The 57,671-nt window shown below is 69.8% G+C and carries 46 protein-coding genes and 1 riboswitch (2 of these 47 only partly in view); of the genes, 22 read left to right on the forward strand and 24 right to left on the reverse strand.

Annotated elements, in window-relative coordinates; genetic code table 11:
- From ACSQ11_RS06055 to ACSQ11_RS06095, 9 genes are all read left to right on the forward strand, one after another.
- Positions 1-721, forward strand: partial view of a Gfo/Idh/MocA family protein gene (locus tag ACSQ11_RS06055; RefSeq protein ID WP_436003994.1) — the 3' portion only. It extends 308 nt beyond the left edge of the window; only the last 721 of its 1,029 coding nucleotides appear in the window; its start codon lies beyond the left edge, outside the window; the stop codon is at positions 719-721.
- On the forward strand, positions 718-1,656 hold the full coding sequence (locus ACSQ11_RS06060; RefSeq protein WP_436003996.1) for a TIM barrel protein: 939 nt from the start codon (positions 718-720) through the stop codon (positions 1,654-1,656). Before ACSQ11_RS06055 ends, ACSQ11_RS06060 begins: the two co-directional genes overlap by 4 nt.
- A complete protein-coding gene (gene iolC / locus ACSQ11_RS06065) occupies positions 1,649-2,614 on the forward strand; it encodes a 5-dehydro-2-deoxygluconokinase (RefSeq protein ID WP_436003998.1) in 966 nt (321 codons plus the stop codon). Before ACSQ11_RS06060 ends, iolC begins: the two co-directional genes overlap by 8 nt.
- Positions 2,614-3,492, forward strand: coding sequence for a Cgl0159 family (beta/alpha)8-fold protein (locus ACSQ11_RS06070; RefSeq protein ID WP_436004000.1), 879 nt, complete (start codon positions 2,614-2,616; stop codon positions 3,490-3,492). The genes iolC and ACSQ11_RS06070 overlap by 1 nt, the downstream gene beginning before the upstream one ends.
- A complete protein-coding gene (iolB, locus tag ACSQ11_RS06075; protein ID WP_436004002.1) occupies positions 3,489-4,466 on the forward strand; it encodes a 5-deoxy-glucuronate isomerase in 978 nt (325 codons plus the stop codon). The genes ACSQ11_RS06070 and iolB overlap by 4 nt, the downstream gene beginning before the upstream one ends.
- The gene (iolD, locus tag ACSQ11_RS06080; RefSeq protein WP_436004004.1) at positions 4,459-6,402 is read left to right on the forward strand and encodes a 3D-(3,5/4)-trihydroxycyclohexane-1,2-dione acylhydrolase (decyclizing); all 1,944 of its coding nucleotides are present in this window, start codon (positions 4,459-4,461) and stop codon (positions 6,400-6,402) included. The genes iolB and iolD overlap by 8 nt, the downstream gene beginning before the upstream one ends.
- A complete protein-coding gene (locus ACSQ11_RS06085; protein ID WP_436004006.1) occupies positions 6,399-7,475 on the forward strand; it encodes a Gfo/Idh/MocA family protein in 1,077 nt (358 codons plus the stop codon). The genes iolD and ACSQ11_RS06085 overlap by 4 nt, the downstream gene beginning before the upstream one ends.
- Entirely contained in the window at positions 7,472-8,974 is a 1,503-nt protein-coding gene (locus ACSQ11_RS06090) for a CoA-acylating methylmalonate-semialdehyde dehydrogenase (protein WP_436004008.1), read from the forward strand. Before ACSQ11_RS06085 ends, ACSQ11_RS06090 begins: the two co-directional genes overlap by 4 nt.
- Before the next feature lie 79 nt (positions 8,975-9,053).
- On the forward strand, positions 9,054-9,341 hold the full coding sequence (locus tag ACSQ11_RS06095; protein WP_436004010.1) for a hypothetical protein: 288 nt from the start codon (positions 9,054-9,056) through the stop codon (positions 9,339-9,341).
- Positions 9,342-9,483: 142 nt separating this feature from the next.
- Here the strand turns inward: ACSQ11_RS06095 and ACSQ11_RS06100 are convergent, their stop codons facing one another.
- The 9 genes from ACSQ11_RS06100 to ACSQ11_RS06140 all read right to left on the reverse strand — a co-directional run bounded on the left by ACSQ11_RS06100 (position 9,484) and on the right by ACSQ11_RS06140 (position 19,919).
- Positions 9,484-9,981 (reverse strand): DUF427 domain-containing protein, encoded by a 498-nt coding sequence (locus ACSQ11_RS06100; protein WP_436004012.1) that lies wholly within the window; start codon positions 9,979-9,981, stop codon positions 9,484-9,486.
- Positions 9,978-10,331, reverse strand: coding sequence for a monovalent cation/H(+) antiporter subunit G (mnhG, locus tag ACSQ11_RS06105; protein WP_436004014.1), 354 nt, complete (start codon positions 10,329-10,331; stop codon positions 9,978-9,980). Before mnhG ends, ACSQ11_RS06100 begins: the two co-directional genes overlap by 4 nt.
- A complete protein-coding gene (locus ACSQ11_RS06110) occupies positions 10,328-10,621 on the reverse strand; it encodes a monovalent cation/H+ antiporter complex subunit F (protein ID WP_147062984.1) in 294 nt (97 codons plus the stop codon). The genes mnhG and ACSQ11_RS06110 overlap by 4 nt, the downstream gene beginning before the upstream one ends.
- Complete coding sequence (locus ACSQ11_RS06115; protein ID WP_436004017.1) at positions 10,618-11,145, reverse strand: Na+/H+ antiporter subunit E; 528 nt, start codon at positions 11,143-11,145, stop codon at positions 10,618-10,620. The genes ACSQ11_RS06110 and ACSQ11_RS06115 overlap by 4 nt, the downstream gene beginning before the upstream one ends.
- Entirely contained in the window at positions 11,142-12,746 is a 1,605-nt protein-coding gene (locus ACSQ11_RS06120) for a Na+/H+ antiporter subunit D (RefSeq protein WP_147062980.1), read from the reverse strand. Before ACSQ11_RS06120 ends, ACSQ11_RS06115 begins: the two co-directional genes overlap by 4 nt.
- Positions 12,743-13,423: a Na(+)/H(+) antiporter subunit C gene (locus tag ACSQ11_RS06125; RefSeq protein WP_436004019.1), complete on the reverse strand. Its 681-nt coding sequence runs from the start codon at positions 13,421-13,423 to the stop codon at positions 12,743-12,745. Before ACSQ11_RS06125 ends, ACSQ11_RS06120 begins: the two co-directional genes overlap by 4 nt.
- Complete coding sequence (locus ACSQ11_RS06130; protein ID WP_436004021.1) at positions 13,423-16,281, reverse strand: Na+/H+ antiporter subunit A; 2,859 nt, start codon at positions 16,279-16,281, stop codon at positions 13,423-13,425. The genes ACSQ11_RS06125 and ACSQ11_RS06130 overlap by 1 nt, the downstream gene beginning before the upstream one ends.
- A 237-nt stretch (positions 16,282-16,518) precedes the next feature.
- Entirely contained in the window at positions 16,519-17,541 is a 1,023-nt protein-coding gene (locus ACSQ11_RS06135) for a ribonucleotide-diphosphate reductase subunit beta (RefSeq protein ID WP_436004023.1), read from the reverse strand.
- Positions 17,538-19,919, reverse strand: a complete 2,382-nt coding sequence (locus ACSQ11_RS06140; RefSeq protein WP_436004025.1) for a ribonucleoside-diphosphate reductase subunit alpha — start codon at positions 19,917-19,919, stop codon at positions 17,538-17,540. Before ACSQ11_RS06140 ends, ACSQ11_RS06135 begins: the two co-directional genes overlap by 4 nt.
- A 146-nt stretch (positions 19,920-20,065) precedes the next feature.
- A riboswitch (cobalamin riboswitch) is annotated at positions 20,066-20,305 on the reverse strand.
- A gap of 192 nt (positions 20,306-20,497) precedes the next feature.
- Here ACSQ11_RS06140 and ACSQ11_RS06145 point away from each other — a divergent pair.
- Positions 20,498-21,472 carry a type IV toxin-antitoxin system AbiEi family antitoxin domain-containing protein gene (locus ACSQ11_RS06145; protein ID WP_436004027.1) on the forward strand — a complete coding sequence of 325 codons (975 nt, stop codon included), beginning with the start codon at positions 20,498-20,500 and terminating at the stop codon, positions 21,470-21,472.
- 69 nt (positions 21,473-21,541) lie between these two features.
- Here ACSQ11_RS06145 and ACSQ11_RS06150 read toward each other — a convergent pair whose 3' ends face one another.
- Genes ACSQ11_RS06150 through ACSQ11_RS06160 form a run of 3 tightly spaced genes read right to left on the reverse strand, consistent with a single transcriptional unit; the run spans position 21,542 to position 24,952 of the window.
- Entirely contained in the window at positions 21,542-22,846 is a 1,305-nt protein-coding gene (locus ACSQ11_RS06150; RefSeq protein WP_436004029.1) for a fatty acid desaturase family protein, read from the reverse strand.
- Between the two features lie 28 nt (positions 22,847-22,874).
- Complete coding sequence (locus ACSQ11_RS06155; protein WP_436004031.1) at positions 22,875-23,996, reverse strand: ferredoxin reductase; 1,122 nt, start codon at positions 23,994-23,996, stop codon at positions 22,875-22,877.
- 56 nt (positions 23,997-24,052) lie between these two features.
- Positions 24,053-24,952, reverse strand: coding sequence for an alpha/beta fold hydrolase (locus tag ACSQ11_RS06160; RefSeq protein ID WP_436004033.1), 900 nt, complete (start codon positions 24,950-24,952; stop codon positions 24,053-24,055).
- A gap of 94 nt (positions 24,953-25,046) precedes the next feature.
- Between ACSQ11_RS06160 and ACSQ11_RS06165 the strand changes: the two genes are divergently transcribed.
- The gene (locus ACSQ11_RS06165) at positions 25,047-25,376 is read left to right on the forward strand and encodes a hypothetical protein (protein WP_436004035.1); all 330 of its coding nucleotides are present in this window, start codon (positions 25,047-25,049) and stop codon (positions 25,374-25,376) included.
- 61 nt (positions 25,377-25,437) lie between these two features.
- Here the strand turns inward: ACSQ11_RS06165 and ACSQ11_RS06170 are convergent, their stop codons facing one another.
- The 7 genes from ACSQ11_RS06170 to ACSQ11_RS06200 form a co-directional block, all read right to left on the reverse strand.
- A complete protein-coding gene (locus ACSQ11_RS06170) occupies positions 25,438-27,006 on the reverse strand; it encodes an ABC transporter ATP-binding protein (protein ID WP_436004037.1) in 1,569 nt (522 codons plus the stop codon).
- 2 nt (positions 27,007-27,008) lie between these two features.
- Entirely contained in the window at positions 27,009-27,998 is a 990-nt protein-coding gene (locus ACSQ11_RS06175; protein ID WP_436004039.1) for an ABC transporter permease, read from the reverse strand.
- A 1-nt stretch (position 27,999) separates the two neighbouring features.
- Complete coding sequence (locus tag ACSQ11_RS06180) at positions 28,000-29,190, reverse strand: ABC transporter permease (RefSeq protein WP_436004041.1); 1,191 nt, start codon at positions 29,188-29,190, stop codon at positions 28,000-28,002.
- Positions 29,191-29,361: 171 nt separating this feature from the next.
- On the reverse strand, positions 29,362-30,411 hold the full coding sequence (locus ACSQ11_RS06185; RefSeq protein WP_436004043.1) for a BMP family lipoprotein: 1,050 nt from the start codon (positions 30,409-30,411) through the stop codon (positions 29,362-29,364).
- Positions 30,412-30,549: 138 nt separating this feature from the next.
- Positions 30,550-31,041: a cupin domain-containing protein gene (locus ACSQ11_RS06190; RefSeq protein ID WP_436004045.1), complete on the reverse strand. Its 492-nt coding sequence runs from the start codon at positions 31,039-31,041 to the stop codon at positions 30,550-30,552.
- A 3-nt stretch (positions 31,042-31,044) separates the two neighbouring features.
- Positions 31,045-32,439, reverse strand: coding sequence for an amidohydrolase family protein (locus ACSQ11_RS06195; protein ID WP_436004047.1), 1,395 nt, complete (start codon positions 32,437-32,439; stop codon positions 31,045-31,047).
- Positions 32,436-33,221 (reverse strand): S-methyl-5'-thioinosine phosphorylase, encoded by a 786-nt coding sequence (locus ACSQ11_RS06200; protein ID WP_436004049.1) that lies wholly within the window; start codon positions 33,219-33,221, stop codon positions 32,436-32,438. Before ACSQ11_RS06200 ends, ACSQ11_RS06195 begins: the two co-directional genes overlap by 4 nt.
- 36 nt (positions 33,222-33,257) lie before the next feature.
- Here ACSQ11_RS06200 and ACSQ11_RS06205 point away from each other — a divergent pair, with 36 nt between their 5' ends.
- Both ACSQ11_RS06205 and bglX read left to right on the forward strand, forming a co-directional pair.
- Complete coding sequence (locus ACSQ11_RS06205) at positions 33,258-34,793, forward strand: gamma-glutamyltransferase (protein ID WP_436004051.1); 1,536 nt, start codon at positions 33,258-33,260, stop codon at positions 34,791-34,793.
- Between the two features lie 142 nt (positions 34,794-34,935).
- On the forward strand, positions 34,936-37,257 hold the full coding sequence (gene bglX / locus ACSQ11_RS06210) for a beta-glucosidase BglX (RefSeq protein ID WP_436004052.1): 2,322 nt from the start codon (positions 34,936-34,938) through the stop codon (positions 37,255-37,257).
- Positions 37,258-37,278: 21 nt separating this feature from the next.
- Here the strand turns inward: bglX and ACSQ11_RS06215 are convergent, their stop codons facing one another.
- Positions 37,279-38,664, reverse strand: a complete 1,386-nt coding sequence (locus tag ACSQ11_RS06215; protein ID WP_436004053.1) for an MATE family efflux transporter — start codon at positions 38,662-38,664, stop codon at positions 37,279-37,281.
- A gap of 83 nt (positions 38,665-38,747) precedes the next feature.
- Here ACSQ11_RS06215 and ACSQ11_RS06220 point away from each other — a divergent pair, with 83 nt between their 5' ends.
- On the forward strand, positions 38,748-40,424 hold the full coding sequence (locus ACSQ11_RS06220) for a Coagulation factor 5/8 type domain-containing protein (protein ID WP_436004055.1): 1,677 nt from the start codon (positions 38,748-38,750) through the stop codon (positions 40,422-40,424).
- Positions 40,425-40,474: 50 nt separating this feature from the next.
- Here the strand turns inward: ACSQ11_RS06220 and ACSQ11_RS06225 are convergent, their stop codons facing one another.
- The gene (locus ACSQ11_RS06225) at positions 40,475-40,804 is read right to left on the reverse strand and encodes a DUF202 domain-containing protein (RefSeq protein WP_436004057.1); all 330 of its coding nucleotides are present in this window, start codon (positions 40,802-40,804) and stop codon (positions 40,475-40,477) included.
- 2 nt (positions 40,805-40,806) lie between these two features.
- Positions 40,807-41,154 (reverse strand): YidH family protein, encoded by a 348-nt coding sequence (locus ACSQ11_RS06230; RefSeq protein WP_436004059.1) that lies wholly within the window; start codon positions 41,152-41,154, stop codon positions 40,807-40,809.
- A 70-nt stretch (positions 41,155-41,224) separates the two neighbouring features.
- Here ACSQ11_RS06230 and ACSQ11_RS06235 point away from each other — a divergent pair, with 70 nt between their 5' ends.
- A complete protein-coding gene (locus ACSQ11_RS06235; RefSeq protein ID WP_147062935.1) occupies positions 41,225-41,500 on the forward strand; it encodes a DUF2277 domain-containing protein in 276 nt (91 codons plus the stop codon).
- Between the two features lie 13 nt (positions 41,501-41,513).
- Here ACSQ11_RS06235 and ACSQ11_RS06240 read toward each other — a convergent pair whose 3' ends face one another.
- Positions 41,514-42,299, reverse strand: a complete 786-nt coding sequence (locus ACSQ11_RS06240) for a thioesterase family protein (RefSeq protein ID WP_436004061.1) — start codon at positions 42,297-42,299, stop codon at positions 41,514-41,516.
- Positions 42,300-42,750: 451 nt separating this feature from the next.
- Between ACSQ11_RS06240 and dnaB the strand changes: the two genes are divergently transcribed.
- From dnaB to ACSQ11_RS06270, 6 genes are all read left to right on the forward strand, one after another.
- Entirely contained in the window at positions 42,751-44,136 is a 1,386-nt protein-coding gene (gene dnaB, locus ACSQ11_RS06245; protein ID WP_436004063.1) for a replicative DNA helicase, read from the forward strand.
- Positions 44,137-44,344: 208 nt separating this feature from the next.
- Positions 44,345-45,103 carry a hypothetical protein gene (locus ACSQ11_RS06250; RefSeq protein WP_436004065.1) on the forward strand — a complete coding sequence of 253 codons (759 nt, stop codon included), beginning with the start codon at positions 44,345-44,347 and terminating at the stop codon, positions 45,101-45,103.
- A 174-nt stretch (positions 45,104-45,277) separates the two neighbouring features.
- Positions 45,278-45,832, forward strand: coding sequence for a hypothetical protein (locus ACSQ11_RS06255; RefSeq protein ID WP_436004067.1), 555 nt, complete (start codon positions 45,278-45,280; stop codon positions 45,830-45,832).
- A gap of 106 nt (positions 45,833-45,938) precedes the next feature.
- Positions 45,939-46,448, forward strand: coding sequence for a hypothetical protein (locus tag ACSQ11_RS06260; RefSeq protein WP_436004069.1), 510 nt, complete (start codon positions 45,939-45,941; stop codon positions 46,446-46,448).
- Between the two features lie 1,344 nt (positions 46,449-47,792).
- A complete protein-coding gene (locus ACSQ11_RS06265; protein ID WP_436004071.1) occupies positions 47,793-48,146 on the forward strand; it encodes a histone-like nucleoid-structuring protein Lsr2 in 354 nt (117 codons plus the stop codon).
- A 262-nt stretch (positions 48,147-48,408) separates the two neighbouring features.
- Positions 48,409-48,771 (forward strand): hypothetical protein, encoded by a 363-nt coding sequence (locus ACSQ11_RS06270; protein ID WP_436004073.1) that lies wholly within the window; start codon positions 48,409-48,411, stop codon positions 48,769-48,771.
- A 710-nt stretch (positions 48,772-49,481) separates the two neighbouring features.
- Here ACSQ11_RS06270 and ACSQ11_RS06275 read toward each other — a convergent pair.
- Positions 49,482-49,766 (reverse strand): hypothetical protein, encoded by a 285-nt coding sequence (locus tag ACSQ11_RS06275; protein ID WP_436004075.1) that lies wholly within the window; start codon positions 49,764-49,766, stop codon positions 49,482-49,484.
- A gap of 2,651 nt (positions 49,767-52,417) precedes the next feature.
- On the opposite strand from ACSQ11_RS06275, the gene ACSQ11_RS06280 reads away from it, so the two are divergent.
- Positions 52,418-57,671 carry the 5' portion of an RHS repeat-associated core domain-containing protein gene (locus ACSQ11_RS06280; protein WP_436004077.1) on the forward strand. The gene runs 473 nt beyond the window's last position, so only the first 5,254 of its 5,727 coding nucleotides appear in the window; the start codon lies at positions 52,418-52,420; its stop codon lies off the right edge, out of view.

The raw sequence follows: 57,671 nt of genomic DNA on the forward strand, positions 1-57,671 counted from the left end.
CACCGAGCTGAGCGAGGCGAGCGCGACCCCCGTCCACATCGGGTTCCAGCGCCGCTTCGACGCCGGCTACCGGCGGGCCCGCGCCGCCGTCGAGTCCGGCGAGCTCGGCACGATCCACGCCCTGCGTGCGCTGACCCATGACCAGGAGCCGCCGCACGCGGCCTACATCCCGACGAGCGGCGGCATCTTTCGTGACTGCTCGGTCCACGACTTCGACATCGTCCGGTTCGTCACCGGCCACGAGGTCGCCACCGTCTACGCCACGGGCGAGAACAAGGGCGCCGACTTCTTCGGCGCTGCCGGGGACGTCGACACCGCCGCGGCGGTCCTCACCCTCGACGACGGCACGCTCGTCACCGCGACGGCGACCCGCTACAGCGGCGGCGGCCACGACGTCCGGCTCGAGGTCATGGGGTCGGACGGCAGCATCGCGGTCGGGCTCGACGACTCGCTCGCCCTGCGTTCGGCGGAGCAGGGCGCGACCTTCCCCGCCGGCCCGGCGCACCGGTCGTTCATGCAGCGGTTCATGGGTGCCTACCGTGCCGAGCTCACCGCGTTCTGCGACGTCGCCGCGGGGCGCACCCCCAGCCCGTGCACGGTGCGCGACGCGCTCCAGGCGTTCCGCACCGCCGAGGCCTGCGAGCTCTCCCGCTCCCAGCGCCGCGTCGTCGCGATGTCCGAGATCCCCGACGCCCCCGTCCGAACGAAGGCTTCTGCATGAGCACCGCCACGACCTCCACGACCTCCACCCCTCCGCAGCTGGCCGAGCGGATCGCCGGCGCCCCGATCTCGTGGGGCGTGTGCGAGGTCCCCGGTTGGGGGTTCCAGCTCGACGTCGACACCGTCCTGACGCAGATGCGCGAGGTCGGGATCGTCGCCACCGAGTTCGGGCCCGACGGGTTCCTGCCCGACGAGCCGGTCGCCAAGGCGGAGGCCCTCGAGGCCGCCGGGTTGAGTGCGGTCGGCCAGTTCGTCCCGGTCGTCCTCCACGACCCGGACCACGACCCGCTCCCCGAGGTCGAGACGGCGATGGAGGCGCTCACCGTCGCCGGTGCGACGACCGTCGTCGTGGCCGCGGCCACCGGGGTCGAGGGCTACGACGCGCGGCCCGACCTCGACGACGCGCAGTGGGACACGATGCTCGCGAACCTCGACCTCGTCACGGCGGCCGCCGAGGCGCGTGGACTCACGGCCACCCTCCACCCGCACGTCGGCACGATGGTCGAGTCGGGCGCCGAGGCCGAGCGGGTCCTCGCCGGGTCGCGCATCGGCCTCTGCCTCGACACCGGCCACCTCCTCATCGGCGGCGGGGACCCGGTCGCCATCGCCCGCAGCCACCCGGACCGGATCGGCCACGTCCACCTCAAGGACGTCCGCCTCGACCTGGCCTCCCGGGTCCAGTCGGGCGAGCTCACCTACACCGACGGCGTGAGCGCGGGGATGTACGTCCCGCTCGGCGAGGGTGACGTCGACATCGCCGCGATCGTCGGCTCGCTCGAGGACGCGGGGTATGCCGGGTGGTACGTCCTCGAGCAGGACACCATCCTCACGGGGTCGCCCTCGCAGACCGGGGTGGACCCACTCGCGGACGTGCGCGCCTCGATCGCCCACATCACCGCGCTCGCGGAGAGGCTGGGAGGACGAAGCGATGGGTGAGCGCACGGCATACGACCTCGTCGCGATGGGACGCACGGGTGTCGACATCTACCCGCTCCAGCACGGTGTCGGCCTCGAGGAGGTGAGCACCTTCCAGAAGTTCCTCGGCGGGAGCGCCACCAACGTGGCCGTGGCCGCGGCCAGGCACGGGCGGCGGGTCAGCCTCGTCACCAAGGTCGGGCAGGACCCGTTCGGGCGCTACGTGCGGCTCGAAGCGGAGCGGCTGGGGGTCGACCCGGCCCACATCAGTGCCGTCGAGGGTGAGGGGCCACCCACGCCGGTGACGTTCTGCGAGGTGTTCCCGCCGGACGACTTCCCGCTCTGGTTCTACCGCTACCCCACGGCGCCCGACCTGCTCCTCACCGAGGGCGACCTGCCGGTCGACGCCGTCCGTGAGGCCTCGGTGTTCTGGTCGACCGTCACCGGCCTGTCCCAGGAGCCCTCTCGCGCAACGCACTTCGCGGCGTGGGGACACCGGGAGCGCGCTCGGCACACGGTGCTCGACCTCGACTACCGGCCGATGTTCTGGGCGGACCCCGCCGAGGCCAGCGAGCAGGTCGGCCGCGCGCTCGAGCACGTGACGATCGCCATCGGCAACCGCGAGGAGTGCGAGGTCGCCGTCGGCGAGACCGACCCGAATCGCGCCGCCGACGCCCTGCTCGACCGGGGGCTCGAGCTCGCCGTCGTCAAGCAGGGGCCGCGAGGGGTGCTCGCCGCCACCCGGGACGAGAGGGTCGAGGTCGCGCCGTTCCCCGTCGAGGTCGTCAACGGTCTCGGAGCCGGCGACGCCTTCGGTGGTGCCTTCGTCCACGGGCTGCTCTCCGGGTGGGACCTGCGCCGGATCGTCGAGTTCGCCAACGTGGCCGGTGCGATCGTCGCCGGCCGGCTCGAGTGCTCCACCGCGATGCCGACGACCGACGAGGTCGAGGACTCCCTGCGAGCGGCGGTAGGGCGGTGATGGACCTCGCCGAGATCACCCGCATCCGGGCGACCGAGCCCGGCCGGATCGCCAGGCTCTGGGCCGAGCGTCGGCGTCGCCCGCTCGTCGCCGACGACGGCCGGATGCTGCTCGTCGCCGCCGACCACCCCGCCCGCGGGGCGCTCGGCGTGCGCGGCAACCCGACCGCGATGGCCAGCCGCAGCGACCTGCTCGACCGGCTCGTCACGGCACTGAGCCGACCCGGCGTCGACGGCGTGCTCGGCACCCCCGACGTCCTCGACGACCTGCTGCTCCTCGGCGCCCTCGACGACAAGGTCGCCATCGGCTCGATGAACCGCGGTGGGCTCCAGGGCGCGGCCTTCGAGCTCGACGACCGCTTCACGGCCTACACCGCCGCCGAGCTCGCCGCGCGCGGGATCGACGGCGGCAAGATGCTCACCCGGATCTGCCTGTCCGACCCCGGCAGCCTGGCCACGATCGAGGCCAGCGCCCACGCGGTGACCGACCTCGCGGCCCACGGGCTCATGGCGATGGTCGAGCCCTTCCTCTCGGTCGTCGAGGACGGCCGCGTCCGCAACCTCCTCGACCCCGACTCGACCATCGCCTCGATCGCCGTCGCCAGCGGGCTCGGTGCGAGCAGCGCCCACACCTGGCTCAAGCTCCCGGTCGTCGACGACCTCGAGCGGGTCATGGACGCCACGACCCTGCCGACCCTGCTGCTCGGCGGGGACCCCCAGGGCGATGCGGAGGACACGTATGCCGCGTGGTCCGACGCGCTGCGCCTCCCGTCCGTCTCGGGCCTCGTCGTCGGACGCGCCCTGCTCTATCCACCCGACGGCGATGTCGCCGCGGCCGTCGACATCGCCTCGGGCCTCGTCCACGGAGGTGGGTCGTGAGCACCGGCGCCGACAACGACCGCTGGGTCCGCCGGCTCGGCGAGGCCGCGGACGGCGACTTCGCCGTCGCGGTCATCCCCACCTCACCCCGTGCGTCTGCGGATTCGGTCGCTCTAGCGACCGAATCCGCAGACGCAGCAAAGGAGGTGCCGGTATGGCAGCACACGTCGCTGCGCGTGGCCCACCTCGACGCCGGAGGCTCGTTCAGCCATGACACCGGCGACGAGGAGCTCGTCGTCGTCCCGCTGTCCGGGTCGGTCACCATCGACGTCGCCGGGGGAGACCGCATCTCGCTCGACGGGCGGGCGAGCGTGTTCGACGGACCGAGCGACACGGCATACCTGCCGCGGAAGCGCACGGTCACGGTGCGCGACAGCGGGACTGGAGCACGCGTGGTCCTGTGCGGAGCGCGGGCGAGCACCGACCGCGAGCCCCGACGGATCGCCGCGGAGGCCGCGCAACCCGAGCTGCGCGGCGCCGGGCGGGCGAGCCGCGAGGTGCGTGCCTTCGGGCTGCCACCGGTGCTCGATGCCGACGCGATCCTCGTCTGCGAGGTCATCACCCCGGCCGGCAACTGGAGCTCGTGGCCCCCGCACAAGCACGACGAGGACCGGCCGGGTGTGGAGTCCGAGCTCGAGGAGATCTACTACTTCGAGACCCGAGGGACCGACGCGCGGAGCACGGATCCCATGGGCTACCAACGGGTCTACGGCACCGACGAGCGACCGATCGACGTGCTCGCCGAGGTTCGGACCGGCGACGTCGTCCTCGTGCCCCACGGCTGGCACGGGCCGGCGATGGCGGCTCCCGACGCCGACCTCTACTACCTCAACGTTATGGCCGGGCCCGGTGCCGAGCGCGCCTGGCTCATCTGCGACGACCCGGCCCACGCGTGGGTGCGCGAGGGGTGGGCGGACGAGCCGGTGGACGGCAGACTTCCCTTCAGCGACGACAGAGGTGGCAACGATGGGTGAGACCGTGCGGCTCACGGTGGCACAGGCGACGGTGCGCTTCCTCGGCCAGCAGTGGTCCGAGCGCGACGGAGAGAGGCAGCGGCTCTTCGCCGGCTGCTTCGGGATCTTCGGGCACGGCAACGTCGCCGGCATCGGGCAGGCGCTGCTCCAGGAGGAGCTCGCCGCGACGGAGTCCGGTGGGGTCGCCGACCTGCCCTACGTCCTCGTCCGCAACGAGCAGGCCATGGTCCACACCGCCGTCGGGTTCGCGCGGCAGCAGGACCGCCTCCAGACCTGGGCCTGCACCGCGTCGGTGGGGCCGGGCTCGACGAACATGCTCACCGGCGCAGCACTGGCGACGATCAACCGGATCCCCGTGCTGCTCCTGCCCTCGGGCACCTTCGCGACGCGCGTCTCGGCGCCCGTCCTCCAGGAGCTCGAGGCGCCGTATGCCGGCGACGTCACCGTCAATGACGCCTTCCGTCCGCTGTCACGCTTCTTCGACGAGGTGAACCGGCCCGAGCAGCTCCCGTCGGCGCTGCTGTCCGCGATGCGGGTGCTCACCGACCCCGTCGAGACCGGTGCCGTGACGATCTCGCTGCCGCAGGACGTGCAGGCCGAGGCGTTCGACTGGCCGGTCGAGCTCTTCGACGAGCGGGTGTGGCACGTGGCGCGGCCGGTGCCCGAGCCGTCGCGGGTCGCCGCGGCCATCGACGTCATCCGGTCGGCGCGCAAACCGCTCGTCGTCGCCGGTGGTGGTGTGCACTATTCGGGCGCCGAGGACGCCCTGGCCGACTTCGCCTCTGCCACAGGCATTCCCGTGGCCGAGACGCAGGCGGGCAAGGGGTCGCTGCTCCACGGGCACGCCCAGCTCGTGGGCGCCGTCGGTTCCACGGGCACTACCGCCGCCAACGCGCTCGCGGCCGAGGCTGACGTCGTCATCGGCATCGGCACGCGGTGGTCGGACTTCACGACTGCCTCGCGAACGGCGTTCGCGCGCACCGGAGTTCGGTTCGTCAACATCAACGTCGCCGGCTTCGACGCGGGCAAGCAGTCGGGCCTGTCCGTCGTTGCGGACGCGCGTGAGGCCCTCGTGGCACTCACCGAGGCGCTCGACGGCTGGTCGGTCTCGGACACCTACCGCAAGCGGCAGGGCACCCTGTGGCGCCGGTGGGACAAGGCCGTGACGACGGCATACGCACCGCCTGCCTCGGTCACGGACGCGCTGGCCGACGGTCTGCTCACCCAGGCCTCGGTCATCGGCGCCGTCAACGAGCTGAGCGACCCTCGCGACGTCGTGCTGTGCGCCGCCGGCTCGATGCCCGGCGACCTGCACAAGCTGTGGCGGGTGCGCGACCGCAAGGGCTACCACGTCGAGTACGGCTACTCCTGCATGGGCTACGAGGTGCCGGCGTCGATCGGGATCCGGCTCGCCGACCCGACCCGTGACGTCTTCGCGATGGTCGGCGACGGCGGCTACCTCATGATGCCCACCGAGCTCGTCACCGCCGTCCAGGAGCGGGTCAAGGTCATCGTCGTCCTCGTGCAGAACCACGGGTTCCACTCGATCGGGTCGCTGTCGGAGGGGTTGGGCTCGCAACGGTTCGGGACGGCATACCGGATGCGTGGCGAGGGTTCGCACCGCCTCGACGGCGACGTCCTGCCCGTCGACCTCGCCACGAACGCCCGCAGCCTCGGGGCCCACGTCATCGAGGTGCACTCGCGCGAGGAGCTCACGGAGGCGATCGCCGCCGCCAAGTCGTGGCCGTCCGACGGTGGCCCCGTCGTCATCCACGTCGAGACCGACCCGCGGGTCTTCGCCCCCGACAGCGAGAGCTGGTGGGACGTGCCGGTCGCCGAGGTGAGCGAGCTCGAGTCGACGCAGGCGGCCCGGGCCGACTACGTCGCACACAAGCAGGGCCAGCGGTCCTTCCTCGCGACGGGGGAGCGCTCATGAGTGGGGCTCCGGTGAGGGTCGGGGTCGTCGGTGTCGGGATCATGGGCGCCGACCACGTCGAGCGACTGGCCGGACGCATCGCGCACGCCGAGCTCGTCGCCGTCGCCGACCCCGACGAGGTGCGCGCCAAGGAGCTCGCCTCGCGCCACGACGGCGTGTGGTCGACCGGCGACGCCCTCGAGCTCATCGCCTCCGACGACGTCGACGCGGTCGTCCTCGCCTCGCCCGGGTTCGTCCACGAGGAGCAGGTGCTGGCCTGCCTCGCGGCCGGCAAGCCCGTCCTGTGCGAGAAGCCGCTGACGATGGACTCCGAGTCGTCGCTCCGGATCGTCCGGGCCGACCGGGAGGTCGAGGCCACCACGGGTCGCCGCCTCGTCCAGGTCGGGTTCATGCGGCGCTTCGACCCCGAGTACGCACGTCTCCGGTCGGTGCTCGCAGGTGGGTCGCTCGGCCGGACGCTCCTGCTGCACAACGTGCACCGCAACGCGTCGGTCCCCAACGCCGACTTCCGCTCCGAGATGATCGTGCGCGACAGCCTCGTCCACGAGGTCGACGTCGCCCGCTTCCTCTTCGGCGAGGAGGTCGTCTTGGTCCAGGTGCTGTCACCCGCGCCGACGTCGCTCGCCGCTGCCGGGGTGATCGACCCGCAGGTCGCGATTTTCACGATGGCCGGCGGCGGGATCGTCACCAACGAGGTCTTCGTCAACAGTCAGGTCGGCTACGAGGTCCGGTGCGAGGCGGTGGCCGAGCGTGGTTCCGTCGTCATCGGCCGCCCGTCGTCCGGCGCCTACTCGACCGCCCTCGCCCTGGACGGTGTCGGACAGTGGGGCGGCACGGTGCCGGCGGACTACCGCGAGAGGTTCGCCACGGCATACGACCTCGAGGTCCAGGCGTGGGTCGACTCGGTGCGCTCGGGCACCTCGGTCGGTCCCACCGCCTGGGACGGGTATGCCGCCACGGCCGTCTCGACCGCAGGCATGGCCTCGCTCGCCTCGGGTGAGCGCGTCCCGGTCGACCTCGTCGACCCACTCACGTTGTCCCAGAACGCCTCCAGCACGAAGGAACCGTCATGAGCACTGCCACCCGCATCACCCACCACGTCGCCGGCCGGACCTGGGACGGCCCGGTCGGGCGCACGAGTCCGGTCTACAACCCGGCCACGGGCGAGCAGACCGGCGTCCTCGACCTCGCCAGCACTGACGAGGTCGGGCAGGTCGTCGCCACCGCGAAGGAGGCGTGGGCGTCCGGCTGGGGCAGCTCCTCGCTGTCGAAGCGGACGCAGGTGCTCTTCCGCTTCCGCGAGCTGCTCAACGAGCGCAAGGAGGACATCGCTGCGCTCATCACCGCCGAACACGGCAAGGTCCTCTCGGACGCACTCGGCGAGGTGACGCGCGGGCTCGAGGTGGCCGAGTTCGCCTGTGGCATACCGCACCTGCTCAAGGGCGGGTTCACCGAGAACGCCTCGACCAAGGTCGACGTCTACTCGATCCGCCAGTCCCTCGGCGTCGTCGCCGTCATCTCGCCGTTCAACTTCCCCGCGATGGTGCCGCTGTGGTTCGTCCCCGTCGCGATCGCCTGCGGCAACGCTGTCGTGCTCAAGCCGAGCGAGAAGGACCCGTCGGCCGCGGTCGCGGTCGCCGACCTGTGGCGCGAGGCCGGGCTGCCTGACGGCGTGATGAACGTCGTCCACGGCGACAAGGAGGCGGTCGACGCGCTGCTCACGCACCCTGACGTCAAGGCGGTCTCGTTCGTCGGCTCGACGCCGATCGCCCGCTACGTCTACGAGACCGGCACGGCCCATGGCAAGCGGGTCCAGGCCCTCGGCGGCGCGAAGAACCACATGCTCGTCCTGCCCGACGCCGACCTCGACCTCGCCGCCGACGCGGCAGTCAACGCCGGCTTCGGCTCGGCCGGTGAGCGCTGCATGGCCATCTCCGCCCTGCTCGCCGTCGAGCCGATCGCCGACGACCTCATCGAGAAGATCAAGGACCGCGTCGGCAAGCTCGTCACCGGCGACGGCACCCGCGGCACCGACATGGGCCCGCTCGTCACTCAGCAGCACCGCGACAAGGTGGCGTCCTACCTCGACGCCGGGGTCGAGGCCGGGGCCGAGCTCGTCGTCGACGGTCGCGAGGCCGACTTCGACGCCGACGGCGAGGGGTTCTTCCTCGCGCCGACGCTGTTCGACAAGGTCTCACCCGAGATGTCGGTCTACCAGGACGAGATCTTCGGGCCGGTGCTGTCGGTCCTGCGGGTGCAGTCCTACGACGAGGGTCTCGAGCTCATCAACTCCAACCCCTACGGCAACGGGACCGCGATCTTCACCAACGACGGTGGCGCCGCCCGGCGCTTCCAGAACGAGGTCGAGGTCGGCATGGTCGGCATCAACGTGCCGATCCCCGTGCCGATGGCCTACTACTCGTTCGGCGGCTGGAAGAACTCGCTCTTCGGCGACAGCCACGCGCACGGCATGGAGGGCGTGCACTTCTTCACCCGCGGCAAGGTCGTCACCTCGCGCTGGCTCGACCCGAGCCACGGTGGCCTCAACCTCGGCTTCCCCCAGAACACCTGACCGTATGCCGGCCGCCCACCGTGGGCGGCCGGCGACATCTCGGTTGATCGGACCGAGGGCTGGTGCCGATACTGCGTTCGTGAGCAGCCGCCGTCGCACGCGTGCGCCGCGCCCCGAGGTGTCGCTGGGCGACGGCGTGCGCAAGGGGCGCTACCTCTGGGCTGCGGGCGGTGCTCGACTCTTCGACCCCGCGGGGCAGGAGCACACGCGGGAGTACACGAACCTCACCCCCAGTGAGGTGGAGGAGTCCTTGGCGGAACGTCCGGCGATGCAGGTGGCTGTCATCGAGTGTGGTGAGGGCGTGGCCTTCTACGAGGGCACGGCGCGCATGGCGGTGTGGCGGGATCGCATCCGCTTCGACCTCTAAGACCCCACGCGCGAGCGGGCCGGCATACGGGGGGAAGGTTGAGAGTCGGGAGGGAAATGTTCCGTCCGGATGCTCAAGGTTCCCGCATGGGGAGTAAAAGTTGACGCGCTGGAACTGGCAATAAGTCGCAGGTGAGTGGGTGTCACCAGCCCCAGGTGCCAGGTGCTCCCTTGAACGGCCCGACGACCCGGCTCGTGATCCACCCGCCGTAGAACCCACCCTGCTGCGGGGTGACGACCTCGTCGTCGACGCGGCACTCGTCCATCGCACCGGGCATCACCGCGACGTGACCGACGAGCGCCTCGAAGCCCGGCATCGGCTCGGGGTAGGTCCATGCCGCGGACCGGGCCACCGAGCCGTCGGCACCGACGACGTCGAAGTACGCCGCGTCGCCCTTGAACTCGCACCGCGTCGACCCCTGCGCCGGACGCAGCGTGCCGGGCGCGAAGTCCGCCTCGGGCACGTAGTAGGTCGGAGGGTGGCTCGTCTCCAGCACCCGCAGCGTGCGAGTCGAGCGGGCGACGGCACCACCGGCGAAGCGGATCTGCACGACCTCGTCGCTCGCCTCGACCCGGGGCGGTCGCGGGTAGTCCCAGACCGACTCCTGCCCCGGCCCGGGGACCTCGCGCGCCACGGTCATGCGGACTCGCCGGACTCGCCGGACTCGCCGGACTCGTCGGACAGGTCGTCGCGGGTGAGCCGGGTGCGGTCGATGTGGCCGGCGCGCAGCGCGGCGCGCCCGAGCATGTGCGCCGAGACGGGTGCGGTGACGAGCTGGAAGACCGCGGCGACACCGATGACCGTCAGGGTGCTGCGGTCCTCGACGCGAAGGGCCAGACCGAGCAGGACGAGCAGGATCCCGAGCGTCTGCGGCTTGGTCGCGGCGTGCATGCGGGTGAGGACGTCGGGGAAGCGGACGAGGCCGATCCCGGCGACGAGGGCGAGCAGCGAGCCGAGGATGAGGCAGGTGCCGGCGAGGATGTCGATCACTGGTGCTCACCCTCCTCGAGGTGCGGGCCGCCGTCACCGTCACGGGCGGCGAACCGGGCGATGCTCACCGAGCCGAGGAACCCGACGAGCGAGAGCGCGAGCAGCACCGAGACCGTGCTCGAGTAGCGACCGACGGCGGCGTGGACCCCGACCGCCCCGACGATCGAGGCGACGAACACGTCGGTGGCGACGGTGCGGTCGAGCATCGACGGTCCGCGGACGACTCGGATGAGGCAGAGCACGCCGCTCACGGCGAGGAGCACCGCGCAGACGATGCCGACGGCGGTCATGGCGCCACCTCCTGGCTGCACACGGCGTCGCGCTCCTCGCGGGGGGCGAACGCCTTGACGACCCGCTCTTCCTGGTCGAGGACCGACTGGTGGAAGGCGGCGACCCGCTCGGGGGTGTGCGCGTCCATGACGTGCAGGTAGATCGCACCCTCCTCGGGCTCGAGCTCGACGAGCAGGGACCCGGGCACGAGGCAGACGAGCTCGGAGGTGATCGTCATGACGAGCTCGGAGCGCGTCCGCAGCCCGACCCGCAGGATGGCGCTCGGCGGCGGACCGGCTGGCCGCAGCGCGAACCACGACACCTCGACGCTGGCCCGCGCGAGGTCCCAGAAGAAGCGGCCCGCGAGCACGAGCGTCGGCCACGGCCGGATGACGAACGTCCACGGCGCCGTCGGGAACGGGAAGACGGTGACGACGAGGACCGCCGCGAGGACGCCGCCCACGACGATGGTCGGGGAGACCGACCCCCACAGCAGCACCCAGATGATGGTGAGGCCGACGACCATCGGCACCGGCCCGCTCACGGCGACCCCCCGAGGACGGCGGTGATGTAGGGCGTGCGCTCGAGCAGCTCGGCGGCGGCCCGGTCGGTGATGCCGAACAACGGGCCGGCGAGGACAGTGAGCCCGACGCTGAAGATCACGAGCAGCGCCGTCGGCAGTCCCATGGCCAGTGGCAGCCGCTGCTTCGTCGCGACCTTCTGCCACATCGTCGTCATGAGCGTGCCGCCCGAGTTGGCCACTGCGCCACCGCCGTGGAGCGGGCCGTGCGACCAGTCGTCCTCGTCGTCGTGCTCCTGGTCGGCGTCCGGGGCGGGCTGCCAGAACGCGCGGTTCCAGACCTTGGCGATGGCGTAGAGGGTGAGCAGGCTCGTGAGGATCGACGCCGCCACGGTGGTGATCGCGAGCCAGTCGCCGTCGGCGATGCCGGCCTGGCCGAGTGCCACCTTGCCGAGGAAGCCGGAGAACGGGGGGATGCCGGCGAGGTTCATCGCGGGGATGAAGAAGACCACCGACAGCACGGGTGCCGACCGCGCCAGACCACCGAGGCGGCTGAGGTTCGTCGTGCCGCTGCGGTACTCGATGAGTCCGGCGACGAGGAAGAGCACGGTCTGCACGGTGATGTGGTGCGCGATGTAGAAGATCGCCCCGGAGAGCCCGAGCTGGCTCGCGAACGCGATGCCGAAGAGCATGTAGCCGATGTGGCTCACGAGGGTGAAGGACAGGATTCGTTTGATGTCCGACTGCGCGACGGCGCCGAGGATCCCGATGACCATCGTGAGGATCGAGGCCCACAGCAGCAGGCTGCGCAGCCCGTCGCCGGGGAAGAGCAGCGTCTGGGTGCGGACGATGGCATAGATGCCGACCTTGGTGAGCAAGCCGGCGAACACGGCGGTCACCGGCGCGGGCGCCGTCGGGTAGGAGTCCGGCAGCCAGGCCGACAGCGGGAAGACCGCCGCCTTGATGCAGAAGGTCGTGAGCAGCAGCAGCTGGAGCATCTGCGCGACGCCGGGCGGCAGCTCGGCGATCCGCCCGGCGAGCTCGGCGAAGTTCACGGTGCCGGTCGCGGCGTACACGCACGAGATGGCGACGAGGAAGACCGCCGACGAGACGAGGCTGACGATGACGTAGATCGTGCCCGCGCGGATCCGTGCCTCGGTGCCACCGAGGGTGATGAGCACGAAGCTCGCCGCGAGCAGCACCTCGAACCCGACGAAGAGGTTGAACAGGTCCGCCGAGAGGAAGGCGTTGGACACCCCGGCGCTGAGCACGAGGAACGTCGGGTGGAAGACGGACAGCGGTGTCTCGCGGCCGTACTCGACGATGCCCTGACCGAACGAGTACAGCAGGACGCACAGCGTGACGAATGTCGACACGAGCAGCATGAGCGCCGAGAGCCGGTCGGCGATGAGCGAGATGCCGATGTCGGGGCCCCACCCGCCGATCTGCACCGACTGCGGTCCGTAGCGGTCGGCGCGCACGAGCAGGGTCGTTGCGGTGACGACGACGGTCGTGAGCACGACGACGGAGATGAGGCGCTGGGCACGGGCCGACCGCCCGAAGACCAGGCAGAGCCCGGCGCCGAGCAGCGGCAGCAGGACCGGGAGGACGACGATCTGGGTCATCGCTCCTCCTCGGTCACGGGTCGGTCGGTGTCGTGCATGTCCGGGTCGCGGGGGTCGGCCTCCGCGACCGCCTCCCCCTCCGCGACCGCGTCGCCATCGTCGGTGGTCCCGTCGTCCGGCGGTGTATGCCGTGTGGTGTCGCGGTCTCGCGGGTCCACCCACTGCGACCGGGTCGCCGCCCGCTCCTCGTGCGCGTCCTGCGCCTCGATCTCGGCGGCGAGCTCCTCGTCGGTGACCCCGATGGGCGGGGACGGCTGGTCCTCGCCCTCCTCGTCGGGGATGCCGGCAGCGATGTCGTCGAACGACGCGGACGGGTGGTCGAGGTCGGCCCGCCGGCGCACGAGGTCGTCCTCGAGGTCGTCCTGCACGTCGTCGTGGCCGGTGAGCTGCCAGGCGCGGTAGGCCAGCGCGAGCCCGAAGGCGGTGACGCCGAGCGTGATGACGATGGCGGTGAGCACCATCGCCTGGGGCAGGGGGTCGGTCATCTCGCCCTTGCCCATGCCGATGATCGGGGCGTCCCCGGAAGGGCCGGAGGCGACGAGGTAGGTGAGGTTGACGCCGTTGCCGAGCATGACGAACCCCACGAGGATGCGGGTGAGGCTGCGCTCGAGGACGAGGGTCGTGCCGCACGCGACGAGCACGACGATGGCGATGATGAGGACGTAGTTGGTGGCCATCAGGCGATGGACACCTCCCCGGTGCTCGTCTCGACGTCGCCCGTCTCCTCGCCCTGCTTGTCGATGCCGCCACCCAGGCTGCGCAGGACGTCGAGCGAGAGGCCGACGACGACGAGGTAGACGCCGAGGTCGAAGAAGAGCGAGGTCACGAGGTGGACCTCGTATCCGAACAGCCCCGTGGGGACGTCGAAGATGCCGCTCTGGAAGGCGTTGTAGCCGAGCAGGGCCGGCACGACACCGGACAGTGCGGCGATGACGAGGCCCGAGCCGAGGACGACACCGGCGTCGACGGGAGCGGCGGAGTCGAGCTCGGCGCGGCCACCTGCGAGGTAGCGGACCATGAGCGCCAGCCCCGCGATGAGACCACCGGCGAAGCCGCCACCGGGCAGGTTGTGGCCCGCGAAGGTGAGGTAGATCGAGAAGATCATGAGCACCGGGAAGACGATGCGGGCGACGATCTCGAAGACGACCGAGCGGCGGCGGTCGGCGATGAGCCCGGCACCGCGCAGCCAGCCGGCGTCCGAGGACGCCCGGTCGCGACGGGCCTCGCGGTGCGAGGTGGCGCGGTCGGTGAGCAGGAAGATCAGGCTGGCGACGCCGGTGGCCGCGACGACGAGGACGGCGATCTCACCGAACGTGTCCCAGACGCGGATGTCCACGAGGGTGACGTTGACGATGTTGTTGCCGCCGCCGTAGTCGTACGCCGGCTCGGCGAAGTCGAGTCCCACCGGTCGGGCCGTGCGGGCGTTGGCGGCCATGAGGGCGTATCCCCCGACGGCGAGGCCGACGAGGCAGCCCACGGCCACCCGGATCCGGCGGGCCGAGGTGAACGGCCGGTCGGAGAAGAACGGGGGGAGCCGGCGCATGACGAGCACGAACGTCACGACGGAGAACGTCTCGACGAGCACCTGGGTCAGGGCGAGGTCGGGGGCGCCGTGGGCGACGAAGAGCAGCGCCGTGCCGTAGCCGGTGACGCCGAGGAGCAGCACGGCGCGCAGCCGGCGGCGTGAGCGGACGGTGAGGATCGCGGCGAGGACGACGACCACGACGATCGCGACCTGGAGCAGGTTGTCCGGGCCGCGCAGCCGCACGCCGTCCCACGTCCGCACGAGCGCGATGCCGGGGATCGTGACGAGGACGAGCAGGGTGATGCCGACATAGACCGGGAGCGAACCCCGTTGCGTGCGACCGGTGACCTCGATCGACGTGCGGTCCACGCCACGGATGATGCCGTGGTAGACCAGCTCCGCGTCGGGGACGTGCATGCTCTCGACGAACCGGCGCTGGGCCGAGGCCACGGCGCGACGGGCCACCCAGAGCAGCAGGCCGGCGGTGACGGCGAGGACCGAGAGCCCCAGGGCCGGCGTGAAGCCGTGCCACAGCGTGAGCAGCGGCTCGTGGGCCCCGGCAGGTGCGTCACCGGCATACGCCATGAGTCGTGGCGTGAGGAAATCCCCCGCGAAGCCGCCGACGAGCGAGAGCCCGGCCAGGAGCGCCGGGGCCACGACGAAGCCGAGGCGTTGGGGCGTCACGGTGGGTGGCGTGACCGAACGGACGCCGAAGGCTCCCCAGACGAAGCGTGCGGTGTAGGCGACGGTGAGCGTGGAGCCGAGGACGAGCCCGACGAGCGCGACCGTCCCCCACACCCCGAGCCCGGCGTCGGCGTCGAGGTCGAGGAACGCGGCGAGCGCGGCCTCCTTGGCGGTGAACCCCAGGAGCGGCGGCAGGCCGGCCATCGAGGCGGCGGCGAGGAGGGTCGCGACGAAGACGACCGGGAGCTTGCGGTGCAGGCCGGTGAGCTCGCGCAGGTCGCGGGTGCCGGTGCTGCGGTCGATGACGCCGACGACGAGGAAGAGCGTGGACTTGAACAGTGCGTGGCCGAGGACGAGCGCGAGCCCGGCGAACATCGCCGCCTGAGTCCCGGCGCCCACGACGGCGATGAGGAAGCCGAGCTGGCTCACGGTGCCGTAGGCGAGGAGCAGCTTGATGTCGTGCTGGCGCAGCGCCCGGAGCCCGCCGATGACCATGGTGAGGATGCCGGTGCCGAGCAGGAGCGGACGCCAGCCGGGGATGTCCGAGAACGCCGGCGCGAGGAGCGCGACGAGGAAGACGCCGGCCTTGACCATCGCGGCGGCGTGCAGGTAGGCGCTCACCGGCGTCGGTGCGGCCATGGCGCCGGGCAGCCAGAAGTGGAACGGCACGAGCGCCGACTTGCTGATCGCGCCGACGAGGATGAGCAGCACGGCGATCGTCGTCGCGGTGCCCTGCGGGGGCGAGGCGAGGATCTCGGAGATGCGCGCGGTGCCCGCCTCGTGCCCGAGGACGAAGAGGCCGAGCAGCATGACGAGCCCACCGAAGGTCGTGACGATGAGGGCGTTCATCGCGGCCCGGCGGTTGGCCTTGCGCTCGGGGTTGTGACCGATGAGAAGGAACGACAGGACCGTCGTGAGCTCCCAGAACACGAAGAGCACGTAGAGGTTGTCCGAGACGACGAGCCCGAGCATCGACCCGGCGAAGCCGGTGAGCACCGCCGAGAAGCGCCACATCTCTCGGTCGCCCTCGCGGAAGTACCAGCGGCAGTAGAACAGCACGAGCGCGCCGACACCGGTGACGACGAGCGCCATGACGGCGTTGAGCGGGGTGAGCGCGAGGTCGATCTGGACGTCGATCGTCGGGATCCACTGGACCCGTTCGGTGCGCACGTCGCCGTCGAAGGCCGCCTCCGCCTGGCCGAGCAGCCACAGGAACGACCCGAGCGGCACGAGCGCGAGGACGAGGAAGGTGCGTCGTTCGAGGCGCCGGACGAGTGCCGGCGCGATGGCAGCCGCGAGGAAGTGCAGCGTCACGATCGTGATCATGAGTGCCTCCATCCGCGCAGTGGGCCTGTGGGTATGGGGGTTGACTTGAGGTCAGTCGTCGCAACAACCTCCCCGGGACAACATCCCTGGTTGCCGTCAATTATGACGGTTCGCCCTGGATGCCGGTGACGCCGGTCCACCGCAGGCCTTCCACGACGCACGTATGCCGTGTGGTCCCCCCTGCGGGAGCACACGGCATACGCGCGTCGTCGGCTTCTCGCCCGGTGGGCGCCCGGGTCAGAAGTCCTCGTCGAAGCCGACCGAGCCGCTCACCCCCACCTGGTAGGCCGAGACGCGGCGCTCGAAGAAGTTCGAGAGCTCCTGGACGTCCTGCAGCTCCATGAAGGCCAGCGGGTTGGGCGAGCCGAAGATCGGTTCGAGGCCGAGGCGCTGCATCCGTCGGTCCGCGACGTGCTCGAGGTAGGAGCGCATGTCGGTCGTGGACAGCCCGGCGACGCCGCCGCCGAGGAGGTCCTCGGCGAACTGCGCCTCGGCCTCGACGCCCTCGACGAGCATCTGGCGGACCTGCGCGGCCATCTCGTCGTCGAAGAGGTCGGGCTCCTCCTCGCGGACGGTGTCGACGACGTCGAACGCGAACGCCATGTGCATCGACTCGTCGCGGAAGACCCAGTTCGTCCCCGACGCGAGCCCGTTGAGCAGCCCGCGCGAGCGCAGGAAGTAGACGTAGGCGAACGCGCCGTAGAAGAACAGGCCCTCGATGACCGCCGCGAAGCAGATGAGGTTGAGCAGGAACGCCCGACGGTGCTCGCGCGTCTGCAGCGCGTCGAGGTCGAAGACCGAGTCGATCCAGCGGAAGCAGAAGTCGGCCTTGTGCTTGATCGACGGGATGGTGTCGACCGCCGCGAACGCCTCGTGCCGCTCGGTCTCGTCGGGCACGTAGGTGTCGAGCAGCGTGAGGTAGAACTGCACGTGCACGGCCTCCTCGAAGAGCTGGCGACTGAGGTAGAGCCGCCCCTCCGGCGAGTTGATGTGCTGGTAGAGGTTGAGCACGAGGTTGTTCGCGACGATCGTGTCGCCTGTGGCGAAGAACGCGACGAGCCGTGACACGAGGTGCCGCTCGGCCGCCGTGAGCTTGCGCAGGTCGGCGAGGTCGGAGTGGAGGTCGACCTCCTCGACGGTCCACGTGTTCTTGATGGCGTCGCGGTAGCGGTCGTAGAAGTGCGGGTAGCGCATCGGCCGCAGCGTGAGGTTCATGCCGGGGTCGAGGAGCATCCGGGTCTCGGTGTGGGACAGGGTCATTCGCATGCCTCGCAGGTCTCGGGGTTCTCGAGGGAGCAGGCGACCGCCGCCTCGTCGGTGATGGTGAGGGCAGGGGTCGACGGTGTGATGCTCGTCGTCGCCTGCTGGATCCGGGTCGCTGGACGCGAGCGCAGGTAGTAGGTCGTCTTGAGGCCGGACTTCCACGCGAAGAGGTACATCGAGCTGAGCTTGCCGATGGTCGGGGAGGCCTGGAAGAGGTTGAGGCTCTGGCTCTGGTCGATGAACGGCTGGCGTGCGGCGGCGAGCTCGATGAGTGCCCGCTGCGGCAGCTCCCACGCGGTGCGGAAGAGGTGACGCACGTCCTCGGGCAGCGCCGTGATTCCCTGCACCGACCCCTCCGCCCGCTTGATCTGTTCGCGGACCTCGGGGCTCCACAGGTCGCGGGACTTGAGCTCGCGCACGAGGGCGTTGTTGACCTGCATGAACTCGCCGCTCAGCGTCTCGCGCTTGAAGAGGTTGGACACCTGGGGCTCGATGCACTCGTAGCAGCCGGCGATCGACGCGATCGTCGCCGTCGGGGCGATGGCGATGAGCAGGCTGTTGCGCAGCCCGTGCTCGGCGATCCGCTCGCGCAGCGCGGCCCACCGCTCGCTCTGGGTGCCGGTGACGTCCCAGAGGTCGGGCTGCAGCTGTCCTCGGCTCGCCCGCGTCGTGTCGTATGCCGGGTGCGCACCCTCGCGCTCGGCGAGCGTGCAGGAGACCTCGAGCGCGGTGAGGTAGATCTCCTCGGAGATGCGGGTCGACAGCTCCTTGGCCTCGGGGGAGTCGAACGGCAGCCGCAGGGCGAAGAAGACGTCCTGCAGGCCCATGAGCCCGAGGCCGACCGGGCGCCAGCGGGGGTTGCTCGCCGCCGACTCCGGCGACGGGTAGAAGTTGACGTCGATGACCCGGTCGAGGAACGGCACCGCCGTGCGGACGGTCTCGCGCAGCCGCTCCCAGTCGACCTCCGTGCGGTCGGCGCTGAGGTGCGCGGCGACGTTGACCGAGCCGAGGTTGCACACGGCCGTCTCGCCGTCGGAGGACACCTCGATGATCTCGGTGCACAGGTTGGACAGGTGCACCATCGGGGCACCGACCTCGCCCGAGTCCGAGGTCTGGTTGCACGTGCGGTTCGACGCGTCCTTGAACGTCATCCAGCCCTGACCGGTCTGGGCGAGGGTGCGCATCATCCGGGCGAAGAGGTCGCGGGCCTTGACCTGGCGGACGTAGCGACCCTCGGACTCGGCCCGACGGTAGGCCTCGTCGAAGGCCGGCCCCCAGAGGTCGACGAGCTCGGGCGCCTGGTCGGGGTCGATGAGTGACCACTGCTCGTCGGCCTCGACCCGCCGCATGAACTCGTCCGGGACCCAGTGGGCGAGGTTGAGGTTGTGCGTGCGACGTGCGTCCTCGCCGGTGTTGTCGCGCAGCTCGAGGAACTCCTCGACGTCGGGGTGCCACGGCTCGAGGTAGACGCAGGCCGCGCCTTTGCGACGCCCGCCCTGGTTGACCGCCGCGACCGACGAGTCGAGCGTGCGCAGGAACGGCACGATGCCGTTGGACTGACCGTTGGTGCCGCGGATGAGCGCGCCGCGGCTGCGGATCCGGGAGAAGCCGATGCCGATGCCACCGGCGAACTTCGAGAGCCGGGCGACCTGCTGGTAGCGCGAGTAGATCGAGTCGAGGTCGTCGCGCGGGCTGTCGACGAGGTAGCACGAGCTCATCTGCGGGTGCGCCGTGCCGGAGTTGAAGAGCGTCGGGCTCGACGGCAGGTAGGCCAGGCTCGACATGAGCCGGTAGAACTTGATCGCCTCCTTCGCCGACGTCGCCAGACCGCACGCCACGCGGAGCAGGAAGTACTGCGGCGTCTCGATGACGAGCCGCGACGTGGGATGGCGCAGCAGGTAGCGGTCACCCACCGTGCGGATGCCGAAGTACTCGAACCGGTTGTCCCCCAACGGGTCGATGGCCGTGTCGAGCTTGCGGGCGTGGTCCTTGACGAACCGCGCGGTGTCGTCGCCGATGAGCCCCTCGGCGTGCCCGAGCGCGACCGACTGGCTGAACGACGCGACGCCCTGACCGCGGACCTCCTTGTCGAGGTAGCCCGACAGCAGCCGGGCAGCGAGCCGCGAGTACTGCGGCTCCTCGCCGATCATCTGCGCGGCCGTCTGGATCGACAGCTGGTCGAGCTCCTGGGTGCTCGCGCCGTCGTAGAGCCCGCTGATCGTGCGGGTCGCGACCCGCAGCGGGTCGATCTCGAGCAGGTCACCACTGACCCGCTCGACGGCGCGGACGATCTTGCCGACGTCGACGACCTCCTGGTCGCCGTTGCGCTTGCGGACGTGCATCTGCGGACGTGTGGACGCTTCCACCACTGTCATGACTCTCTCCTCGCGAGACCAGACTGGAGGGTCCGGGTCGCACGGGGAGGACGACGAGGGGAGCGGACGGCATACCTGTTCAGGGGTGGCCGAGCACGCGCAAACCTGCCGTCGGCCGTCCCGCGCGGCGTCGGACCACCGTGCCCGTCGGGCACGGTGCGCTGGCAGGTCTTCGGACTCGCGGGCTCGGCCCGGTTGTCACCGAGCCGCCTAGTGGCCATCGCTTCCCACACCCGAAGGTGCAGTGCTGCCGACACGACGTGTATGCCGTGTGGGATGGCGGTCGTTCCCACTCACCGCTGCGGGGCAGTCCCGGACTTGCACCGGGTTCCCTGTTGCCTCGACGCGCCTGGGTGGAGCGCCGAACCAGCTGCGAGACCCACCGTATGTGGTGCCCGGCTGGGCGGTGGGAACCACATGTGGTGTCGGCGTGTCGGTTCGGGCTGATGTCGGAACCTCGAGTGGAGCATCGCCGGGGTCATGGTCCCCGCGATCCTCCACTTGGCTGCGGCGGCGGGTCAGGAGTGCCTGTGGATGAGCGGCGGGCCGGGTCGGCAGGTTCGGTCAGGCTGGGGTGCATGGCCGACTGGAGAGTCTTGCGACGCGCTGCCGACAGCCAGCGCGACCTGCTCACCCGCGCCCAGTGCCTCGCGGCAGGACTCACCGATGACACGCTGAGGTGGCGGGTCGACTCCGGTCGGTGGAAGCGTCTGCACACAGGGGTCTATCTCACGGTGCCGGGTCGCGACGACTGGCGCACGTCAGCCCTGGCGGCGTTGCTCTTTGTCGACGTGCCCGGTCTCGAGTGTGCGGCGGCGTTCGCCGACACGACCGCGGCCACCTGGTGGGGGCTCACGTCGCGGCCGCCCTCGGTCGTCACGATCGTCGTGCCCGCACGGCGCCGGGTGGCGGCGCCGCCGGGGGTGGTGCTGCGGCGATCGACACGTTGGGTGGGCTACCTCGACGAGCTCGAAGAGCCGGCCCGAACCACCGTGGCCGCGACGGTGCTCGACTGCGCGGCCCAGGGTGATGCCGACGCCGCACTGAGGTGGGTGACGAGCGCGGTGCAGGGACGCCGGGTCAATGTGGGCCAGCTGAGGGCGGAGCTCGGCCGCCGACGGGGGCATCCGCACCGACCGCTGCTGCGCGACGTGCTGGGCGACGTCGAAGAAGGAGCCGAGAGCCCGGCCGAGGTCCGCTACATCCGCGACGTCGAGCGGGCCCACGGATTGCCTGCTGGTGAGCGGCAGGGCGTGACCGATGCCGGGAGGCGACGTCACCACGACAACCGCTATGCGGCATACCGGCTTGTTGTGGAGGTGGACGGACGGGTGGGGCACGAGCGCTGGGCCGACCGAGTGCGTGACGGTCAGCGGGACCGCGAGGTGGCCATCGGCGGTGACGTCACCCTTCGCGTGTTCTGGCCCGACGTGACGTCGGGTGCCTGCCGCACCGCGGCCGAGGTCGGGACGATCCTGCAGGCGCGCGGGTGGGTCGGAAGCCCCCACCCGTGCCGTTCGCGAGGCTGCGCGGTGAGGCGTGCCGCAGCCTGAGACGCCGAGTGGAGGATCACAGGGGTCATGGTCCCTGCGATCCTCCACTCGAGTGGCTGGTGAGGAGGGTCAGTAGCGGCGGCCCTGTCCGCCCTTGCCCTTGATGGCCTTCTTGGCGGCCTTGAGGATGGTGTCGCGGCGGCGCTTGCCCTCGACCTTGTTGGGCAGTGAGAGCTCGACGACCTTCCAGTAGACGCCGCCGACCTGCTTGGCGAGCGAGCCGGTGACGTACTTGAGGTCGTGGCGCTCCATGAGGTCGCGGATCTTGGGCGCGATCTCGGCGTAGCGGTTGCTCGGCATGTCCGGGAAGAGGTGGTGCTCGATCTGGTGGCTGAGGTTGCCGGTCATGACGTGCATGGCCTTGGAGCCGTGGATGTTGCCCGAGCCGAGCATCTGGCGCAGGTACCACTCGCCACGGGTCTCACCCTCGATCGAGGTCTTCTCGAACGTCTCGATGCCGGGCGGGAAGTGGCCGCAGATGATGACGGTGTTGGTCCACACGTTGCGCACGAGGTTGGCGACGATGTTGGCGGTGAGAGTGTGGCGGGTCGAGCCCGTGAAGGTCGCGGCCGCCATCGCCGGGTGGACGACGTAGTCCTTGGTGGCCTGGCGCTTGATCTTGGCGACGACCTCGTCGGCGTCCTTCTTGAACTTCGCCTTCTCCTCGTCGGAGAGCCGGTTCTTCTTGGCGAGGTAGCCACCGAGCTCGAGGTCGTAGGCCGCGATGGAGTACTCGAACATCAGCGCGTTGGCGACGTGCCAGATCGGCTGGAAGAGGTAGAACAGCGTCCACTTCTGGTCCTCATCGACGCGCAGGATGCCGTAGCCGAGGTCGTTGTCGCGGCCGAGCACGTTGGTGAACGTGTGGTGGATCTCGTTGTGGCTGTGCTTCCACTGGCTCGACGGGGAGGCGTTGTCCCACTCCCACGCGGTCGAGTGGATCTTGGGGTCACGCATCCAGTCCCACTGGCCGTGCATGACGTTGTGCCCGATCTCCATGTTCTCGAGGATCTTGGAGACGGAGAGGCCGGCCGTGCCGATCCACCAGAACGGGCGGACGCCGCGGTACTTGACCCCGGAGAAGAGGAGGGCGGCTCGGCTGCCCATCTCCAGGTAGCGCTGGGTCTTGATGACCTTCCTGATGTATGCCGCGTCCTTGGCTCCGCGGGAGTCCATCACCTCCGCGCGGATCGCGTCGAGCTCGCGCCCGATCTCCTCGATCTGCTCGGGGCTGAGGTGGGCGGCCGGGTTGGGGCGGCCGGACTTCTTGAGCTCGGGGCGCTGGGGGCGTGGCTCCGCGCTCGTCACGGACAGGCGCGAGTTCACGCCGGTGCGGGCGGCAGCGGTGCTGGTGCGTTCGGGGGCGAGGGTCATGGGTGTCTCCTTGGGTCTCTCGCGGGGTTCAGAGGTCGATGGCGCAGGCGCCGGCGGCGGCGCTCACGCAGGTCTGGATCGGGACGGTGCCGGAGTTCTCGTCGGTGGAGGTGATCTCGCCGGTGCGCAGGTCGCGGACGGCGCCCTCACGCAGCGGCACGACGCAGCCGAAGCAGATGCCCATCCGGCAGCCGCTCGGCATGAGGACGCCGGCGGCCTCGCCGGCGTCGAGGATCGGGGTGCCGCCGTCGGCCTCGACGGTCATGGTGCTCTTGTCGAAGGTCACGGTGCCGCCCTCGCCGGGCTCGACGACGCTGGGCCGGAAGCGCTCGACGTGCAGGCGGTCGGCGAGACCCGCAGCCTCCCAGTGAGCCTCGGCGGCGTCGAGCAGTCCGGTGGGGCCGCAGACCCACACCTCGCGCTCGCGCCAGTCGGGCACGAGGGTGTCGAGCGAGGCGAGGTCGAGGACCCCGGCCACGTCGTCGTGGTTCTCGTGGAGCGTGAGCCGGCGCGCGACGGCATACGAGAGAAGCTCGTCACGGAACATCGCGTCGCGCTCGCTCGGCGCGCAGTGGACGTGGACGACGTCACCGAGCTCGTCGAGGTGGTTGCGCAGCATGCCGATGACGGGCGTGATGCCCGATCCGGCGGTGACGAAGAGGGTGCGCTCGGGCAGGGTCGCCGGGAGGGTGAAGTCACCCGTCGCCTGGTCGAGCATGACGAGGGTGCCCGGTGCCGTCGCGTGCACGAGGTGGTTGCTCACCGTGCCGTCGGGGATCGCCTTGGGCGTGATGGTGATGAGCCCGTCGGGGGTGTCGGCCCGGTGCGTGAGCGAGTAGGCGCGCCAGTGGCGGACGCCGTCGATGTCGATCCCGATCCGGATGTACTGGCCCGGTGCGTGACCGGCCCAGCCGCGGCCGGGCTGGATCGTGATTGTCGCGGAGTCGGCCGTCTCGGGGGTGACGTCGACGATGCGGCCGCGCAGGTCGGCGCCGGCGCGAAGCGGGTCGATGAGGTCGAGGTAGTCGGCGGGCACGAGTGGCGTGGCCAGTGCCTGGGCGACCTTGCGTGCGCCGTCGAGGAGACCGGCGAGACGCCGGGCAGGCTGGGGCTGCCGGGTCGCGGAGGGTCGGTTCAGCGTTGCAGTCACGTACGCCAGCGTAACCTACGATTGCGTAGGTTACGAGTCCGTAGGTATGGGTCTCGTCACAGGGCGCCGTCGAGGACCTCGCGCAGCCGGGCCCCGAACTCGACCGACTTGCCGGGCCACGGGCCCTCGGCGCTCGCGAACCCACCGTGGTGGCTGGGGAAGACGACGAGCGGCAGGCCGATCTCCGTGGCGACGCCGCGGGCCGCCCGGGCGGTGACGGCGTCGCCCGTCTCCTCGCCGACGCCGATGACGATGCTCGCCGAGCTGCTGCGCAGTGCGTCGAGGTCCGGTCGTGACGACGTCACGGTGGCCGAGCGGTCGGAGAGGAGGGGGTCGTCGCGCGAGCCGTCATCCTCGGGCGGGAGGCCGAACTGCGCGAGGTCGGCGGGCGGCTGCGCGAGGAATTCCTGCGTGAACTCGCCCTGCCACCCGGACATCCCGATGAACTCGGCCATGCCTGCGCCGAAGCCGCGCTCGGCGTAGGTCGACGTCACCCGCTCGAAGGCCTGCGTGGCCGCCTCGGCGTCGGGCAGCGCCCACAGCGACGGTGGCTCGTGGGCCACCACGGTGGCGAGGTCTTCGGGGTGCGTCGCAGCCCACTCGAGCGCGGCCACCGCGCCGCCGCTGCTCGCGAACACGTCGACGGGGCCGGCGCCGAGGTGCTCGACGAGGGCGTGCAGGTCGGCCGCCTGGTCCTGCGGGTTCTGGTCCTGGCGGCCGTCGCGCCGGGTCGAGCTGCGCCCGAGACCGCGCGGGTCGTAGGTGACGACGGTGCGGTCGGTGAACTCCCGGGCCAACGCCTCGAACCCGTCGGCGCACATCGGCTGGCCGATCATGAGCAGCGGCGGCCGGCCGTCGGCGGTGGGGAGCGGCCCTCGCACGTCGTGGACGAGGTCCACGTCGGGGAGCTCGAGGGTGGCGGTCCGCGCGTCCGGCTGCGAGGTCTCGGTCGTCATGGGTCCAGCCTGTCAGCGCCGACCGCCCGGGAGAGGCCTGACGGCCCAGAACCTTGTCAGCCACGGCTCAGGAAGCGTTGCGAGACTTCGGCGCATGACGCGCCACCTCGCCATCCCCTTCCTCGCCTCCGCCGCCCTGCTCGGCGGCTGCTCGGCCGCCGAGGACATCGCCTCCGACGCGGCGTCCGCTGCCACGTCGCAGGCCAAGGAGTCGGCCGTGCGTGAGCTGCGCGGCACCGTGTGCCCGCTCGTCGCCGACCGCGACCTCAGCGAGTCGGACCGTGAGACGCTCGGCTCGGCGATCGACCTCGCCCAGGGCCTCGGCGTGGAGTCCGAGCTGCTCACGGCGGCCGAGGACGTCGTCGCCTCCGACGGCACCCCGCCGGAGTCCACGCTCGCGAAGATGGCCGACGCCTGCCGCTGACACCGACGTGAGATGCCCCGGTATGCCGGGTGGCCGGCATACCGGGGCATCTCTCGTTGCGTCAGTGGGAGTCGGTGTCCCCGGCCATGAGGCGGCCGATCTCGGTGCGGTCGGCGTCCTTGCCGGCGACCTCGGCGACGACCCTGCCGCCGTGGATCACGGCGATCCGGTCGGCCAGCGAGAGGACCTCGTCGAGCTCGGCCGACACGAGCAGGACCGCGGCTCCGGCATCGCGGGCCTCGACGATCCGGCGGTGGATGAACTCGATCGAGCCGACGTCGACACCACGCGTGGGCTGCGCCGCCATGAGCAGCCGCGGCCGTGCGGTCATCTCGCGGGCGACGACGACCTTCTGCTTGTTGCCACCGGACAGCGAGCCGGCAGGCACGTCGACGCTGGGCGAGCGGATGTCGAACTCCTCGCGCAGCTTGACGGCGTGCTCGCGCACGGCGCCGAAGTCGCGCACGAACCCCTTGGAGTAGGGCGCCTCGTCGTAGCAGTTGAGGACGAGGTTGTCGGCGATCGACCACCCACCGACGATGCCGTGCTTCTCGCGGTCCTCGGGGATGTGACCGACACCGGCGTTGTTGGTGTCGTGCGCGTTGGACTTCGTGATGTCGTCGGCGCCCAGGCGGACGGTGCCACCGATCGAGGGGCGCATGCCGGCGATGCTCTCGACGAGCTCGCGCTGTCCGTTGCCCTCGACTCCGGCGAGGCCGACGATCTCGCCCGCCCGCACCTCGAGGTCGAACCCGTCGACGGCGGGGAGGCCGCGGTCGTCCTTGACCTGGAGCCCCTTGATCGACAGGACCGTGTCACCGGGGGTGGCCTCGGCCTTGTCGACGCGCAGGACGACGTCGCGGCCGACCATCATCGAGGCGAGATCGCTCGTCGTCGTGCTCGTGAGGTCGTCGACCCCGCCGACGACCTTGCCCTGCCGCAGGACGTAGCAGCGGTCGGCCACCGCGAGCACCTCACGCAGCTTGTGGGTGATGAAGACGATCGACGTGCCGCCGGCGGCGAGCTCCTTCATGACGCCGAGGAGCTCGTCGGTCTCCTGCGGCGTGAGCACCGCGGTCGGCTCGTCGAGGATGAGCAGGTCGACCCGGCGGGAGAGGGCCTTGAGGATCTCGACGCGCTGCTGGGTGCCGACGGGGAGGTCCTCGATCTCGGCGTCGGGGTCGACGCTGAGATTGTGCTTGGCCGACAGCTCCTTGACCATCCTGCGGGCGCCGTCGAGGTCGAGGATGCCGCCCTTGGCGGTCTCGTGGCCCAGCATCATGTTCTCGGCGACGGTCATGACCGGGACGAGCTGGAAGTGCTGGTGGACCATGCCGATGCCGCGTCGGATCGCGTCCTTGGGGTCCTTGATCCGGCTCGAGTCGCCCTTGATGGTGATCGTGCCGGAGTCCGGGGTCATGAGGCCGAAGATCTGCTTGACCAGGGTGGACTTGCCGGCGCCGTTCTCACCGAGGAGCGCGACGATCTCGCCGCGGTCGACCCGCAGCGAGATGTCCTGGTTGGCGTGGACGGTGCCGAAGGACTTCGACAGGCCCTCGAGCTCGAGGAGGGTCTCGCGCGAGCCGGCGGTCTCGCCGGACTGCGGCGGGGTGCTGGACGGGGTCTGCATGGTCAGTCGCCCTTCACGAACGGTTGCCCGACGGCACCCGGTGCCCGGACCCGACCCGCGGCCGCGGCGAGCACGACGAGGGTGAGGACGTAGGGCAGGAGGTTGATGAACTGCTGGGGGATGTTGACGACGTTGCTCGCCTGGAGCTGCGAGGCCGACGCCGACATGAAGCCGAAGAACAGCGCCGCCGCCAGGGCCCGCAGGGGACGCCACGCGCCGAAGATGAGGATGGCGAGCGCGAGGAAGCCTCGGCCCGAGCTCATGCCGCGCTCGAAGGTGCTCGTCGCCTCCATCGAGAGGTAGGCACCCGCGATGCCGGCGAGCGTGCCGGCCAGGGTGACGTTGACGAGCCGCAGCGCGACGACGTTGATGCCGGCGGTGTCGGCGGCCGAGGGGTACTCACCCACGGCCCGGGTCCGCAGGCCCCAGCGCGTCTTGAAGAGCAGGAAGTGCAGCACGATCGCGATGACGAGTGCGAAGAGCGCGATCGGGCCGTCCGAGAAGAAGACCGGGCCGATGAGCGGGATCTTCGACAGCAGCGGCACGTCGAAGTTCGGCAGGCCACGCGGGATCGTCTTGCCCGACTCGTAGTAGAAGGACGTGATGCCCGTCGCCACGATGTTGATGACGACACCGGCGATGATCTGGTCGAGCTGGCCCTTGACCGTCGTGAACGCGAGGAACGCGCCCATGACGATGCCGGACAGGGCGCCGACGATGACACCGACGAGGACCGACTGCGCGGCCGCGGCCGCGAAGAAGCCCGCGAACGCCCCGACGAGCATCTGGCCCTCGATGCCGATGTTGACGACGCCGGAGCGCTCACCGATGACACCGACCATGGCGCCGAGGACGAGCGGCACCGCGAGGAACCATGCGTTCGAGAACATCGAGACGGCGATGTTGGGGTTGATGAAGTAGAAGACGTATGCGGCGGCGAGGACGAGCAGTGCCGTCCCGGCCCAGATCTTGTTGCGCTGAACCCATTCCATGTCAGGCACCCCAGCTTCCGGCGAGCTGCGTCTGCTTGACCGTGTGCCGGCGGAAGATCCACTTGGCGATGACCGGCAGCGAGACCATGAGCAGCGTGATGGCGAGGAGGACGTCGACGACCTCGGGACGAATGCCGAGCTCGAACTGCAGGGTCGGCGCCCCGGCGCGCATGGCGCCGACGAGGATCGCCGCCGGGATCGTGCCGAGCGGGTTGCCGCGGGCGAGCAGCGCGATGGTGATGCCGTCGAAGCCGAGCGAGCCGGCGATGCCGTTCTGGTAGCGGTAGGGCTCGATCTGGAGCAGCTCGAAGGCACCGGCGAGTCCGGCGAGCGCACCCGACATCGCCATGGCGATGAGCGTGGTCCGCGTCGTCGAGATGCCGGCATACCCGGCTGCGAACTTGTTGCGGCCCACGGTCTGGAGCTCGAAGCCCAGGGTCGTGCGGCCGAGCATCCACGCGACGGCCACGGCGAGGATGAGCGCGACCGGCAGTCCCCACGGGATGACGCCGAGCGGGTTGAGCCGCGCCGCCTCGGGGACGGCGTGCGAGGCGGGGAAGGGCTGGCCCGGGTCCGAGAGGGGACCGCCGTTGATGAGCCAGTCGATGATGCCCACGGCGATCGAGTTGAGCATGATCGTCGAGATGACCTCGTGGACGCCGCGGGTCGTCTTGAGCAGCGCCGCGATCGAGGCCCACATGGCTCCGAAGAGGACGGCGACGACGACGGCGACGATGACGAGCAGGGCGGCGGGCAGGTCGCGCAGGGCGTAGCCGACCCAGGCCGCGCCGATGCCACCGGCCATGAGCTGTCCCTGGCCGCCGATGTTGAAGAGGCCGACCTTGAGCGGGATCGCCACGGCGAGGCCGACGAGGATCAGCGGGGTCGTCTTCTGCAGGGTCGCGAGCAGGCCCGACTCGGTGAGGAACGAGTGGGTGAAGAGGCGCTGGTACGCGTAGGTGGGGTTGAAGCCCTGCGCCCGGATGAGGATCGCGCCGATGGCGAACGCGAGCACGACCGCGATGAGCGGGACGACGATCGCCTGGTGGCGGACGAGGAAGCCGAGCAGGCCCGTGGGCGGCGGCGGCGCGCCGCGCTCGGCGACGACGGGCACCGTGGGGGCGTCCTTGGCGGGGGCGTCCGGCGCGGCGGGGGGCGCGTCCTTCGCCGGCGGGCGGTCGGGGTCAACCATGACTCTCCGTGGGTGTCGTGACAGGGGTCTGAACGGAGGAACGGGTGCCCTCCGGGGAGGGCACCCGTTCCGTCGAAATCATGCTCGGACTGTAGCCGACCGGGATGTCGGACCAACAGGTTCGACGGAGCCGGTCCGGTGGTGCCAGACAGTGCCGAGCGGGTGCTGCGGTCAGGCGATCTTGAGCGTGCCGTCCTCGAGCTGCTTGATGACGTCGGCGACCTTGGTCTTGACGTCGGCGGGGATCTTCGAGTCGAAGTCGTGGAACGGCGACAGGCCGGTGGTGCCGACGAAGTTGCCGCCCTTGATCGAGCCGTCCTTGGCCTGGTTGAGCAGGTCCGTGGTGCCCTGGGTGAGCTTCTTCTCGGCCGAGGTCACGAGGCACGGGTGGGCCTCGGGGACGGTCTCCCACTGGTCGACGTCGACACCGATGCAGAAGATCGACGAGCCGGCGCCGGAGGTCTTGGCAGCCTCACCGATCGCGCCGTTGCCCGTGCCGCCACCGGCGCCGAAGATGAAGTCCGCGCCCTGCGCGAGCATCTTCTTGGCCTCGCCGGCGCCCCACGGGGAGTCGGAGAAGGCGTTGTCGCCAGCCGGGTGGTAGACCTTCGCGACCGTGACCTTGGGGTTGGCGGCCTTGGAGCCCTGCTCGTAGCCCTTGGCGTAGGCCTGGGTCGGGGGGATCTCGGCGCCGAGGACGATGCCGAGCTTGTTGGTCTTGGTCATGAGACCCGCCATGTAGCCCGCGGCGTAGCCGGCGTTGGCCTCGGGGAAGATCAGGCCGGTGACGTTGGGCGCGGTGGCCTTCTCGTCCTGGAACTGGTCGACACCGATGAACTTGACGTTGGGGTTCGCCTTGGCGGCGGTCACCGTGGCCTCGGCCATGAGGAAGCCGACAGTGACGATCGCGTCGTACTTCTGGTCGGTGAACTGCTTGAGGTTGTTCGCGTAGTCCTTCGCGTCCTTGGTCTCGATGTACTTCGTCTGGACGCCGTCGCCCTCGAGGGCCTTGACGCCTTCCCAGGCGGCCTGGTTGAAGTTCTTGTCGTCGACCGAGCCGGTGTCGGTGACGAGTCCGATGCAGAACGTCTCCGTCGAGGAGCAGTCCTTGGGGGCCGCCGAGCTGCCGTCGGAGCTGGTGTCACCAGTGCTGCCGCCACAGCCAGCGAGGACGAGGGCGAGGGCGGCGGGTGCCGCGACGAGGAAAGGCTTGGCCTTCATAGGGGTCTACTCCTTGGGGGTGTGCAGGATGCCCCCGAATGCTAGCGGCGAAAACCACGCCCTGAGACCGGCTTGAAAATCCGTTGCCGTGTCGTTACTGGCCAGTCGATCCGTGCAGGTCAGGGCGCTTCGGGACTGTCAGGCGCGGCCCTCGCCCGCCGCCGCGAGCCGCCCGGGAGAGGTGTCACGGGTCAGCGCGGCGATCTCGGCGGCATACGCCGGGAAGGTCACGGACAGGTGCCCGCGCTCACCGAGGGTGAAGTGCTGCGGCCGGAAGGCCGGGCTGCACCAGCACGAGAGCAGGGTCCACGCGCCCATCGTCGCCGCTCCCTGCCAGACCCCCGAGCGCACGAGCATCTGCCGGCGCTGCGCGTTGAGCAGGGTGAGGGTGCCGTGGTTGCGCCGCGGCCCTTCCTTGAGGCGGAGCAGCGCAGCCGGTGCCCCCTCGAGCCACTGCCACCCCTCGTCGACCTCGAGCCGGTGCATCGCCGAGAACCCGTCGGGCGCCGAGGTGAGCAGCACGAGGATCGACGACAGCCCCTGCGTCCGCGGGCCCTCGGCGAACCAGGCGCCCTCGTCCGGGATGGGCTGCATCTTGTGCTCGGCGATGATCTGCTCGGGCGTACGCATCGATCAGGCTTCCTCGACCTCGTGTGCGGCGGCTGCGGCATCGCGAGCGCGGGCGCGGCACCGGTCGAGCAGGTCGGGCGTGTCGACGAGGGTGCTGCGTCGCTCGCGAACCACGATCCTGCCATCGACGACGACGTCCGTGACATCGCCCCTGCCCGCCGCGTGGACGAGCAGTGCCGGGACGTCATGGACGGGCGTGAGGTGCGGCTGGTCGAGGTCGACGAGGACGAGGTCCGCGCGCTTGCCCACCTCGAGGCTGCCGACGAGGTGGTCGATCCCCAGCGCGGCGGCGCCGTCGATGGTCGCGGCTCGGACGATCTGGGCAGCGCCCACCTCCGGGTGGCCGCTGGTGAGCGCGGCGAGGTGGGCGGCTTGGCGCATGGCCTGCCACATGTCGAGGTCGTTGGAGCTCGCGCACCCGTCGGTGCCGATCCCGAGGCGTATGCCGTCCGACCGCCAGCGCTGCCAGTCCAGCGCCCCGGAGGCGAGCTTGAGGTTGGACCCGGGGCAGTGGGCGACGGTGACGCCGGCTGCCGCGGCGAGCGCGCGGTCGGCGTCGGAGAGGTGCACGCCGTGCCCGAACACCACCTTGGGCCCCGTCGAGACCCTCTCACCTTCTTGCGTCTGCGGATTCGGTCGCTCTAGCGACCGAATCCGCAGACGCAACCAGCCGGCGTCGGCGAGGAGCTGCGTCGGGGTCGCACCGAAGCGGTCCAGCAGGTCGGTGTTCTCGGCGGCGTTCTCGGAGACGTGGGTGTGCAGGACGCCGGTGGGCGTGAGCTCGCCCAGCACCGACACCACCTCGGCGAGGTGCTCGACCGAGTTCGTGTAGGTCGCGTGCGGCATCGCCGCCACCGGGACCTCGGGGCCACCGGTCTCGCGCAGCACCTCCGGCCAGGCGCGCAGCCCGGCGATGCGCTCGTCCCACGAGAGCCCGTCCGGGCCCGGGCCGTCGAAGAACGTCGGCCCGCCGACGTGACGCGCACCGGCCGCGACGGCTCCGCGGTGGGCGGCCTCGTGGTGGAAGTACATGTCGAGCTGGGTCGTGCAGCCCCCGAGCAGCGACTCGAGCGCACCCAGCGTCGCGCCGAGCTCGACGGTCGCGGGGTCCATCACCGCGCCCTCGGCCGCCCACACCCGCTCGAGGAAGCCCTGGAGGTCGACACCCTCGGCGATGCCGCGCAGCAGGGTCATCGGCAGGTGGGTGTGGAGGTTGACCAGGCCGGGGAGCGCGAGCCGGCCCCGACCGTCGACCACCTCGTCGCCCTCGCGCGCCTCGACCGCGCCGACTGCGGTGATGACGCCGTCCTCGACCACGACCGAGACGTCGCGCAGCACCGTGTCCTCGGCGTCGACGGTGACGACGACCGCGAGGTCGCGCAGGACGAGCCGGCTCACGAGGCGCTCGCGTCGGTGTCGTCGGACCGGAAGACCGACCGCGTGTGGATGAGCTCGTCGACGAGGGCGAGCACCTTGGGCGCACCCGTCGCCAGCACCTCGCTGATCTCGTCCATCGTGATCGGCTCACCCGGCCGCACGCCCGCCGCAGGGTTCACGACGAGGCTGACCGCGGCATACCGGAGTCCTGCCTCGGCGGCGAGGGTCACCTCGGGGACACCGGTCATGCCGGCGACCGAGCCGCCGGCGAGTGCGGCGAGCCGGATCTCGGCCGGCGACTCGAAGCGCGGTCCGTCGAAGCAGACGTAGGTGCCGCCGTCGACGACCGGCTGCCCGATGGAGGTTGCGGCGTCGAGGATCTCGCGGCGCAGCACCGGGTCGTAGGCGTGCGTCATGTCGGTGTGTACGACGCCGCCGGACCCCTCGCCGTCGTGGAAGGTCCCCTCGCGGCGACGGGTGAGGTCGAGGAAGTCGTCGATGCAGACGATCTCGCCCGCCTCGAGGTCGGGGTCGATGCCGCCGGTGACGTTGACGGCGAGCACGTCGCGCACCCCGAGGTCAGCGAGCGCCCGGATGATCGCGCGGTAGTTGACCCGGTGCGGTGGCACCTCGTGCCCGGCGCCGTGACGGGTCACGAAGACGACGGGCTGCCCGTGCCAGGTCCCTCGGGTCACGGACACGCTCCCGTATGCCGTGTCGACCCCCTCGTGGCGCGCGTCGTCGAGCGCGTCGAGGTCGTAGAAGCCGGTGCCCGCGATGATTCCCAGGGGGTGGAGAGTCACGCGCTCACGCTACCGGGGGGTGCGAGGATGCGACCCATGACGAGTCGGGCGAGACGGGTGGCGGTCGCGGCGACCGGCCCGGCCTCTCTCGGCGCTGGCCAGGCGGTCGTCGCCGAGGGCGGCAACGCGGTCGACGCCGCCATCGCAGCGGCCATCACCTCGATGAGCACCGAGCCGGGCATCGTCAGCCTCGCCGGTGGCGCCTTCGTCACGATCTGGCCGCCGTCGGGTCCGCCGGTGGTCCTCGACGGCAACGTGGCGATGCCGGGCCGGGGACTTCCGCGCGAGGCGTTCGGCGGGGGAGTGCGCGAGGTCGTCACCGACTACGGCGGCGGCGTGACGATGTATGCCGGCCACGGCTCGGTCGCCGTCCCCGGCGCCCTCTCGGCCTGCGAGAGTGCGGTGACGCGCTTTGGCTCACGTCCGTGGGAGTCGGTCGTGGCACCCGCCGCCGGTGTGTGCCGCGACGGCTACCCGATCGGCGGGGCGGCCACCCGATACCTCGGGTTCGTCGCCGACGGCCTCTTCGGCCACGACACCGGCGCCCGCGCGCTGACTCGCCGACCGGACGGATCCGCTTTCGTCGCAGGCGATCTCGCCCGCAACACCGAGCTCGCCTCCGTGCTCGACGCGGTGGCCCGTGAAGGTGCCTCGCTGCTCGTGACCGGTGACCTCGGTCGCGCGCTCGCGTCCGACATGGCCGCGAACGGTGGGCTGGTCACGGACGCCGACCTCACGGCATACGAGGTGGTCGAGAGGACTCCGGTGCGTCGACGCGTCGGCGACTGGGACGTCGCCGTCAACCCACCACCGTCGGTGGGTGGGCCGATGCTCGCGGTCATGCTGTCCGAGCTCGAGCGGACCCAGGGATTCTCGTGGGACGACGTGCTGCGCATCCAGCGGGCGGTGCTCTCCTACCGGCTCGCGGTCCACGACGTGTCGCACGACCTCGACGCCGACGGGCACGCGCTGCTGGAGACGGTGGAGCGGCACGGGCTGGCGGGCCTGCCGACATCGGCGTCGACGGCCCACATCTCGGCCGTCGACTCCGACGGGCTCGCGTGCGCGGTGACGATGTCGAGCGGCTACGGCGCCGGGGTGACGATCCCGGGCACGGGCATCCTCCTCAACAACGCACTCGGTGAGCCCGAGCTCAACCGGCTCGGCCTGCACGCCCTCGAGCCCGGCACGAGGCTCGCCTCCAACATGGCGCCGACGGTCGCGCGCGCCGACGACGGCAGCGTGCTCGCCGTCGGATCCCCGGGTGCGGACCGGATCACCACCGCGCTCATGCAGGTCCTCGGGCAGCTGTGCCTGCACGGCGCCGACCTCGACGCCGCGATCCAGGCGCCGCGGGTGCACGTTCGCTTCGAGCAGGACGGCGAGGCGGTCGTCGAGCACGAGGCGAGTGCCGAGATCGAGGAGGCGGTCGCGGCGACCGGTCTGCGCGGGCTCGACCACGGCGAGCTGTCGATGTACTTCGGTGGGGTGGGCGCGGCCCTCCTGGGGGCCGATGCTCGGCTGCGGGCGGCCGGTGACCCCCGGCGCGAGGCCGCGGTCGGGGTCGCATAGTCCGTCCGGGCCCCCGGGGTTGCGGCCGGTCACGGGCAGGGCCAGTCTCGGGGAAGCGACGCCGACGTCCGAGAACCACCGCCGGCGCCCTCCCGGCCGGCGACGGTTCGGTCGGGGCCGACTCCGGAGGTGGACCTGACCCATGAAGCGCACGGTCACAACCCTCACAGCCGTCGCGGCAGCGGCGGCTCTCCCGTTCATCCAGCCACACAGCCTGCCGGACCGGGCCGACGCCAGCAGGTCGACGCAGCAGTCGACCGCCGCCGACCAGGCCCGCGGACGCGACCCCGTCGAGCGCCGGATCGACGCCCTGATCCGCCGGATGACGACGACCGAGAAGCTCCAGCAGGTGCAGCTGCTCTCCGACGGCCAGATCACCGACGCCGACGCCAAGGCCGGCGTGGGCGGGGTCTTCAGCCTCACCGACCCCGACAAGATCAACCACTTCCAGAAGGTCGCGGTCGAGCAGTCACGGCTGGGGATCCCGATCCTCTTCGCGTTCGACACGATCCACGGCTACCGGACGATCTTCCCGGTGCCGCTCGGCGCGGCCAGCTCGTTCGACCCGAAGGTCGGCGAGATCGACGCCGCGATCGGTGCGCGCGAGTCCGCGACCGTGGGCCTCAAGCAGGTCTACAGCCCGATGGTCGACGTGTCGCACGACCCCCGCTGGGGCCGGATCGTCGAGGGCGGCGGTGAGGACCCCTTCCTCAACTCGGCCTTCTCGGCGGCACGCGTGCGTGGCGCGCAGGGCTCCGACTACTCGAAGCCGGACAAGGTCGCGGCGTCGGTGAAGCACTTCGTCGCCTACGGCCAGCCCGAGGGCGGACGCGACTACAACACGACCGACATGTCGGAGCGCCGGCTGCGTGACCTCTACCTGCCGCCGTTCAAGGCGGCGGTCGACGCCGGGGTCGCCTCGGTCATGTGCTCGTTCAACTCGCTCAACGGTGTGCCCGGGTGCGCCAACCACGAGACCGAGACCGACATCCTCAAGAAGGAGTGGCGCTTCGACGGGTTCGTCGTGAGCGACTACACCGCGGTGGCCGAGACCCGGGCGTGCCCGCCGGTCATGCCCGCCGAGGGCTCGTGCGGCCACGGCACCGCGGCCGACGGTCCGAGCGCCGGCGCCCAGGCCCTCATGGCCGGCACCGACCAGGAGATGGTGAGCACCTACGTGCGCGACTACGGCGCCGGGCTGCTGCGCAGCGGTGACATCTCGCGGGCCCGTCTCGACGACGCGGTGCGCCGGATCCTGCGGGTGAAGTTCCGCGCAGGGCTCTTCGAGAACCCCTACGTCGACGTCGCCAAGGCCAAGGACCCGGCGAGCTTCCTCACCCCCAGCGACCGGGCAGCCGCCCGCAAGGCCGCCGGTGAGTCGATGGTGCTGCTCAAGAACTCCTCGGCCACCCTGCCGATGTCGCCGGCGAAGAAGACGGCCGTCATCGGCCCGCTCGGCGACGACCAGCACAACATGCTCGGCCCGTGGTGGGGTCGCGGCGAGGACAAGGACGCCGTGAGCGTCTACACCGGGGTCAAGGCGGTCAGCCCCACGGCGACCTACACGCCCGGCTGCACCCTCGTCGACAGCGAGCCGCCGAACATCAAGCCCACCGACTACTGCGCCACCGACGCCGGCTTCGATGCCGCCGTCGCCGCGGCCCAGGCGGCGGACCAGGTGATCATCGCCGTCGGTGAGACCCGGGGCATGAGTGCCGAGGCGGCCTCGCGCAGCGACATCTCGCTGCCCGGCCTGCAGCAGCAGCTCATCGACCGGATCAAGGCCACCGGCAAGCCGTTCGCCGTCGTCCTGTTCAACGGGCGCCCGCTCACCATCCCCGAGGTCGACGCCACGGCGCCCGCCATCCTCGAGGCGTGGTTCCCGGGAGTCGAGGCGGGCAACGCCGTCGCCGACGTCGTCTTCGGCAAGGTCAACCCCGGAGGCAAGCTGCCGGTGTCCTTCCCCGTCACCGTCGGCCAGGTCCCGATCTACTACAACCACGAGCCGACCGGGCGTCCCTGCGACATCGGCCAGAAGTACGTCTCGCGGTACCGGGACCTCGACACCTGCGACCCGCTCTACTCGTTCGGGCACGGCCTGAGCTACACGACGTTCGACGTGAGCGCGCCGCGACTCGACCGCACCAGCGTGAGCCGCAACGGCAAGGTGACGGCGACGATGACGGTGACCAACACCGGGTCGGTCGCCGGTGACGAGGTCGCCCAGCTGTACCTCCACGACCCGGTGGCCAGCCTGTCGCAGCCGGTGCGCCGGCTCGTCGGGTTCGAGCGCGTCACCCTCGCGCCGGGTCAGAGCAAGGTCGTGAGGTTCACGCTCGACCGGGGCGCCTTCGGCTTCCACGACAACGACGGTCGCCTCGTCGTCGAGCCGGGCACCATCGAGCTCTACGGAGGCAGCTCCTCCAAGGCCGACAAGAAGGTGACGTTCACGGTCACCCGCTGACCCGGCATCCGGGCTGGGTGGTCACCGGGTCGCGCCGGTGACCATCCAGCCGTCGGTGCGCACCCGTGCCCACATGAGCACGCCGCGGATCGCCATGAACCCGGTGAAGGCCAGCCACAGCCACATCACGGCGTTGCCGGTGGCGCGGGCGCTGCCGTCCTCGAGGAGCCAGTCGCCCATGAGGTGCACCCCGAGGATGAGCGGCAGGTAGAGGAGGAGGTTGGCGAGCATCGCGCGAGCCAGCCACCGGCCGTCCCCGGCGCCGATGAGGACGCCGTCGATGACGAAGACGTAGCCGCTCAGAGGTTGCGACAGCGCGACGATGACCAGGGCCGCCGCGATGGCGGCCTGCACGGCCGGGTCGCTCGTGAAGAGGTTCGGCAGGACGGTGCGCAGCAGGAGCAGGACGATGCCGAGCACGAAGCCGCCGATGATCCCCCATCGGACCATGAGCGTGGTCGCGGAGCGGGTCCGGACGACGTCGCCCTCGCCGAGGGTGCGACCGGTGATGGCCTGCGCGGCGATGGCGATGGCGTCGAGCGCGAAGACGAGGAAGCTCCAGATCGTCGCCGACACCTGGTAGGCCGCGAGCGGGACGTCGCCCAGCCCGGCCGCCACCCACGTGGTCACGAGCAGGACCGCGCGCAGGGCGAGGGTGCGCACGAGCAGAGGTATGCCGGTGCGTGCCGCCCCGAGGATCCGTCCCGGATGTGCCCGGAGGGTGACCTGCTGGCGCGCGGCCTCACGCATGAGGACGACGACGAGCGCGGTCGCCATGCCGGTCTGCGCGAGGACGGTGCCGTGGGCGGAGCCGGCGATGCCCCAGCCGAACCCGTAGACGAAGAGCAGGTTGAGCGCGATGTTCGACGTGAAGCCCAGAGCGCTCGCCGCGAGCGGGGTGCGGGTGTCCTGGAGCCCGCGCAGGACACCGGTGGTCGCGAGGACGACGAGCATCGCCGGGATGCTGATGGCCGAGATCCGCAGGTAGGTCACGGCGTGGCCGAGCGCCTCGGGTGAGGCGCCGAAGACTCGGCAGATCGGCCCGGCGGCCGCGGCGACGACCACGGCGGTGACCGCGCCGAGCCCGACGGCGAGCCAGGTGCCGTCGATGCCGGCGGCGATGGCCCCGGCCCGGTTGCCGGCGCCGAGCTGCCGCGCGACGACCGACGTCGTGCCGTAGGCGAGGAAGACGAAGAGGTTGGCGGCGGTGAGCAGCATGGCGCTCGCGACGCCGAGTCCGGCGAGCTGCGGGGTGCCGAGGTGGCCGACGATCGCGGAGTCGGTGAGCAGGAAGAGCGGCTCGGCGACGAGGGCGAGGAACGCCGGCAGCGCGAGCCGGAGGATCTCGCGGTGCTGGCTGGGCGTCTCCTCGCTCTCCCGTCCGCCCCCGGGGGTCTGCTCTCGCACACCGGAAACCTAGTGCCCGCTCGCCGCGCGCGTCGGGCCAGCACTCGCTACGGTCGAGTAACCACCGACTGCTGGAGGTCTCGATGTCGAGGTTCCGCTGCACCCTCGTCGCTGTCGTCATGGGCGTGCTCGCCCTGCTCGTATCGGGCTCGAGCGCCACCGCCGCCGGGCCGCCGTGGTGGGAGCCGGTCTCGCCACAGACGCCCGACTCCGAGGTCGACGTCGTCGGCGAACCCTTCACCGGCACGACCGCCACGGGCGAGGTGCGCGGGCTCGTCGACGCGCACACCCACATGTTCAGCGACGAGGGGTTTGGCGGCAACGTCATCTGCGGGCGGACGTTCAGTGCCCACGGCATCGCCGACGCCCTGCGCGACTGCCCGGCGCACCAGCCCGACGGGCGCCGAGCGCTCATCGAGAACCTCACCAACGCCCGTCAGGGCGGCAACCCCTTCGCGAGCCACGACACGGTGGGCTGGCCGACGTTCCGGTTCTGGCCGGCATACGACTCCTTCACGCACCAGCAGATGTACTACAAGTGGGTCGAGCGGGCCTGGCGCGGCGGGCAGCGGATCCTCGTCAACGACCTCGTGTCCAACTCCGGGCTCTGCACGATCAACGGTGTCGTCAACGCGCCGAACCGCAGCTCGTGCAACGACATGGACGCGGTGCGGCGCGAGGCGAGGCTGACCCGCGAGCTCGAGGCGTTCGTCGACGCGCAGTACGGCGGTGCGGGCCAGGGCTGGTTCCGCATCGTGACGACCCCGGCGCAGGCGCGGTCGGTCGTCGAGCAGGGCAAGCTCGCGGTGGTCCTCGGTGTCGAGGTGTCCGAGCCGTTCGGGTGCAAGCAGACGCTGACGATCCCGGCGTGCGGCAAGGCGCAGATCGACCGTGGGCTCGACGAGCTCAAGGCGCTCGGGGTCTCGTCGATGTTCCTGTGCCACAAGTTCGACAACGCGCTCTGCGGGGTGCGCTACGACGAGGGCACGACCGGGGTCATCGTCAACCTCGGTCAGTTCCTCACGACCGGGACCTGGTGGAACCCGCGCACGTGCCGGCCGGGCGAGGTGCCCGACCACACGGTCGCCGGCGGTGTGCTGCCCAAGGAGCTCGCGGTCGCCTTCCCGCTCGCGGTCCTGCCGGTGTATCCCGTTGGGCCGCACTGCAACCCGCGCGGGCTGACGTCGCTGGGGGAGTACGCCGTGCGTGGCCTCGTCAAGCGCCACATGATGGTCGAGGTCGACCACATGTCGGCGAAGGCGGCCGCGCGCACCTTCTCGATCCTCGAGGAGACCTCGTATGCCGGCGCGCTGAGCTCGCACTCGTGGCTCGCCGAGCCGTTCATGCAGAGGCTGTACTCGCTCGGTGGTTTCGCGACCCAGTACGGCCACGGGACGACGGAGTTCGTCGCCGACTGGCGTGCGAGCAAGGCGCAGCGCGACCGGTTCGGCGTCGGCTACGGGTTCGGCATGGACATGAACGGGTTCGGTGGGACGCCCCCGCCGAGGGAGGGCGCGGCGACGTCGGCGGCCGGCCCGGTCGTCTATCCCTTCCGGTCGGTGGACGGTGGCTCGGTGCTGTCGCGCCAACGCACCGGCGATCGGGTGTGGGACGTCAACGTCGACGGTGTCGCGCACTACGGGCAGGTGCCCGACTGGGTGGAGGACCTGCGGATCGTCGGTGGCCAGGAGCTCGTCGACGACCTCATGGCCGGCGCCGAGTCGTACCTCCGGACGTGGGAGCGCGCCGCCGCGAACTGAACCAGTCGTCCGAGGTCGGCTCGCTCGGATCGGTCAGATCGGTGGGTCGGTCAGGTCGCGAGGGTGACCCAGAGGGCGGCGACGCCGAGCAGGGCGGTCGCTGCGGTGACGACGAGGACCTCGCGCACCGCGGGCTCGAGGCCCGGCGCGGGGAAGTGGTGGACCACCCGGCGCAGCCGCGTGCGCGTGGAGAAGAAGAGCCAGGTGGCGGTGAGTGCGGCGAGGACGACGACCACGGTGACGACCGGCCCGTGCTGCGCGGCCCACCTCAGGAAGAGCAGCGAGGCGGCGGCGAACGAGACCGCGGTCCGCTGCCACGCCAGCGCCGTGCGCTCGGGCTGCAGGCCGGCGTCGTCGCGGGGCGTGGGGTGGTCGGTCACGCCTACCTCGTGACGACGAGGACGAGCAGGGTCACGGCCACGACGACGCTGCCGAGGACGAGGAAGGGGATGAGCGTCGGGAACGGCAGCGGGCGGGCGTGCCGCATCGCCTGCTCGACCCGCAGCCACCGGACGCCCGCCCCGACCGCGACGGTGGCGCCGAGGACGGTGAGGCCGATGGCGACGATGCCGCGCACCGTCTCGTCGAGCTCGATCCCGAACCCCTCGATCGCGACGGCGCCGGCGATGAGCGCCAGCCCGGTGCGGATCCACGCGAGGAAGGTCCGCTCGTTGGCGAGCGTGAACCGGGGGTCGGGCTCGGTGCCGTCACGCAGGACCTCGGGGCGCATGGCGTCGACCCTAGCCACGACGGGACGTGAGGGGTGTCGGGAGGCGAGCGGGCGGCATACATTGACAGGCATGTGCCGAAACATCCGTCAGCTGCACAACTTCGAGCCTCCCGCCACGGACTCGGAGGTGTATGCCGCAGCGCTCCAGTACGTGCGCAAGGTCAGCGGGTCGACCAAGCCGTCCCAGGCGAACCAGGAGGCGTTCGACGCGGCGGTGCGCGAGGTCGCGGACGCGACCCAGCACCTGCTCGACCACCTCGTGACGGCCGCGCCGCCCAAGGACCGCGAGGTCGAGGCGGCCAAGGCGCGGGCCCGGTCGGCGGAGAGGTACGGCCGAGCCGGCTGAGCCCCCTGGTCCGTCAGCCCTGGGGGCGGACGGTGAGGACCTGGGCCAGGGTGCCGACCGGACCGTCCTCGTCGTGGAGGACGCTGCTCGTCAGGCCGATGCCGTCGTCGCCGAACGTCACCGCGGTGTCGAAGCCGAGCCATCCGGGGCGGGGTGCCCGGACGAGGTGGGCGGTGAGGTCGAGGTTGGGGAAGGCGACGCGCGTCGGGTCCTCGCGCACGGTCATGCCGTTGGCGATGTCGAGCAGGCCGACGGCTGCGGCGGTGGGTGAGACGTCCTCGCCCTCGACCAGCGGCTCGTCGGTGCGGACCCAGAAGTGGGCGCGGCCCGGCTCGACCTGGTGCCGGCGCAGGTGGGCGGTCGCGATGAAGCCTCCGGGCCACACGGTGGTGGGGTCCCACTCGGGCGTGTCGTCGGGGGACGGGATCGGTGGGGTGGGAGTGCCCGCGATGGCAGTGGTGTCGCGCCGCTGGACGAGCCACGCGCGCAGGAGGACGGCGGGCCGGCCGCCGTGGCTCAGGGTCGCCTCGACGAGCTCGATGGTCCGGCCGGGGCGGCGGACCTCGACGCGGGTGTCGACCTCGTCGATGGGCAGCGTGCCGAGGATGTCGAAGGAGAGCCGGGCCATCGGGAGGCGGTCGCGGCCGGTCTCGGGGCGGCGGGCGTCCCGGTCGGTCTCGACGACGTGGGCGAGGAGGCCGAGGGCCGGCGCGATGTGCTGCTCGTCGAGCGTCCAGGCTCCGCCCGTGTGCCGGGTGGCCCGGAACGTGGTTGGTCCGGTGCGCTCGAAGTAGGCCATGCGGATGATCCTGTCGCACGCCGTGAGCGGGCGGTCGGGGCACCCTTGACACAAGCCCGCCCTACTGCTGGGTAAGGGCCAGTCCCTGAGGGGTCAGACCGGGCATCGAGGTGTGCGACTGTGATGTGGTTCATGTGGACGGGACACGCCCGGATCTTTCTTTCGCGCACATGGGGTGGACAGCAAACCTGCAGGTCAGAGGGTCGGCGCTCGCGAAGTCGGTGCTCCGTCCACAGGCCTTTCCACCGACTGTGCACAACACCGGTCGGCGTTTTCCACCTGTTGTCCACAGGTCGTCCCCAGGTGTGTTTTGGCCTGGTCGCCCGAGGTCCTAGGTTGAGCCGAGCCAGTCGTTCCCGGGCCCTCGTCCGAGCCGACCACGACGTCTGTCGGAGGTCGATGCTGGACTGGTCACACGGCAGACGACGGTACGAAGAGAAGGGGTGAGCGGGTGTCGATCGCGGAGCTCAGCAGCAGCTACACGGGCTCGAGCGACGGTCCCCCCGACGACCGCCTTCCTCCGCAGGACCTCGGTGCCGAGCAGTCCGTCCTCGGCTCGATGCTGCTCAACAAGGACGCGATCGCCGACTGCCTCGAGGTGACGAAGTCGGCCGACTTCTACCGCCCGGCGCACGAGCTCATCTACGACGCGGTCCTCGACCTCTACGGTCGCGGCGAGCCGGCCGATGCCATCACCGTGGCCGACGAGCTCGGCAAGCGCGGTGACCTCACCCGCGTCGGCGGCCAGGCCTACCTCCACCAGCTCATCCAGTCGGTGCCGACCGCCGCCAACGCCGGCTACTACGCCGAGATCGTCCACGAGCGGGCCGTGCTGCGGCGCCTCGTCGAGGCCGGCACCCGCATCGTGCAGATGGGCTACGGCCAGGGTGAGGGCGACGTCGACGAGATCGTCAACCGGGCTCAGGCCGAGGTCTACTCCGTCGCCGAGAAGCGCGGTGGCGAGGACTACCACCAGCTCGGCGAGATCCTCAACGCGACGATGGAGGAGATCGAGGCCGCGGCCGGGCGCACCGACGAGATGACGGGTGTGCCGACCGGGTTCCTCGAGCTCGACAACCTCACCAACGGTCTGCACCCGGGCCAGATGATCGTCGTCGCGGCCCGCCCCGCGGTCGGCAAGTCCACGCTCGGCATCGACATCGCGCGCGCCGCCGCGATCAAGCACAACATGGCGACGGCGGTGTTCTCGCTCGAGATGAGCCGCACCGAGATCACCATGCGCATCCTCTCGGCCGAGGCGACGATCCAGCTCCAGGACCTGCGCAAGGGACTCAAGGGCCAGGAGCAGTGGAACAAGCTCGCGCGCATCATGGGCAAGATCTCCGATGCCCCGCTGTTCATCGACGACTCGCCCAACATGTCGCTCATGGAGATCCGCTCCAAGTGCCGCCGCCTCAAGCAGCAGCACAACCTGCGCATGGTCATCATCGACTACCTCCAGCTCATGAGCTCGGGCAAGAAGGTCGAGTCGCGCCAGCAGGAGGTCGCCGAGTTCTCGCGTGCGCTCAAGCTGCTCGCCAAGGAGCTCGAGGTCCCGGTCATCGCGATCTCACAGCTCAACCGTGGTCCCGAGCAGCGCACCGACAAACGCCCCCAGATGTCCGACCTGCGTGAGTCCGGCTCCATCGAGCAGGACGCCGACATGGTGATCCTGCTCCACCGCGACCGCTCCGACCCCGAGCGCGACGGCGAGGCCGACGTCATCGTGGCCAAGCACCGCAACGGCCCGACCGCTGACATCGTGCTCGCCTTCCAGGGCCACTACAGCCGGTTCAGCAACATGGCCCGCGACGGCGGCTGGGCCGTCCAGCAATAGATGACATCGGTGCGTGTCATGTCATGTGTTGTGCTTGAACGCTCTAAATTTAGAGTCGGTGTCGCCGACCAGACCCGATCTTGGGCAGGTACGACTTTGGGAGTTCTGAGGTAGGTAACACGGCGTGTTACCGGTGGAGCGCCGGGGATCGGTCAGCAGGGCGTGGGCTTTGGTGTTGTCCGTCGGGTTGTCTGCCGATGAGTAGGGCATGTTGAACGAGACCGCGCGAGACGCGTCAACCCAGACCGAGGCCAACCCCAAGCACCTGAAGTCTCCATGGACGTGGGATCTGATCAGGGAGAAGGTCCCTTCCCTTCCGTGCGGGGCGGTGACACTGATCGTCCTGTACGGGGACGACCCATGGTGGCCGTCGCACGCTGCCACCGTCGGTGACCTCATCAAGACGGTCATGACCACGCAGCAGCGGATGGCGTATGTCGGCCTCGGCGACCCGGGACCCTGGGTCGAGTTGTTCGCGGCCGTGCTCAATGGGACTGACGGCAGCGACGATCAGGTCATCGCCCACGTCGATCGCGACCATAAGGTGATGGCTCGCCTCGGCGACGGCACGGGGTTTCAGTACCCCTGTGGTGTCCCGTCCCTCGACAAGGTCGACACGTTCATGGCTGGGGACGAGTACGCGGATGAGCGGCTGCTGATCCTCGATGGTTTCGAGCGGGCTCGCCCCTACGCGGCTGATGGTCCGGTTCTCATCCCGGCCGCGGTCCCTATGACCGGGGAGGACATTGACGCGTGGAGGGCGGCCGACCTGCGGGCCTTCGCAGCGTCCCGTCCGAACGCCCCGACTGTGGTCGTCTGGACCAGCACCGACGCCCAGAGCCCTGAGACGAAGCGGTCCATCGGAGACGCGGCCGACGTGATGGTCCACTACATCGCACGTGAGGAGGGGGACGGTCTCGCGGTCAACGTGCGCTCTGCGCATGGCTGCTGGGAGCAGCACGACTGACCCTTCAATCGATGTGAAGAGACGCCCTTCGACCTCACCGATGTCGAAGGGCGTCTGCGTTGCGTGCGGCCCTACCCGTCCCGGGCCGCGGGTGTGCTCGCCTGGAGCCCGGACGTTTCGCGTCGATCCACCGGGAGGGTGCACCCAAGTGCGAGGTGTGCCGATAGAGGAACCATGACGACGCCTCCCCCTTTCAATCTGCTGTCTCAGTCCGAAACGCGCGCCAACTGTCAGCCATGGAACTGGTACACCCTGGAAGACTTCATCGAGCACGGCTTCGACGAGGACCCCGCCGCGGCGCAGGATTGGTTCGACGCGGACGTGTCCCCAGAGCAGGCCCGGCTCTACATCACGATGGGCATGACGCCGCAGGACGCCTGGGGCTGGTGCATGGTTCCCGAGGCTGTCCAGTCGTTCCTGCACGCTGGCTTCGAGCGAGGCGAGGCCTGGGAGTGGGCCAGCGAAGACATCTTCGGGTACGAGGCGATGTTCTGGCGGGAGAGCGGATTCACCCCCGAGCAGGCGCGAGTGCTGCGGACTGCCACCAAGCCGGTCGCTCAATCAGTCCTGTGGACACTGACTGGGCTGTCCTTCCGCGACGCACTGGAACACGCCGAGAAGGGCGCAAACCCAGCCGAGTTCCTCACGCCTCCAGAGCTGGAGGGTGCTGCCCCTGTGCTGCCGAGCGAAGGGGACGACCACGACGACCACGTGGACTTGCGCAACTGAACATCCTGGCTGTTCCTATCCCACTCAATCCCACCTCAAGAACCAGGCCAAAACTTGGCCCCGTGCGCAACGTCAGGCCGAGACCCTGCCTGCCGATAGGAAAGACATGAACCTCTACTCGCCGTTCGACGACCTCGAAGCCACCTACGAGCGTGGCCACGAGACGTGGGATGACTATCCGGACTCAGCCGAGGCCTTCCGCGACGCGGTCGAGGACGACGCGGCTGAAGCACAGCGCTGGTACGTGTGCGCCTTTACCCGGCGCGACGCCATGGCGTTCCGCGACATGGGCATGACAGTCGACGAAGCGCAGTCCTGGGGACTGAACGCAGCGATGGTTCAGCGGTTCCGCGCGCTCGCTTTCACCAAGCAGGAAGCCCGCGCGTGGGCCCTGGCGGGCTTTTGGCCAGACCACGCCTTCCACTGGCGCCGTCGCGGCACCCCGATCGAGACTGCGCGCCTCATCGTGGAGCACAGCGACAGTCCTACCGCGGCCCTTGCCTGGACCTTGGTTGCCGAGTCGTCCGATGCCATCGCCGACATGGCTCTCGCGGGTCGCAGACCCAGCGAGATTTTGGCCAGACAGGCCCGTCACGGGCTCTCCGAGCCGACGTAGAACCCAGCCGCTACACCGCTGCGGCACTTGCGTCTTTGCCCGGGTACGACCGGCTGATAGCTCTGTGCTGGCAACCACGCTGCCGGCGCAGTCAGGGGAGCCTGCTGGCCGCTTGCGCACCGGGGGAGGAGACCCGCGGCCGCGATAGGCGATACATCTGTGTGGCAGCCAGAGGCCGGAATCCTTGAGGAAGCCCTATTCTGAACTGCCGCGACCCTGCGAGCAACGGCAGGTATCTATCCACGATGACTGCCCGACACGGCCACCCGGTAGCGCGCAAGCAGGCACAAGTCGGCCTTGGTCTGGTTCGCCGCTCGCAAGGGGCGGCCGACGGCGACATCCCGGCCGCCCTGCTCCGCGTCGAGCCCGCACGAGTACTGCACGCGGCCCGCGTCACCGCGAACGGGTGGCTGGTATAGCAACGCCCGAGGGGTCGGTCTGGCTGCTGTGTGAGTGGCCGTTCCTGCGCGGTATCTGCGCCTCGCGGGATGACGCGGAAGATGTGCCGACGGGCTACGAGCCAAGTTGGTGAACAGAGGTCCGTTCACTTGTCTATGGCTACCCACGCACCTTGGCAGACATTGACGCACGCAATGAACCGACGCGGCTGCAGGCGTTGGTTCGTGGGCTCGCACACGACTTGTAGGCCCAACAATCGAGGTGAAGGGGACGTCGGCGACGCTCACAATTCTGAACATATGCTCACTTTTCTGTGCGAGCGGGCGAGCGGCGGCGAGATTGCGATGTCAGAGGGCGGCGGCACGATCCCCTCATGGGAGGCGGCGAGTACTGCGTGACGGGCAAACATCGGTATCGGACGGAGCGACTGGCTCAGTTGGTGCTGATCGAGGCAACCTTGCGGGCGAACCGTGGGGCGCCATCTCGTCAGGAGGTCCGGCACTACGAGTGCGAGAAGTGTCAAGGCTGGCACCTGACATCCCAACTCCGTCCCACCACCCGTTGACTGGGGAGCAGCGCACGAACCCGATCGGTACGGCAGGTCGAGCCGCACGTCTGCACCGTCCAAAGGGATCGCACGCTCCCGGGCGATCCTTGTCTTGTGGCTTCCCTTAGATAAGGATCCGAGTCGATCCCTATCTAACACTTCGGGGACGGAGCCTCCGTGCCCCCTGCGCCAAGCGCCAACCCGCTCGCGAGCAGGTTAGGTATCCAGATTCTCGGATAACCCGATATAACTTGACCGAGGGGACACTCGTGATCCATCTCGGGCAAAGCCCCGAGAGTCACACACGCCCAGCGTTGGGCACCTTTAGCCTTCCGGCTCGGAGAGCCAGCCCACGGGGCGGAGCATCTACGTCCAATCTCTGCAACTAACATGCAGGGATGGCCCAGAGAACCCGAGTAGTCCTCATCAGTGACTTATCTGGCGAAGAAATCGCGGAAGGTGACGGCGCCACCGCCACTTTCACCATCAACGGCGCTTCATACGAGATCGACCTCACGAGCAAGGAAGCGCAGGAGTTCGATGCTCACTTCGAGCGGTACGTCGGCGCAGCTCGGCGCACAGGCGGTCGCCGCTCGACAAACCGAAAAGGTGCCCGAGCGAAACCCACCACCAGCGGGAAGTACGACGCAAAGGCAGTACGAGCCTGGGCCCAGTCCAACAACATCGACGTACCAGCTCGCGGCCGCATCCCTGCTGCAGTGGTGGAAAAGTTCAAAACCGCCAACTCGTGACTGACCGCAGGTTCGCTCCGCTAGGGCGCTGACGATGATACGGAGTGTCGATGACGGGGCCGCCCGTGTCGTAGGAATCCGTCCGCACATGCCGAGTTCCGGACGTTCGCTGTCGCGAACTGAGTCAGACTGGGTCGGGCGACAAGGGCCGGTCGTGAGACGTCCGCGAAGGCTTTCGAGGGAAAGGCTGTGTTCGTTGAATTACCCACCGCCAAGGCTGTCTACGAAGATCGAGTTCATCGGCACGGGACCAATGAATGGCGTGTCGATTGCCTACGAGGCATCCGTCGTGGCTCACTTGGATTGGGTCGTCCAAGAGTTCGACGCACTGTGGGCCGCGCGTGGGGGAGGCAAGCCCTTGGAGGTCGTGGTGAACTTTTCTGACAACGCCTCGCGCGCGAGGGTTCGAATGGTCAATCGGGAAAGTCGATGCTTCACAAGCATTCACCGAACGCCGAAGTCAACCCAAGTGCCCGAGGCCGTCGAGATCGCGAGGCAGGACGTGGTCGAGTGGCTGGAGGCGGTTCGTCGTCGCTTTGACCTCGATCCTTGGCCGGAGTTGCCGCCGCTCGCTACGTTCGCCGAGGACATTCGGGCCTATCGCGTCCCAGACGACGAGTGGTAACCCGCAGTTGGACCCTGACCGCCATAGCATCCGCTGATGCCGCAACGCGGAAGCTTGACGCTGTCGATAGCCGAGCGTATCGAGTACGGGCGTCATCCACGCCGGCAGTCGGGCCTCCTAGTCCATGCAAGGATGCGGGCGTGTACGCAGCTGACTTGTGGGCCCGGCCATGCATGCCCTGATGGCGCTTATCGGAGTCTCGCTCGTGACCGCCTGGCTTGTATTTCGTGAGCCGGAGCTGCAGACCCACGGGCTCGGCGAGCGAGGCGCTCTGTCGGCAGCATGGCTAGTGCCGGCAGCGTTGCTGGGCATCGCTGGGTCCGCCGACTCGCGTTTGGGTGCAGCGGCCATTCTTTCGGCTGCGACGATCGGTACAGGAGGCCGTCCTGCGCTGCTCATGGATCGAGTGATTCACCTGTGGCCCGCAGACAAGGCTGGTTTGGCTCGCCGCCGGGTGTCTGGATACGTGGCACTGGTGGCTGTTGCGATCGTTGTGGGCATTGTCCTGACGCGATAGAACCGATTGCAGGCACGTGGCAAAGGGGGATGGGCTGACCTTCTGGCCTTCGTGGATCCTCCGTCATGCCGTCCGTCAGCAAGGGGTGACAGACGTCCTCATCTGCCGCCAATAGGGCGACTAGCTGCCGAGGCGGTCACTCGGAGGTGATGGGTGCGCCGATGGCCGCGAGCGGTGGCATGAGCTCTGGCGGCTACTCTGTCACCCACCAGTACTCGAGGGCGGAAAGGCGACCGTCGTCTACAAAGAGGAGGAGCCCGCCGTCGTATCCCTCGCCATCGACCACCGCCTGCACCGGCGTCCGGCTCGTCACGGTGGCGCGTGGACTATCCGCGCTGACCCACAGGTCGATGATCATGCCCTCGCGGCTGGCGGACACGGACTCCGCCTGCCGCCGAAGCTCTACGACGCCCGGGAAGTCGACCGACAAGAGCAGAGCGAGGATGTCGCTCTCGCGATCATTGAGCAGTCGGGGCACTAGGGGATGGTCGCACGGACCGGCCAGAATCGACCGCTCATGTCGCTGATCGCGGACGAGGGTCCGAAGGCCTAGCGCGGAGTCAACACGCCCATGGCCGCGGCGAGGCTTCGCGCGTCGTCCGCCGCGTCGCCAAGCAGAGCAACGACAGAAGGCTTGGCCAAGTGAGCGGAGACGGTTCCGCGCCATTCCGACCGGTCTGACGCTGAAGCGCTCCGCGACCCGTGGCTGCTCGCCAACCCGGTCAGGATGGCTTGCAGATCTTGCAGGTCCGCCCACGCCTCCCACTCTTCATCCGAGGCGTCGTCGGAAGGCATGGGCGGATCAACGGCCTGCACCCGTCGGTGCAGAGCCCGTAGCTTCCGGTTGTCCCAATAGCCCACACCCGGAGTTTGTCAGGCTTCTGGACTTCCGCACATCAGCGTGAGGTATTTACCGGATATGCCGCAGAGTGCACGGCAACCTGCGGCGGCCCTGGGGTCCAAGACCTCCGACGCCCAAGGAGTGCCGCTACCTGCTTGTATCTTTTCCCCCATGGGGGTTACGGAAGTCGGGTTCCACGTCAACTGGTCCGTTCTGCCCATCGTCTTGGTGGTCGCAGTAGGTGTCGCCTTGTACGCCAGGAAGGTATCGGGCAGCTGGACCCGTCCGTGGCTGGGCACGAAGCCCGTCTGGTGGTTCGTCCTTCTGTTCTTTCTTCCCCCATTCAGCTACGTCTATCTCGCTGTGTCCCTCTTCTCTAACCGACACGCACCGGAAGCCATCACTGGCCAACGCCCAGTTCGGTGACGGGTGCCACCGCAGACGTAAGACGATGGCAGATCGACTACACGGCGGACTGGCCAATGATGGTGCCTGAACGCCCGCTCATGCCGCGTAACGGGGGGTCTGGGCGCTGGGTCGCCACCCTTCGGCGCAGGTGCCTCGACCGTAAGTGGCCGCAGAGAGTTAGTAGTCCGTCAAGCCCAACGAGGTTTGTCAGTCATTCCAGGGTGACCGCCGGAGCCTCACCCCCATGGCGCAAAGCTGCGGCGAGCGCTAGGTAGTCGAGGCGCTGGGCCCGTGCGAATTAGACGACCTCTTCACGCTCCGCCGCGGCGTGCGAGTCCGACAGGGTCAGTCGCAACGTGCCTCGACGAAGCCAAGTCGGCGGCGTCAGTTCCACGCCCGTCACGGTCGTCGCCTCCAGTGCGCGCATCGTGTGCGACATCACCCCGCCCAGGAAACGAATGATGACCAGGCTGTTCCGATCGAGAGTCACAACGCATTGGACACCTTGGGCGGTGATCAATGAGAGACTCCATGTGAGCAACGTTGAGAATGATCTGGACATCGTCAACCTACGGCCGCTCGTGACTCTGCGGCGAAAACTACGAGGAAACTGGCACTGTCGCGCAACTGGCACCGTCACGGGAGGGAGGTAGCCCCCTTTTGGTGCTGCACATGCTCAGTCGTCCTTTCGGTGATGTGCGATCCTCGCCAGCCTCAAGCGAACCTTCCCGTCGACACGCTTCGTGGTCTTTCGGGTCTGGCATGCCGGGATCCGGGGCGATAAGCGTCGATCGAATTCGCGTTGGCCGTCTTCACGTCCGTGCATGGTCGCTGGGCCCAGATCTTTGGCCGCTTTCGAAAATCGATGGCTCTGGCCTCTTTCCTCCTGTGTGAAGTTTGCGCTTTAGTGTGCTCGGGCGCCCGTGCAGGGCTGGCGTCGCGAGCGCGGGGGGATTCACGTGGCTGGTGGTCTGCAGGCTGGGTTGTCGGGGCGTCGCGGGGGAAGTTGGCGGATGTCTGCGGCGGTGGCTGGGTCCGTCGCGGCGGCGTTGACGCTGTCGCTGTTTTCCCCAGGTCCGGGTGTGCCTTCGGCGCAGGCGGTTGGCTCGCTTGGAGTGCCAGCGCCGGAGGTGCCTGTCGAGGCCAAGCCTGTCGCTGCTGTCCCGGCGCCGGTGCGATCGATGCCTGCGGCGAGGGTGTCTTCGCCGGTGTGGCCGGGCAAGGCCAAGGGCACGGTCGCGATGCCTGTTTCTGATGGTGAGGTGGCGGTGCCGGGCTCGGTGGTGTCGCTGTCGCGCCGGGGCACAGCGGCTGCCCCGGCTCGGGTGTCGACTCCGGTGACGGACCCTGGGATGGCGGTGACTGGAGCGCAGGTGCCTCGGGCGCCGCGCCCGGTTGAGGTGCCGGCGAAGGTGTCGGTGGAGGCTCTGGGCGCGGATGTGGCGTCGCGGTTGGGCGGGCATGGGGTGGCGTTCACGTTGACTCGAGCCGATGCGGCCGCAGCAGGTCCTGGGCGGGTCGCGGTTCGTGTCGATGCGTCGGGGTTTGCTCGAGCGTTCGGTGGCGGGTTCGCGTCACGGCTGCGTCTGGTGCGGGTGCCGCGGTGCGCGCTGGATCTGGCACGCGTTGGTGCGGCGGTGTCCTCGCCGGACTGTGCGTGGATTCCCGAGCCGGTTGAGGCGGTGGTCGACCCGTTGGCGGGGACGGTGTCGGCGGACCTGACGGTGGATGCCCCTGCGTCACTTGTCCCAGGTGCGGCGGCCGGCACTACCGAAGCGGCTCCTTCGCCGGCGACCACGCCCTCGGAGTCGTCGGCGAGCGGGTTGGGCGCGGGTGAACCGGGGCCAGCGGCCTCGCCGAGTCCGACGGAGCCGCCATCGATGCCGTCGCCCACACCCAACGAGTCGCCGTCCGAGTTGCCTTCCCCGGAGCCGTCCCCGTCGGTGGCGTCGCCAGTGGAGCCCTCTACGCAGCCGGATGAGGGAGCGGTCTATGTGGTGTCGGCGGGTCCGTCGGGTTCGGAGGGGACGTTCACGGCGACGCCGTTGACGGTGGCGGGATCGTGGTCGGTGGGGTTGCAGTCGGGGTCGTTCAACTGGTCCTCGCCCATTCCGATGGCGCCGGCGTTGACGGGTGACGTGCCGTCGATGTCGTTGCAGTATGACTCGTCGTCGGTGGATGGGATGACCGCGGGCGACAACTCGCAGGCGTCGCAGCAGGGCATCGGGTGGGGGCTGTCGCAGGCGTACATCGAGCGGGTGTACCGCGCGTGCTCTCAGGACGGTCATTCGTCGATGGGTGACCTCTGCTGGGACGAGGAGCACTACCGGCTGGTCATGGACGGGCAGTCCTCGGAACTGGTGGAGGACACGGCTGCGGTGGGTGCACCGGCCGGGTCGCGGGTGTTCCGGACACGTCAAGACGGTGGGTTGCGGTTGGAGCTGGCGGCGTCGGGCTCGAGCACCTACGGCGACAATGACGGTGAGTACTGGCGGGTGTACGAGACCGACGGCACGTTAAACGTGTTCGGTCGCGGATTCGTGCAGTATGCGGGCCAGGCCGCGGACGCGACGAACTCGGTGTGGACGGTCCCGGTGTTCGGTGACGACGCGGGGGAGCCATGTCACCAGTCGACCTTGGCGGCGTCCTGGTGCCAGCAGGCGTGGCGGTGGAACCTGGACTCGGTCCTGGACCGGCACAACGGACAGACCGCGTACGTGTACGCCAACGAGGTCAACCGGTACCGGCTCCAGGGTGCCTCGGATGTCCTGTATGACCGCGGCGGGTTCCTGACCCGGGTTGACTACTCCTCAAGGTACCTTCCCACAGGGTCGGAGGCGGCGCGGTCGCGCACGTCGTTCACGTTCGAGCCGCGCTGTTCCCAGCGGGCGACCGGGGCAATCGTGGGCGCGACACCAGCGTGCGCGAGCTTCGGAGCGGCCAACGCGTCGTCGTACCCGGATGTGCCGATGGACCTGCTGTGCACCTCGGGATGCACCCAGAAGTCCCCGTCGTTCTTCTCGCACTACCTGATGCGGTCGGTGACGTCGTACACGCGTGCCAGCGGGTCTTACGTCCCGGTGGACAAGGTCGAGTACGCGTACTCCTACCCTGACCCCGGTGACGGCTCGTCACCGTCGCTGTGGCTGGCCAAGATCCGCCGTTCGGGGGTGGACGGCTCCAGCGCGCTGGCCCTGCCGGATGTGACGTTGACGGGGCAGGCACGCCCGAACCGGGTGGACTACAACACCTCGGCCGGCGTGGCGCCGCTGAACAAGTACCGGGTGGTGTTCATCGGTGACGAGCTCGGCGGGGAGGTCGAGGTCACCTACGGCCAACCTGCCGGGCAAACATGCACGAGCGCGAACATCCCGAGCGTGTGGGACACCAACACCTTGGCGTGCTTCCCCAGGTACTGGGTGCCCGAGTTCGGGCCGGCAGGGTTCGGGGCGTTCCACAAGTACGTGACGACCAAGGTCGTGCGCGACAACCGGTTCCCGGTCGGCGCCGACGACACCGCGACCGGGTCCGCGGACCAAGTCACCGACTACGCCTACGGGGGGACCCCCGGCTGGCATCACGACGACTCCCCGACGGCGCCGGCCTCGACACAGTCCTGGGCGGGCTGGCGCGGGTACGAACTGGTCACGGTCGCGACCCGCACCGACTCGGCCTACCGAGGCAGCACGGTACGGATGGCCCGCACCAACCACCTGTTCTACCGGGGGATGCACGGCGACAAGCTCATCAACGGCACCCGCACCGCGAGCCTGACCGACTCGACCGGGACCGCGGTCACCGACTGGGCGTACCTGTCCGGGCTCGAACGCGAAACCCGACAGCTCAACCTCACCCCGTCGGGCGCCGACAGCTCCGAAGACTCCGGCACCCTGACCGGATACACCACCGCGCGCACCCCGGTCAAAGCCAACCCGGCCGGCAGTGCGGACCCGGTGCACGACTCGTACATGATCGAACCGAGCGCGGTGGTGCAGCGGCAACGCACCGTCGACGGCGGCGTCGCGGGGTCCCGCACGCTGACCACGTCGTACACGTACACGAGCCTGGGCCAGACCCTCACCGAGTCCTCCACCGGCGCAGGGGATCCCCGATGCACCACCTACACCTATGCCGGGGACGCGGCCGCGACCGCGAGGAACAAGCTCGACTACGTCGCCCAGGTCGACACCCGCGCCGGGTCGGTGTGCGGCAGCGGCGCGTTCCTGTCGCGGCAGCAGACCTACTACGACAACGAGACCGTCCTGACCGGACGGCCCATCGGGGCCGGCGACCCGACCAAGACCATCACCGGCAAGGACACCGACACCGCCGGAACCGCGGTCACCAGCACCGTCACCACCACCGCCACCTACGACGCGTATGGGCGCGTGCTGGCCAGCACCGACGGCAACGGCAACACCACGAGCACGACCTATCCCGCCGTGACCGCCACCCCGCAGACGGTGAAGGTCACCAACGCCCTCAACCAAGACCTGACCACCACTTTGGACTCGCGCAGGCTCGCCCCGGCCACGGTCCTGGACGCCAACGGCAACACCACCTCCACCGTCACCGACCTGCTGGGTCGCGTCGTCAAGGGCCTGCTGCCCGGCGACACCGCCGCGACCGCGTCGCACACGTTCACGTACACCCTGGACCCGGCCAAGGCGTCCCCGGCGAAGATCACCACCAGCCGCCGCCAACCCGACGGCACCTACCTGTCGTCCACGACGTTCCTCGACGCCCTCGGGCAGCCACGCCAAACGCAGACGGTCGCCCCCACCAGCCCCTACCAAGGCCAGAACGTCACCCAGCTGACCAACCTGCGCTACGACGAAGCCGGCCGGGTCGAAGCCCAGTCCCAACCCATCGCCGCGTTCGGCACCGCCGGCGCCGCGATGCTCACCTTCTCCACGACGGCGTTCAACGAGACCCGCACCGTCTACGACTCGATCAGCCGCCCCATTATCGACCGGTTCTACGGACGAGACGTGCTGCAGTGGCAAACCTCCACCGCCTACTACGGCTCCCGCACCGTCACCACCCCACCGGCCGATGGAGGCGTGCCGTCCACTGTCACCGTCGACATCCTTGGCCGGGTCACCGCCCACACCGAAGGGTCTGGCTCCACCACCGCCACCACCAGCACCGACTACGACGCCGCCGACCGCCCCATCACCTTCACCGACGCCGCCGGCCACCAGTCCACCTACCGCTACAACCTCCTCGGTGCCCGCACCCGCACCGACGACCCCGACACCGGCGTCACCACCACCACCTACGACAACAACACCAACCCAGTCACCGCCACCCGCGCCTCCGGCGCATCCACCACCACCACCTACGACGCCCTCAACCGCGTCACCCAAGTCACCGGCAAAACCACCCCCACCGCCGCCGCCCTCACCCTCCAGACACAGACGTACGACTCCACCACCATCCCTGGCGGCATCGGCCGGCCCGCCACCACAACCCTGACGGACCCCGCCACCGGCACCTACACCCAAGCCGCGACCGGATACACCAGCCACGGCCTTCCCACCGGCACCACCTACACCTTCCCCGCCCTCGGCGGGAAAACCACCCCCAGCACCTACACCGTCGGCCTGGGCTACGACACCGCCGACCGACCCACCACCCTCACCCACCCAGCCGCCGGAGCCCTACCCGCCGAAACCGTCACCACCGGCTATACCCCCCTCGGGCTCCCATCAACCCTGACCGGCACCACCGCCTACGTCACCGCCACCAGCTACCACGGCCACGGCGCACTCGCCTCCCGCACCCTCGCCGCGACCCCGTCACCCATCACCCGGTCCTACACCTGGGACGGACCCACCCAACGCCTCGGCGCCGTCACCACCACCATCGGCACCACCACCGCCCAAAACGACACCTACACCTGGGCCGACGCAGGCCAGCTCCGCACCCTCACCGACACCACCACCCCCACGGCCGTCACCACCTGCCACACCTACGACCCCCTCAACCGCCTTACCCACGCCTGGACCACCACCGCCACCCCCTGCACCGACAACGACACCACCACCGCCGCCGGACCCGCGGGTTACAACACCTCCTGGACCTACACCCCCGACGGAAACACCACCAGCGTCCGACGCGGGGCCAACACCAGCACCTACGCCTACACCGACCCCGCCCACCCCCACGCCGCCACCACCGCCGGACCCACCACAGCCACCTACACCCCCGACGGACACACGAACACCACCACCAAAACCGGGGCCCCCACCACCACGCACGAATGGGACCTGCTCGGGCACCTCACCTCCACCACCACCGGCACCGACACGACCCGCACCAGCCACACCCCCGACGGCACCCGCCTGGCCCGCATTACTCCCAACGGCACCGCCACGCTCTACCTACCCGGCCAAGAAATCGACCTCACCAACGGAGCCACCACCGCCGTCCGCCGCTACTACACCATCAACGACGCCACCGTCGCCCTACGCGTCGTCACGGCCGCCAGCAACACAGTCACCTGGCAAACCAACGACCGGCAAGCCTCCGTCGACCTCCAAATCACAGACGGCACCACCACACCCAACCGCGCATACACCGACCCCTACGGTCAACCCCGCCCCGGCACCGCCACCCTGGCCACCGACCGCGGCTGGCTCGGGAAGACCACCGACCCCACCACCAACCTCACCCACCTAGACGCCCGCTACTACGACACCACCATCCAGCGCTTCCTCAGCCCCGACCCCCTCAACGACCAACGCACCACCCAAACCCCAAACCCGTATACCTACGCCGGCAACAACCCCATTAGCTACAGCGACCCCAGCGGCCTCGTTCTCACATCAGGAACAGACCGCGCCACCACTAGCGACGTCAAGACCCACAACCGAAAGGTGCAACGGGCCGCCGTCAAGGCCCGCCACGGCTCGGCGCACCGAAAGAAGACGGCTGGAGGTGTCCGAAGAAGTACAAACAGTGGGGCACCGGATGCCGTCACGATGTCAGTGGGCGGTGGCGGCGATCCTCGTTGCGGATGCACGTACAACTACACCGCACTAACGCAGGACTATCGCTGGTATACCAATTCCTGGTCCGAGTTATCTACCGCCGAGAAGTTTCTATTCGGAACCATCCTCGCCATACCCC

This window comes from Knoellia sp. LjRoot47 (assembly GCF_964253435.1).
Classification (GTDB): Bacteria; Actinomycetota; Actinomycetes; order Actinomycetales; family Dermatophilaceae; genus Knoellia.

What these genes read in the sequence shown, in the direction of transcription:
- ACSQ11_RS06060 (WP_436003996.1), top strand. Translation starts at nt 718, where the DNA reads ATGAGCACCGCCACGACCTCCACGACCTCCACCCCTCCGCAGCTGGCC.
- iolC (WP_436003998.1), top strand. Translation starts at nt 1,649, where the DNA reads ATGGGTGAGCGCACGGCATACGACCTCGTCGCGATGGGACGCACGGGT.
- ACSQ11_RS06070 (WP_436004000.1), top strand. Translation starts at nt 2,614, where the DNA reads ATGGACCTCGCCGAGATCACCCGCATCCGGGCGACCGAGCCCGGCCGG.
- iolD (WP_436004004.1), top strand. Translation starts at nt 4,459, where the DNA reads ATGGGTGAGACCGTGCGGCTCACGGTGGCACAGGCGACGGTGCGCTTC.
- ACSQ11_RS06085 (WP_436004006.1), top strand. Translation starts at nt 6,399, where the DNA reads ATGAGTGGGGCTCCGGTGAGGGTCGGGGTCGTCGGTGTCGGGATCATG.
- ACSQ11_RS06090 (WP_436004008.1), top strand. Translation starts at nt 7,472, where the DNA reads ATGAGCACTGCCACCCGCATCACCCACCACGTCGCCGGCCGGACCTGG.
- ACSQ11_RS06100 (WP_436004012.1), bottom strand. Translation starts at nt 9,981, where the DNA reads ATGACCGTGGCGCGCGAGGTCCCCGGGCCGGGGCAGGAGTCGGTCTGG.
- ACSQ11_RS06110 (WP_147062984.1), bottom strand. Translation starts at nt 10,621, where the DNA reads ATGACCGCCGTCGGCATCGTCTGCGCGGTGCTCCTCGCCGTGAGCGGC.
- ACSQ11_RS06120 (WP_147062980.1), bottom strand. Translation starts at nt 12,746, where the DNA reads ATGACCCAGATCGTCGTCCTCCCGGTCCTGCTGCCGCTGCTCGGCGCC.
- ACSQ11_RS06125 (WP_436004019.1), bottom strand. Translation starts at nt 13,423, where the DNA reads ATGGCCACCAACTACGTCCTCATCATCGCCATCGTCGTGCTCGTCGCG.
- ACSQ11_RS06130 (WP_436004021.1), bottom strand. Translation starts at nt 16,281, where the DNA reads ATGATCACGATCGTGACGCTGCACTTCCTCGCGGCTGCCATCGCGCCG.
- ACSQ11_RS06135 (WP_436004023.1), bottom strand. Translation starts at nt 17,541, where the DNA reads ATGACCCTGTCCCACACCGAGACCCGGATGCTCCTCGACCCCGGCATG.
- ACSQ11_RS06140 (WP_436004025.1), bottom strand. Translation starts at nt 19,919, where the DNA reads ATGACAGTGGTGGAAGCGTCCACACGTCCGCAGATGCACGTCCGCAAG.
- ACSQ11_RS06145 (WP_436004027.1), top strand. Translation starts at nt 20,498, where the DNA reads ATGGCCGACTGGAGAGTCTTGCGACGCGCTGCCGACAGCCAGCGCGAC.
- ACSQ11_RS06150 (WP_436004029.1), bottom strand. Translation starts at nt 22,846, where the DNA reads ATGACCCTCGCCCCCGAACGCACCAGCACCGCTGCCGCCCGCACCGGC.
- ACSQ11_RS06160 (WP_436004033.1), bottom strand. Translation starts at nt 24,952, where the DNA reads ATGACGACCGAGACCTCGCAGCCGGACGCGCGGACCGCCACCCTCGAG.
- ACSQ11_RS06165 (WP_436004035.1), top strand. Translation starts at nt 25,047, where the DNA reads ATGACGCGCCACCTCGCCATCCCCTTCCTCGCCTCCGCCGCCCTGCTC.
- ACSQ11_RS06170 (WP_436004037.1), bottom strand. Translation starts at nt 27,006, where the DNA reads ATGCAGACCCCGTCCAGCACCCCGCCGCAGTCCGGCGAGACCGCCGGC.
- ACSQ11_RS06175 (WP_436004039.1), bottom strand. Translation starts at nt 27,998, where the DNA reads ATGGAATGGGTTCAGCGCAACAAGATCTGGGCCGGGACGGCACTGCTC.
- ACSQ11_RS06180 (WP_436004041.1), bottom strand. Translation starts at nt 29,190, where the DNA reads ATGGTTGACCCCGACCGCCCGCCGGCGAAGGACGCGCCCCCCGCCGCG.
- ACSQ11_RS06185 (WP_436004043.1), bottom strand. Translation starts at nt 30,411, where the DNA reads ATGAAGGCCAAGCCTTTCCTCGTCGCGGCACCCGCCGCCCTCGCCCTC.
- ACSQ11_RS06190 (WP_436004045.1), bottom strand. Translation starts at nt 31,041, where the DNA reads ATGCGTACGCCCGAGCAGATCATCGCCGAGCACAAGATGCAGCCCATC.
- ACSQ11_RS06205 (WP_436004051.1), top strand. Translation starts at nt 33,258, where the DNA reads ATGACGAGTCGGGCGAGACGGGTGGCGGTCGCGGCGACCGGCCCGGCC.
- bglX (WP_436004052.1), top strand. Translation starts at nt 34,936, where the DNA reads ATGAAGCGCACGGTCACAACCCTCACAGCCGTCGCGGCAGCGGCGGCT.
- ACSQ11_RS06220 (WP_436004055.1), top strand. Translation starts at nt 38,748, where the DNA reads ATGTCGAGGTTCCGCTGCACCCTCGTCGCTGTCGTCATGGGCGTGCTC.
- ACSQ11_RS06230 (WP_436004059.1), bottom strand. Translation starts at nt 41,154, where the DNA reads ATGCGCCCCGAGGTCCTGCGTGACGGCACCGAGCCCGACCCCCGGTTC.
- ACSQ11_RS06235 (WP_147062935.1), top strand. Translation starts at nt 41,225, where the DNA reads ATGTGCCGAAACATCCGTCAGCTGCACAACTTCGAGCCTCCCGCCACG.
- ACSQ11_RS06240 (WP_436004061.1), bottom strand. Translation starts at nt 42,299, where the DNA reads ATGGCCTACTTCGAGCGCACCGGACCAACCACGTTCCGGGCCACCCGG.
- ACSQ11_RS06250 (WP_436004065.1), top strand. Translation starts at nt 44,345, where the DNA reads ATGTTGAACGAGACCGCGCGAGACGCGTCAACCCAGACCGAGGCCAAC.
- ACSQ11_RS06255 (WP_436004067.1), top strand. Translation starts at nt 45,278, where the DNA reads ATGACGACGCCTCCCCCTTTCAATCTGCTGTCTCAGTCCGAAACGCGC.
- ACSQ11_RS06260 (WP_436004069.1), top strand. Translation starts at nt 45,939, where the DNA reads ATGAACCTCTACTCGCCGTTCGACGACCTCGAAGCCACCTACGAGCGT.
- ACSQ11_RS06265 (WP_436004071.1), top strand. Translation starts at nt 47,793, where the DNA reads ATGGCCCAGAGAACCCGAGTAGTCCTCATCAGTGACTTATCTGGCGAA.